Consider the following 56002-nt stretch of genomic DNA (forward strand, 5'->3'; position numbering starts at 1 on the left):
GTCTACACGCGGAGGTAACGTATGAGCTAAAGGCGGGCGAGGGCGAGCGACGTTCTCTTCCGCCCCCCCCCAGCCACCGCACGCCACCCACCCCCCCCCGCAACGGGGTCTGGGGCGCGGAGCCCCAGGAACGGGACGGTAGGGGCGGAGGGGGCGATGAAACCCCTCAGAAGCCCGCCGGCTCCGTGTACACCCCCCACTCGTCCCGGAGGGCATCGCAGACCTCGCCGAGCGTGGCCTCGGCCCGCACCGCGTCCAGCATGGGCGCGATCATGTTGGACCCATCCCGCGCGGCCGCCAGCATGGCGTCCAGAGCGGCCCGGACAGCCGCGTCGTCCCGCCCGGCCCTGCGGCCACCGAGCACCCGCACCTGCTCCCGCTCCACCTCATGGCTGACCCGCAGAATCTCCAGGTCACCCGTTACCGAGCCATGGTGGACATTGACACCCACCACCCGCTTGTCGCCCTTCTCCAGTGCCCGCTGGTACTGGAACGCGGACTCGGCGATCTCCCCGGTGAACCACCCGTCCTCGATCCCCCGCAGGATCCCGGAGGTGATCGGTCCGATCGGGTGCTGCCCGTCGGGGTGCGCCCGCAGCCCCCGCTCCTTGATCTGCTCGAAGATCTTCTCCGCGTCGGCCTCGATCCGGTCGGTGAGCTGCTCGACGTACCAGGAACCGCCCAGCGGATCGGCCACGTTGGCGACCCCTGTCTCCTCCATCAGCACCTGCTGCGTGCGCAGGGCGATCTCCGCGGCCTGCTCGCTCGGCAGCGCCAGCGTCTCGTCCAGCGCGTTCGTGTGCAGGGAGTTCGTCCCGCCCAGCACCGCCGCCAGCGCCTCCACGGCCGTGCGCACCACGTTGTTGTACGGCTGCTGAGCGGTCAGCGAGACGCCTGCCGTCTGGGTGTGGAACCGCAGCCACTGCGCCTTCTCGGACTTGGCTCCGTAGACATCGCGCATCCAACGGGCCCAGATCCGCCGCGCCGCCCGGAACTTGGCGATCTCCTCGAAGAAGTCGACGTGTGCGTCGAAGAAGAAGGACAGACCGGGGGCGAAGACATCGACGTCCAGTCCGCGCGACAGGCCCAGCTCCACGTACCCGAAGCCGTCCGCCAGTGTGTACGCCAGCTCCTGGGCGGCCGTGGCCCCCGCCTCGCGGATGTGGTAGCCGGAGACGGACAGCGGCTTGTAGGCGGGGATCTTCGACGCGCAGTGCTCCATGAGGTCGCCGATGAGGCGGAGGTGCGGCTCGGGCTGGAAGAGCCACTCCTTCTGCGCGATGTACTCCTTGAAGATGTCGGTCTGGAGGGTGCCGTTGAGCACCGACGGATCGACACCCTGGCGCTCGGCGGCCACCAGGTACATGCAGAAGACGGGAACGGCCGGACCACTGATGGTCATCGACGTCGTCACGTCACCCAGCGGAATGTCCTTGAACAGGACCTCCATGTCGGCCGCGGAGTCGATCGCGACCCCGCAGTGCCCGACCTCGCCGAGCGAGCGCGGATCGTCGGAGTCGCGCCCCATGAGCGTGGGCATGTCGAAGGCCACGGACAGTCCCCCGCCGCCGTTGGCGAGGATCATCTTGTAGCGCTCGTTGGTCTGCTCGGCGTTGCCGAACCCGGCGAACTGCCGGATGGTCCACGTACGCCCTCGGTAGCCGGTCGGATAGAGGCCGCGGGTGAAGGGGTACTCACCCGGCCAGCCGATCCGCTCGAAGCCCTCGTACTCGTCCCCGGGCCGCGGCCCGTACACGGGCTCCACGGGGTCGCCGGAGAGCGTCGTGAAATCGGCCTCGCGCTTGCGGGAAGCGTCGTAGCGGGCCTGCCAGCGTCGGCGGCCTTCCTCGATGGCGTCAGCGTCCATACCATCGAATTTACTAGGACGTCCTAGTAAATGTCGATGGGGCACCGCCGTACGGTGCCCGTACGGCGGTGAAAGTTACGCCTCAGCGACCGCGGGAGAGTCGTCCGCGACCTTGGACTCCAGCTCGCGGGAGACCTTGCGCTCCACGAAGAAGGCGGCCGTGGGGATCGTCCCGGCGAGCAGCACCCACAGCTGCTTGCCGACCGGCCACTTCGCCTTGGAGCCCAGGTCGAAGGCGAAGACCAGGTAGACGACGTACAGCCAGCCGTGCGCGATACCGACGACGCGGGTGAAGTCCGCGGCACCGTTCATGTCGAGCACGTACTTGGCGATCACACCGAGGGTCAGCAGGACCAGCAGCACACCGGTGACGTAGGCCATCACGCGGTACCTGGTCAGCACGCTCTTCTTCATGGGTACGAGCGTAACGACCCCTTTTGCGCGATCTTCGCGCGCCCCCACTCGTCCCCGGAGCGAGGCCTTACTCGTCCTCGAAGTCCCGCGCGGCGACCCGCAGCGGCCGCAGCATCGCGAAGATCTCCGCGCACTCCTCGGCGTCGTACGCCCCGAGCCCGAAGTCCATGGCCATCAGGTCGCGGGTGGCCGCGTCGCAGACCTCGCGGCCCTTCTCGGTGATGGAGGCGAGTGTGCCGCGCCCGTCGTTGGGGTTGGGCCGCTTGTCGACGAGTCCTGACCTCACCAGCCGGTCCACGGTGTTCGTGACGGACGTGGGGTGCACCATGAGCCGCTCGCCGATCTTGGACATCGGGAGCTCGCCGGCCTTGGAGAAAGTGAGCAGCACCAGCGCCTCGTAGCGCGCGAAGGTCAGTCCGTACGGCTTGACGACCGCGTCCACCTCGGCAAGCAGGATCTGGTGCGCGCGCATGATCGATGTGATCGCGGCCATGGACGGCACCGATCCCCAGCGCTGCTGCCAGTGTTCGTCGGCGCGGGCGATGGGATCGAAGGCAAGGCTGAGCGGCTTCGGCACGCCAAAGACCTTACCGGCCGGTCACATCGTGGTCAGCCCCGTCTCGCCTTTCGGTCTCCACCACGGGACGAGGGGTGCGGCTGGGGGTTTCGCCTCCTCCGCCCCTGCCCGTCCCGTACCTGGGGGCTGCGCCCCGGAAAAGGGGCGCGGGGAACTGCGCGACCAGCCCCCACCGGTCCGCAGCCGAAAGGCTGGTACGGGATGGGTAGGGGCGAAGGGGGCGAAACAAACCCCCGGCAGTCAGCCCGCGGCCGTGCGCCGCAAGTGGTGGCGAACCGCGCGCTGGGCGACCGGCCCCAGGGATTCCAGGGCGGTGACGAGAACGGTGAGTTGTTCGAGGGAGGCGAGGGCGGAGTTCGCGCCCTCGGGATCGACACCCTCGTAGAGCTGAATGCCGACGAAGGAGGCGGCGACCGCGCGAGCGAGGCCGGCAGGGTCGGCGAACTCACCGAGAGGACTCATCGGCAGGACACGGGTGAGGACCTTCTCGATCTCGGCGATCCACAGGTCGAGACCGGCCGCCGTGGCGGGCGCGATACGGGGATGCGTCTGCGCCCCGGCGAGCAACTGCCCCAGAACCGCGACATACCCCTCCGCACGCTCGGCCTCATGCATCTCCCGCCCGAACGCGAGCAGTTCGGCAAGGCTGGAGACCTCCGCGAGCCGGTCACGGTAGCGAGCGACCCGCTGCTCCGCCCCATGCCGGCACGCCGCCGACAGCAACTCGTCCACGGACCCGAAGTGATAGAAGACCAGCGCCTGATTGACCCCGGCGGCCGCCGCGATCGAACGGGCCGAGGTCTTCGCGATCCCCTGCTCGGTGAGCGTCCGCAGCGCGCCCTCCAGGAGCTTCGCCCTGGTCGCCTCGCTCACGCCCGCGCCTCCTCGCGCACAGGGCGCAGTCCCGGGCGCACGCCGCGGGTGCGGATGTCGGTGTACACAGCCCGGAAGGAGCCCTCGTAGCCGAAGAGCGGCCCGAAGTGACGGTTCACTACGCGGACTTGGATACGGAAGCGTCCCGTGGAGTCGTCGAAGGACTCCCGCACTTCGGCCTCACCACCGATGAGTTCGGGAACGCGGACGTCCACGGGGCCCTCCCGGAAGCGGTGTTCGCCGGACCGGATCAGCAGCGAGCCGTCGGGCTCGGCACGGAAGAACAGGTCGCTGGCGAGGTGCTGGTGGGTGCCGAGGTAGTCGAGGACCCGGTCGCCCTTGGGGCTCAGCACCATCTGGGCGTCGAAGCGGCGGGAGCGGCCGGGCAGGTCGAAGGTGCGCACGAACGTCACCGTCTCACGTCCGAAGCCGTCGGCGTACGGCACGTTCTCGATGGTGAAGGGGACGTTCCGGCCCGTGCGCGGGACCAGGATGTTGCGGGTGGTGCCCAGCGCCAGGAACGGCTTCACAAAGCCGCGCCCGTGCCAGATCCGGTCCATGACCCCGCGCCCGGTGCACGCTTCTCCGCCGGCCAGGCCGACGGAGAAGCGCCGTTGCAGCTCGGGGTGGAGGCGTTCGAAATCGGCGCCCATCACGGTACGGAAGATCGATGTCATCGCTGGTGCTCCAGGGTGGTGAGGAGACGCGGGGCCCGGAGGCGGGCGGGTGGCGTGCGCAGGCAGCGGCGGGCCGCCGGGGTGCCGGCCAGCGGGGGCGCGAAGAGGACGGACAGGGCGGCCAGTACGGCGAGCACCGGGGTCGCGAACAGGGCGAGCGGTGCCAGCGGTCCGGCGGCGTCCACCAGCGCTCCGCACACCAGCCCGGAGCAGGCGGCCAGCAGGACGAGGGCGCGTACCGCCAGCTCGGCGAGCCAGTTCCGCAGCGCCCGCTCCGGGGTGATCCCCCGCTCCAGCCACAGCCGCAGCCGGTCGAAGGACCAGGCGGTGGCCCAGCCCATGAGGGGGCGGAAGAGCAGCCGGTCGGCCACGGTTCCGAGGCGGCCCCAGCGCGGGCGGTAGTCGTACCCGGTGAGGAACCGGACGCCGTCACCGTCGGGGACGTACCGCCAGTAGCCGCTGCCCTCGGCGAGCAGCGAGAGCGGATGCGGTGAGGCGAACCGCAGCGCGGAGGTGCGGGTGCCGTCCGGACGTTCCTTCTCGCCGGCCGAGACACCGGTGCCGGCGATGGCCAGGAACGGCAGCACCCGGATGGCGTAACGGAAGCGCTGCGGTTCGCCCTCCGTGCGCGGGAGGTAGTCGATCTCGGTGAAGCGAAGGTCCCAGCGCCGATGCTGCGCGGGGTCCTGCGTCCGCGCCCACAGGTCGTCGAGGTCGCCGCGTATATGCGCCTCTACGTAGAGCATCATCCCCGAACCCCCAGATCAGTGAGCCTTTTTGAGCGAATGCTCAATTGGCTGGCACGGAGACTACAGCGATTTGAGCGATCGCTCAATCGCCGGAGCGCGAAAAACCCCGGCCCTGGGACCGGGGTTTCGTCGCCGAGTGGTGGCGGCCTGGCTAGCTACGGCCCGTCCGGCGGATCAGGTCGGAGGGGAGCTGCGGCGCCTCATAAGCGCAGACGAGCGGGTCCTGGTGCGTCCAGCCGCAAGGCGGAGGTGGGCGACGACGCGAGGGGGGTCCCCCTGTTCGAGCGAAGCCGAGAACTTGGGGGCGTCGGCAACCGACGACCACGCCGCCGATGGGCGTGCCAGGACCCACGTCTCCGACACGCTCCGCCGGACAGGCCCTAGGCGGACAGGTGCCGCTCCACCGTCTCCACCTTGGAGGTCAGACCGTCCGTCACGCTGGGACGGATGTCCGCCTTCAGGACGACCGAGACGCGCGGTGCGCGCTCCTCGACGACGGCGACGGCGCGCTTGACGACGTCCATCACCTGGTCCCAATCACCCTCGATCGAGGTGAACATCGCGTCGGTGCGGTTCGGCAGACCCGACTCCCGGACCACGCGGACGGCGTCGGCGACGTACTCGCCCACGTCCTCGCCGACCCCCAGCGGCGTCACGGAGAAGGCGACGATCATGCGTTCACGATCCCTTCCTTGCGGGCGCGGGACGCGATGACCGCGTTCTCGGCCGCGCGCTTGAGCTTGCGCTCCGCGAAGAAGCCGCCGGTGGGCAGCACGGAGAGGACGAAGTAGAGGAGCCCGGTCCCGGCGCTCCACCTGGAGCGGTTCCAGGCGTCGGCCCAGAAGATCACGTACAGGATGAAGAGGACGCCGTGGATGGAGCCCATGACGGGCACCGCGTTGAAGTCCGTGGTCCGCTTCAGCACCGAGCAGACGAGCAGCAGCAGAAAGGAGACGGCTTCGGGGGCCGAGACCAGGCGGAGGCGGCGGAGGGCGGTGGCGGTCTTTAGGTCCACGGGTCACCTTCGGTGGGAGAGTCGTCAACGCTTTGTGAACGCAAGCACAAGCGTCCGCCCATTGTGGCACTTGGGCTGCGCGGGTCCGGGCAGGGGGTCTCGGGGTGTCTTCGGGGTCCGGATCATCCCGGAGGCCCTGTCGGCGGCCCCACCTGGCGGCTACCTTCACAGCGTGGCGATGTTTCGACTTCAAGGCAGCAAGGTGCTGGCCGTCGACGTGACCGGGGACGCCGTGAAGGCCAAGAACGGCTCGATGGTCGCGTACGACGGCCAGATGGCCTTCAAGAAGCTGAGCGGGGGCGGTGAGGGCATACGGGGGATGGTGACCCGGCGCCTCACCGGTGAGCAGATGACGGTGATGGAGGTGAAGGGGCACGGGACCTGCTGGTTCGCGGACCGGGCCTCCGAGATCAACCTCGTCAATCTCCAGGGGGACAAGCTGTACGTGGAGTCGAGCAATCTGCTCGCGACGGACGCGGGGCTGCGCACCGGCACGTCCTTCACGGGCCTGCGCGGCGCCTCGCAGGGCAACGGGCTGTTCACGACCACCGTCGAGGGACACGGGCAGGCGGCGATCATGTCCGACGGCCCGGCGGTGGTGCTGCGGGTGAGCTCCCAGTACCCGCTGACGGTCGACCCGGGCGCGTACATCGCGCACCAGGGCAATGTGCGGCAGTCCTTCCAATCCGGTGTGACGTTCCGCACGTTGCTCGGCGAGGGTGGCGGCGAAGCGTTCCAGATCCGCTTCGAGGGCGACGGCCTGGTCTACGTACAGCCCAGTGAGCGCAACACGATCGCGGGGGACGTGTGACATGCCCTTTCGCGAAGTGAACTCGAAGATGGTCGAGGCCACGGTACTGCCGGGCCAGCGGATGTTCAGCCAGCGCGGCGCGATGCTCGCCTACAAGGGCGAGGTCTCCTTCACACCCAACATCCAGGGCGGCCAGGGCGGTGTGATGTCGATGATCGGTCGCCGCCTGGCCAACGAGGCCACTCCGCTGATGACCGTCGAGGGCTCCGGCACGGTCCTCTTCGGACACGGCGGCCACCACATCCAGGTGATCAATCTCACCGGCGACACCCTGTACGTCGAGGCGGACCGGCTGCTCGCCTTCGACGGCACGCTCCAGCAGGGCACGATGTTCCTCGGCTCGCAGGGCGGGGTCATGGGCATGGTGCGCGGCCAGGTGACCGGCCAGGGTCTGTTCACCACGACTCTCCAGGGCCACGGCGCGGTCGCCGTCATGGCGCACGGCGGCGTCTTCGAGATCCCGATCACCCCGCAGCGCCCCGTCCATGTCGACCCGCAGGCGTACGTCGCCCACCACGGCGACGTACGCAACAAGCTCTCCACAGCGCTGGGCTGGCGCGACATGGTGGGCCGCGGCTCGGGCGAGGCGTTCCAGCTGGAGCTGAGCGGCAATGGCGCGGTGTACGTCCAGGCCTCGGAGGAGAAGCTGTGAGCGCGTACGGGACTCCGAGCGGCCCGGTGATCTACGACCCGATGTCGCTGCCGGTCGACGACAACGTCAACAACTACACCTTCTGCGTCGAGCTCAAGGGGAGCCAGTGGTTCCTGCAGAAGGGCAAGATGATCGCCTACTACGGGTCGATGGAATTCAACGGCGTCGGACACGGTCGGCTCGACCGTCTCGTCCGTACGTCGTTCCATTCGCCTCTGCACGCGAGCGACTGGGTCGTGGCGGAGGGCTCGGGCAAGATGCTGCTCGCCGACCGGGCCTTCGACGTCAATTCGTATGACCTGGAAGACGGCAACCTGACCATTCGCTCGGGCAACCTGCTCGCTTTTCAGCCAAGTCTTGCCCTCAAGCAATCGATCGTGCCGGGCTTTCTGACCCTGATTGGAACCGGCAAGTTCGTGGCCGCATCCAACGGTCCGGTGGTGTTCATGGAACCTCCGATCCGGGTGGACCCGCAGGCCTTGGTCGGCTGGGCCGACTGCCCGTCCCCGTGCCATCACTACGACCACGGGTACATGACAGGCGTAATGGGCGGTCTACGTGCGATGACGGGCCTCGGCGGGGCCTCCGGAGAGGAGCACCAGTTCGAGTTCGTAGGGGCCGGCACGGTACTGCTCCAGTCCACCGAAACCCTCATGGCCGAGCAGGCCACGGGCGCGGTCCCGCACGAGCCCGGAGTACCGGGCGCGGGCGGGGTACCCGGTCATCAGGGACAGCAAGCCGGCGCACCGCGCCTTCCCGGACAGCTGGGGGACCTCCAGCGTCGCTTCGGGCTGTGAGCGGTAGTCTGCGGAGTGTGACATCGAACGCGTGCGCACAGTCACACCACCCTCACTAGTTCGCCTTTCAACATTTTAGGTAGACTTCATTCATGGAGACCGAGACGGCCACGCGCTGGCTGACCGATGCGGAGCAGTGCGCTTGGCGCACCCACCTGGAGGTCAACAGGCTGTTGACGTACCAGCTCGAGAGGGACCTGCAGCCGTTCGGGCTGACGATGAACGACTACGAGATCCTGGTGAACCTCTCCGAGTCGGAGGGCGTACGGATGCGGATGAGTGACCTCGCGTCCGCCACCCTCCAGTCCAAGAGCCGCCTCTCGCACCAGATCACGCGCATGGAGAACGCGGATCTGGTGCGCCGCGAGAACTGCGAGTCGGACCGCCGGGGCCTGTACGCCGTCCTCACCGAGCACGGCATGGAGACGATGAAGAAGGTCGCGCCGTATCACGTGGCGTCTGTGCGGAGGCACTTCATCGACCTGCTCTCCCCGGAGGCGCTGGAAGACCTCCACAAGTCACTGCGGCCGATCGCCGAGCATCTGCGGGGGCAGCGGGGCAAGCCGTAGCGGCTCGGAAGCGGCCGCCCGCCCTTGGGCTGCCGCCCGCCTTTGGGTCGCCGGCCGCCTCTAGGCCGCCGACCGTTCGTGGCTGATCGCGCCGTTCTCCGCGCCCTCGACGGGGCGCGGAGACGTGCGCGCACCCCGCACGGAGATCAGGCCCGCGGCGACGGCCACCGCTCCCGAGAGCGCGAAGCACAGCCCCAGGGACAGGTGGCCCACCAGGAGCCCGACCGCTGCGGCGCCGCCCGAATTGCCCGCGTTCACCGCGGTGTTGACCCAGGCGCCCGCCTGGGTGCGGAAACCGGGCGGGGCCGCCTCATCGGCGATCAGGTAGGACGTGGTCAGGGCCGGGGCGACGAAGAAGCCCGCGCAGGCCACGGCGACGGTCAGTGTGCCGAGGCCGGGAGCGAGCCCCGCGGCGAGCAGGGCGAGGCCCAGGCCGCCGGCCTGCAGCTGCAGCCGCACCCGCGCGGACCTGCGCCAGTTGACGGCGCCGTTCAGCAGGCCGCCCACTGCGCTGCCCGCGGACAGCGCGGCGAGCACCCAGGCGACCACGTCGTCCCCGTGATGGCGCTGCTGGGCGAAGGCCATGACGAGGAGGTCGAGGGACCCCAGGGACAGCCCTACGCCCGCCGCGACGACGACGGGCTGCGCGAGCGCGCGTCCGCCGCGGAACCGGCCCCCGGAGCGTGCGGACTTCTTCTCCGCGGCCGGTCGTACGCCCGCCACGACCGGCGACAGTGCGAACGCGAGGGTTCCGGCCCACACCAGCAGGGCGCTGAGCGCGACCCCGGCGGCCGGCGGCGCGAACTGCACGACCGCGCCCACCAGCAACGGCCCCGAGACGAAGAGGATCTCCTCCGCCACGCCGTCCAGGCTGTACGCCCGCTGCAACAGCAGCCTGTCCTCGACGACTTCGCCCCACACGGCACGCATCGTGGGGCCGAGGGGCGGCGTGCAGCCGCCCGCGGCGACGGCCAGCGCGCCGAGTGCCGCCGCCGGTGCTCCCGGCCGCCAGGCCGCCGCCGCCAAGGCCGTGAGCAGGCCCGCGTACAGCGAGGCCATCGGGATGAGGGCACGGCGGGGACCGTACCGGTCGATCAGGGCCGCCCTCGCGGGCGACAGGAACACACTCATCGCACCGAACAGCGCCATGACCGTGCCGGCCACGGCGTACGACCCGGTTGCCCGGGTCACCGTGAGCATCATGGCCAGCGAGACGATGCCGTACGAGAGCCTGCCGATCAGGGCGGCGGTGAAGGTGCGGCGGGTGTGGGGGATGCGGAAGAGCGCGGCGTACGAGGGCCGCGAGAGCGTCGCAGACATGCGAAAGGTTCCTCAACTTCGAGGCGGACGAAGGGACGCCTGAGTGCCGCGACGGCGCAGCGCCGAATTGCTGCTTGTCCGTCGCGGGCCTGGGCGGGCCCTATGCCAAGAGGAGGAACATGCGGCCCAACGTAACAGCGGGCGGGGTGAGTTGACCAGGGAGGGTTTTCGCCCTTTGCGCCCCGGCCCGTCCCGTATCCGGGGCTCCGCCCCGGACCCCGTTCGCGCAGTTCCCCGCGCCCCTTTTCAGGGGCGCGGGGAACTGCGCAGTCTTTTGGCGAGGGGCTGGGGACGCAGCCCCCAGGTACTTGACGGGCCGGGGCGGAGGGGGCGAAGAAAACCTCGGCTCAGCTCTCTGTCAGGCCCTCCACCAGGGAGTCCGCGGCCCGGTACGGGTCGAGTTCCCCCGCCACGATCCGCTCCGCGAGCGCGCTGAGGCGACGGTCGCCGTGAAGGTCGCCGATGCGCTGGCGCAGGGCGGTGACGGCGATCGTCTCGACCTCATGGGAGGCCCGGGCGAGGCGCCGCTCGCCGAGCACGCCGTGCTCCTCCATCCACGCCCGGTGCTTCTCCAGCGCCTCGACGACCTCGTCGATCCCCTCGCCACGGGCGGCAACCGTCTTGACGATCGGCGGCCGCCAGTCGCCCGGACCGCGGGATTCGCCCAGCCCGAGCATGTGATTCAGCTCACGCGCCGTCGCGTCGGCCCCGTCCCGGTCGGCCTTGTTGACGACGTACACATCGCCGATCTCCAGGATTCCGGCCTTGGCCGCCTGGATCCCGTCGCCCATGCCGGGGGCGAGCAGGACAACCGACGTGTCCGCCTGGGAGGCGATCTCGACCTCGGACTGGCCGACCCCCACCGTCTCCACCAGCACCACGTCGCAGCCCGCCGCGTCCAGAACGCGGATCGCCTGCGGCGCGGCCCACGCGAGCCCGCCCAGGTGGCCGCGCGTCGCCATCGAGCGGATGTACACCCCGGGGTCGGACGCGTGCTCGGACATGCGCACGCGGTCGCCGAGCAGCGCGCCGCCGGAGAACGGCGAGGAGGGGTCGACGGCCAGCACTCCGACGCGCTTGCCCTGCCGCCGGTACGCCGTCACCAGCGCCGAGGTCGACGTCGACTTGCCGACGCCCGGCGAACCCGTCAGCCCCACCACGTACGCGTTGCCGGCCAGCGGCGCCAGCGCCGCCATGACCTCACGGAGCTGCGGTGCCGCCCCCTCCACCAGGGAGATCAGCCGGGCCACGGCCCGCGGCCGTCCTTCCCTGGCCTGGGCCACCAGCGAGGAGACGTCCTGCATCACAGCTCCGTTCAGTCGACATTCCGCAAGGGGAGAACGCGTGTCAGGCCTTGGGTACCCGCACGATCAGCGCGTCACCCTGACCGCCGCCACCGCACAGCGCGGCCGCGCCCACGCCGCCGCCGCGCCGCTTCAGTTCGAGCGCGAGGTGCAGCACGAGCCGGGCACCGGACATCCCGATCGGGTGACCGAGGGCAATGGCCCCGCCGTTGACGTTCACCATTTCCGTGGACACCCCGAGGTCCTTCATTGACTGCACGGCGACCGCCGCGAAGGCCTCGTTGATCTCGATCAGGTCGAGGTCCTCGACCTCCAGGCCCTCCTTCTTGAGGGCGTGCAGGATCGCGTTCGAGGGCTGCGACTGCAGAGAGTTGTCCGGGCCTGCCACGTTCCCGTGCGCGCCGATCTCGGCGATCCACTCCAGGCCCAGCTCCAGCGCCTTGGCCTTGCTCATCACGACCACGGCGGCCGCGCCGTCCGAGATCTGCGACGAGGTGCCGGCGGTGATCGTGCCGTCCCTGGTGAAGGCGGGGCGCAGCTTGCCGAGCGACTCGACCGTCGTCTCGGCTCGGATGCCCTCGTCCTTGCTGAAGACGACGGGCTCGCCCTTGCGCTGCGGAATCTCGACCGGCGTGATCTCCGCCTCGAAGATGCCGTTCTTCTGGGCGGCGGCCGCACGCTGGTGCGAGAGAGCCGCCACCTCGTCCTGCTCCGGACGGGCGATGCCGAGCCGCGCGTTGTGCTTCTCCGTCGACTCGCCCATGGCGATGTTCTCGAAGGCGTCCGTCAGACCGTCGTACGCCATGGCGTCGAGCACCTCGATCGCCCCGTACTTGTAGCCCTCACGGGACTTGGGGAGCAGGTGCGGCGCGTTCGTCATCGACTCCTGGCCACCCGCGACCACGACATCGAATTCGCCCGCTCGGATCAACTGGTCGGCGAGCGCGATCGCGTCCAGGCCCGACAGACACACCTTGTTGATGGTGAGCGCCGGGACGCTCATCGGGATGCCCGCTTTGACCGCGGCCTGGCGCGCCGGGATCTGCCCTGCCCCGGCCTGGAGCACCTGGCCCATGATCACGTACTGCACTTGGTCGCCACCGATCCCCGCACGGTCGAGGGCGGCCTTGATCGCGAAGCCTCCGAGGTCGGCTCCGGAGAAGGACTTCAGGGAGCCGAGCAACCGTCCCATCGGGGTGCGGGCACCCGCGACGATCACGGTAGTCGTGCTGTTCGTTCCAGACATGAGGTGCGATCCCCTTCCAGCTTGCACAGCTGAGGAGTGAACGAGGGTTTACTTGAATGTACTGAGCGGTAAGCCACCCGTCATCCGGCGGCGAGTGTGATCGCGCGCACGTTGCGTAACCACCTCCGGAGCGCTGCACTAACTCCATGCTGACGCGAATCGACCACATTGGGATCGCCTGTTTCGACCTCGACAAGACCGTCGAGTTCTACCGGGCCACGTACGGCTTCGAGGTCTTCCACTCCGAGGTCAACGAGGAGCAGGGCGTGCGCGAGGCCATGCTCAAGATCAACGAGACGTCCGACGGCGGCGCCTCCTACCTCCAGCTGCTCGAACCCACTCGCGAGGACTCCACCGTCGCGAAGTGGCTGGCCAAGAACGGTGAGGGGGTCCACCACATCGCCTTCGGCACGGCGGACGTCGACGCCGATGCCGCAGACATCAAGGACAAGGGCGTACGCGTGCTCTACGACGAGCCCCGGCGCGGGTCCATGGGCTCCCGAATCACTTTCCTGCATCCAAAGGATTGCCATGGTGTCCTGACAGAACTGGTCACTTCGGCTGCTGTTGAGTCACCTGAGCACTGACCCCCGTATATCTGGGCCGGTAGGGTTGGGCACGGCCGTCGCCTTTTCGCGGAGACGGCCGAGGTCCTGCCGCATTCCAACGAGCAGGACCGAGGGCCGGGGTCCAGGTTTCGGGGGACGAGCGTCGGGGCAGCAGCCCATGCTCCGCCGTTGATCTGACACCATTCCCCGGGGGCCCCGTTCGGCGGATGGACGGAGCTCGTTTGGAGAGACTTGCGACCAGGGGACGGATGGGACCGCGCAGTGCGGGGCTACGAACGCCAGGAGCGAGAGCCGGCGGCTGACGTCGACCACCTCTCTCGGTTCGAGGCCGAGATGGAGCGGCTGAAGACCGAGCGGGAGAAGGCCGTCCAGCACGCCGAGGACCTCGGCTATCAGGTCGAGGTGCTGCGCGCCAAGCTGCACGAGGCGCGGCGCAGTCTGGCGACCCGTCCTGCCTACGACGGCGGCGACATCGGGTACCAGGCCGAGCAGCTGCTCCGCAATGCCCAGATCCAGGCCGACCAGCTGCGCTCGGACGCCGAGCGCGAGCTGAGCCAGGCCCGCGCGCAGACGCAGCGGATCCTGCAGGAGCACGCCGAGCAGGCCGCGCGCCTTCAGGCGGAGCTGCACCAGGAAGCGGTCACGCGCCGCCAGCAGCTCGACCAGGAGCTGGCCGAGCGCCGCCAGACCGTCGAGTCGCATGTCAACGAGAACGTGGCGTGGGCGGAGCAGCTGCGCGCCCGCACCGAGTCACAGGCCCGCCGCCTCCTGGAGGAGTCGCGCGCCGAGGCCGACCAGGCGCTGGCCGCCGCCCGCGCGGAGGCCGAGCGGGTCGCCGCCGAGGCCCGGCAGCGGCTGACCACCGACGCCGAAGCGGCCCGCGCGGAGGCCGAGCAGCTGCTGCGCCGGGCCCGCACGGACGCCGAGCGGCTGCTGAACGCGGCGTCCACGCAGGCCCAGGAAGCCACCGACCACGCCGAGCAGCTGCGCAGCTCCACGGCGACCGAGTCGGACAGCGCCCGCCGCCAGGCCACCGAGCTGAGCCGGGCCGCCGAGCAGCGCATGACCGAGGCGGAGGCGGCGCTGCGCGAGGCGCGGGCCGAGTCCGACAAGGTCGTCGCCGAGGCCAAGGAGGCCGCGGCCAAGGCCCTCGCCAGCGCGGAGTCGGCGAACGAGCAGCGCACGCGTACGGCGAAGGAGCAGGTCGCCCGGCTGGTCAGCGAGGCCACCAAGGAGGCCGAGACCACCAAGTCCGAGGCCGAGCAGGTCGTCGCGGAGGCACGCGCCAAGGCCGAGAAGATCATCGCGGAGGCCGAGGAGAACGCCCGCAGTCTCACTGCCGAGGAGACCGCGTCCCAGCTCTCCAAGGCGGCCCGTACCGCCGAGGACGTGCTCAACAAGGCGTCCGAGGAAGCCAAGACGACCACCAAGGCCGCCGCCGAGGAGGCCGAGCGGATCCGCACCGAGGCGGAGGCCGAGGCCGACCGGCTGCGCGCCGAGGCGCACGACATCGCCGAGCAGCTCAAGGGCACGGCGAAGGACGACACCAAGGAGTACCGCGCCAAGACGGTCGAGCTGCAGGAGGAGGCGCGCCGGCTGCGCGGCGAGGCCGAGCAGCTGCGCGCCGACGCGGTCTCCGAGGGCGAGCGCATCCGCGCCGAGGCCCGCCGCGAGGCCGTCCAGCAGATCGAGGAGGCGGCCAAGACCGCCGAGGAGCTGCTCGCCAAGGCGAAGGCCGACGCGGACGAACTGCGCACGACGGCCACGACGGACAGCGAGAAGGTCCGCACCGAGGCCATCGAGCGCGCCACGACACTGCGCCGGCAGGCCGAGGAGACCCTGGAGCGCACCCGCGCCGAGGCCGAGCGGCATCGGGCGGAGGCGGTCGAGCAGTCCGAGGCGATCGAGGCGGAGGCCGAGCGCGCGGCCGAGCGGCTGCGCGAGGACACCGAGCGCGCCATAGTGGCCCGCCAGGCCGAGGCCGCCGAGGAACTGACCCGCCGCCACACGGAGGCCGAGGAGCGCCTCGCCGCCGCCGAGCAGGCGCTGACGGACGCGCGCGCGGAGGCCGAGCGGATCCGCCGCGAGGCCGCCGAGGAGACGGACCGGCTGCGCACGGAGGCCGCCGAGCGGATCCGCACGCTCCAGGCACAGGCCGAGGCCGAGGCCGAGCGGCTGCGCAACGAAGCGGCGGCGGACGCGTCCACCTCACGCGCCGAGGGCGAGGCCATCGCCGTACGCCTGCGTTCGGAGGCCGCGGCGGAGGCCGAGCGGCTGAAGTCGGAGGCCCAGGACAGCGCCGATCGCGTACGGGCGGAGGCGCAGGCCGCGGCCGAGCGGCTGGCGACCGAGGGCGCCGAGACGCTGGCCGCCGCGCAGGAGGAGGCAGCCAGGCGCCGCCGCGAGGCCGAGGAACTTCTCGGCTCCGCGCGCCAGGAGGCCGACCAGGAGCGCGAGCGGGCCCGCGAACAGAGCGAGGAACTGCTGGCTTCCGCGCGCAACCGCGTCGACGAGGCGCAGGCCGAGGCCGTACGCCTGGTCGAGGAGGCCGACCGGCGGGCGACCGAGATGGTCTCCAACGCCGAGCAGACCGCGCAGCAGGTGCGCGACTCCGTGGCCGGGCTGCACGAGCAGGCCCAGGAGGAGATCGCGGGTCTGCGCAGCGCCGCCGAGCATGTGGCGGACCGTACGCGGACCGAGGCGCAGGAGGAGGCGGACCGGGTCCGTGCCGACGCGTACGCGGAGCGGGAGCGGGCGTCCGAGGACGCGGCGCGCATCCGGCGGGAGGCGGCCGACGAGACGGAGGCCGCCAAGTCGCTCGCGGAGCGGACGGTTTCCGAGGCCATCTCCGAGTCCGAGCGGCTGCGCTCGGACGCCGCCGAGCACGCCCAGCGCATCCGCACCGAGGCTTCGGACACCATCGCGAACGCCGAGCAGGACGCTTCGCGGACCCGTGCGGACGCCCGGGAGGACGCCAACCGGATCCGTTCGGACGCGGCCACGCAGGCAGACACCCTCATCACCGAGGCGGCGGCGGAGGCCGAGCGGCTCACGAACGAGACCGCTGCCGAGGCCGAGCGCGTACGGGCCGAATCCGTGGCCAAGGCCGAGCACCTCATCTCGGACGCGACCGGTGACGCGGAGCGGCTGCGGGCCGAAGCCGCCGAGACGGTCGGTTCCGCGCAGCAGCACGCCGAGCGGGTCCGCACCGAGGCGGAGCGCGTCAAGGCCGAGGCGGCGGCGGAGGCCGAGCGGCTCACGTCGTCGGCGCGCGAGACGGCCGAGCGCACGCTGGACGAGGCGCGCCAGGAGGCCAACAAGCGGCGCTCCGAGGCTGCCGAGCAGGTCGACACCCTCATCTCGGAAACGGCCGCCGAGGCCGACAAGCTGCTGTCCGAGGCGCAACAGAGCGCGCAGAAGACGACGGCGGAAGCCGAGTCGCAGGCCGACACGATGGTCGGGGCGGCACGCAACGAGGCCGAGCGACTGGTCTCCGAGGCGACCGTGGAGGGCAACTCCCTGGTGGAGCGGGCCCGTACGGACGCGGACGAGCTGCTGGTCGGTGCGCGCCGGGACGCGACGGCGATAAGGGAGCGTGCGGAGGAGCTGCGCGACCGCATCACCACGGAGATCGAGGAGCTGCACGAGCGGGCCCGCCGCGAGTCGGCCGAGGCGATGAAGACGGCCGGCGAGCGCTGCGACGCGCTCGTGAAGGCGGCCGAGGACCAGCTCGCCGAGGCCGAGGCGACGGCGAAGGACCTGGTGTCGGAGGCCAACTCCGAGGCGAGCAAGGTACGTATCGCCGCGGTCAAGAAGGCGGAGGGGCTCCTCAAGGAGGCCGAGCAGAAGAAGAACTCGCTCGTCGCCGAGGCCGAGAAGATCAGGTCCGAGGCGATCCAGGAGGCGAAGGCCGCCGTCGAGGAGGGCAAGCGGGACCTGGAGGTCCTGGTGCGCCGCCGCGAGGACATCAATGCGGAGATCTCCCGTGTCCAGGACGTCCTGGAGGCGTTGGAGTCTTTTGAGGCCCCGTCCGGCAACAAGGACGGTGGGGTCAAGGCCGGCGCCGCCGCGGGCGCTACTCGTTCGGGTGGCAAGTCGTCAGAGGGCTAGCCAGAAGCACCGATTCCATGCTTTGCCGGGACCTTTGGCACAGGCTCTGGCAAGCCCTCCGACAGTTAGCCACCCAAAAGGAGTGTCATTCTCCAGATCAAACACGTATCCGCTCGATGACACACCGCTTTGACCCCTAGGATTCCCCCTATCACCTCACCGGTCTCATTCGACAGGAACCCCATGAGCGACACTTCCCCCTACGGCTTCGAGCTTGTGCGGCGTGGGTACGACCGCGCTCAGGTGGACGAACGCATCTCGAAGCTCGTCTCCGACCGTGACAGCGCTCTGGCCCGTATCACTGCTCTGGAAAAGCGCATCGAGGAGCTCCACCTCGAGACGCAGAACGCCCAGGCCCAGGTCAGCGACGCCGAGCCGTCGTACGCGGGTCTCGGCGCGCGCGTCGAGAAGATCCTCCGCCTCGCCGAGGAGGAGGCGAAGGACCTGCGCGAGGAGGCTCGTCGCGCGGCCGAGCAGCACCGTGAGCTCGCCGAGTCGGCGGCCCAGCAGGTGCGCAACGACGCAGAATCGTTCGCTGCGGAGCGCAAGGCCAAGGCGGAGGACGAGGGCGTCCGGATCGTCGAGAAGGCCAAGAGCGACGCCTCGCAGCTGCGCTCCGAGGCGCAGAAGGACGCGCAGTCCAAGCGCGAGGAGGCGGACGCCCTCTTCGAGGAGACCCGCGCCAAGGCCGCTCAGGCCGCCGCCGACTTCGAGACGAACCTCGCCAAGCGCCGCGAGCAGTCCGAGCGCGACCTGGCCTCGCGTCAGGCCAAGGCCGAGAAGCGCCTCGCGGAGATCGAGCACCGCGCGGAGCAGCTCCGCCTGGAGGCCGAGAAGCTGCGCACCGACGCCGAGCGCCGCGCCCGCCAGACGGTCGAGACGGCTCAGCGCCAGGCCGAGGACATCGTGGCCGACGCGAATGCCAAGGCCGACCGCATCCGTTCGGAATCCGAGCGCGAGCTCGCGGCCCTCACCAACCGCCGCGACTCGATCAACGCCCAGCTCACGAACGTCCGCGAGATGCTCGCGACGCTCACGGGCGCCGCGGTGGCCGCGGCCGGCACGCCGGCCGAGGACGAGCCGATCTCCCGCGGGGTTCCGGCCCAGCAGTCCCGGTAACTGCTCGACCGGTAGCGACAACCGAGGCCCGCACCCTCCGCCGGGGGTGCGGGCCTTTGTCGCAGGCACGAAGGGGGGCTGCCCTTGTAGCAGGGCTTCGGGGGCCCGTAAGGGGCGCGGGGCTGTGACGGCATGCGGCTCCGCCGCGTGGGCGCGACAAGCCACCACGGCGCAGCAGCCGGCCACGGCGAACAAGCGGCAGGCCCCCCTGCTCAAGTGGCACAGCCATTCGGCCCGACTTAGCGTGGCCGCATGATCGAGCTCGAGGGGCTGACCAAGCGGTACGGCGAGAAAGTGGCGGTGAACAACCTCACCTTCGCCGTCAGACCCGGCATCGTGACCGGCTTCCTCGGCCCCAACGGCGCCGGAAAGTCCACGACGATGCGGATGGTGCTCGGGCTCGACCACCCGACCGCCGGCGATGTCCGGATCGACGGTCAGCACTACGACCACCTGAGGGACCCGCTCAAATACATCGGCGCCCTGCTGGACGCCAAGGCCATGCACGGCGGCCGCAGCGCGTTCAATCACCTTCTCTGTCTCGCCCAGAGCAACGGCATCCCCAAGGCGCGCGTCCACGAGGTCCTCGACACGGTGGGGCTCACCCCGGTGGCGAACAAGAAGGCCAAGGGCTTCTCGCTCGGCATGGGCCAGCGGCTCGGCATCGCGGGCGCGCTCCTCGGCGACCCGCGGATCCTGATGTTCGACGAGCCGGTCAACGGGCTGGACCCCGAGGGCATCCACTGGATCCGCAATCTGATGAAGTCCCTCGCGACTCAGGGCCGTACGGTCTTCGTCTCCTCCCATCTCATGAGCGAGATGGCGCTGACCGCCGACCACATCGTCGTCATCGGCCAGGGCAGACTCCTCGCCGACACCTCCATGGCCGACTTCATCCAGCAGAACTCGCGGTCCTATGTCCGTATCCGCTCCCCTCAGCGCGAGCGGCTCCTCGACGTGCTGCACGGCGCCGGGATCACGGTCGTCGAGACGGGCAGCGGCACGCTCGAAGTGGACGGCGGCAAACCGGAGCACATCGGTGAGCTGGCCGCGCAGCACCACCTCGTGCTGCACGAGCTCAGCCCCCAACAGGCCTCCCTGGAGGAGGCGTTCATGCAGCTGACCGCGGAGTCGGTGGAGTACCACGCGCACGCCGACACCCCGCACACACCGGCCCCGCGGCCGGACCCGCAATGGGGCGGCGACTGGAGGAGGGGCTGACCATGGCGGCCACCCAGGTTCTCAAGTCGGAGTGGACCAAGATCCGGTCCGTCGCGTCCACCGTCTGGACGCTCAGTCTCGCCGCGGTCGTCACGATCGCCCTCGGCATCCTGATCTCGCTGCTGTCGAAGAACGAGTTCGACAAGATGCCCGTGCGGGAGCGGCTCTCCTTCGACCCGACGTTCATCAGCTTCGCGGGCATGACCCTCGGTCAGCTCGCGATGATCGTGTTCGGAGTACTGGTGGTGGGCAACGAGTACAGCACCGGCATGATCCGCACCTCGCTCGCCGCGGTCCCGCAGCGCGGCACGTTCCTGTTCAGCAAGATCGCGGTGGCGACGGGCCTCGCCCTCGTCGTCGGCATGATCACCAGCTTCGTCGCCTTCTTCCTGGGCCAGGCGGTGCTCGGCGCGCACAAGGCGTCCATCGGCGACCCGGGCGTGCTGCGCGCGGTGATCGGCGGCGGGCTCTACATGACGCTCATCGCCGTCTTCTCGATGGGCGTCGCGGCGATGCTGCGCAGTCCGATGCTCTCGCTGGGCATCCTGATGCCGTTCTTCTTCCTGATCTCCAACATCCTGGGCGCCGTATCCGCGACCAAGAAGGTCGGCCGCTATCTGCCCGACCAGGCCGGCAGCAAGATCATGCGGGTCGTGACCCCGATCGGCGACGACACTCCGTACGGACCCTGGGGCGGCCTCGCGATCATGGTGCTGTGGGTGGCCGCGGCGCTCATCGGGGGGTATGCGCTGCTCAAGAAACGGGACGCTTGAGACTGCGTGCGATCGCCCAAGAGCCCGGGCGCGTGACCTGACCCAAGAGCCCGGACGCGTGACCTGGCTCAGGAGCCGGGGCGCGTGACCTGCCCCTCGTCGGGCGGCGGCCGCTGGATCAGCCCGTCGAAGTCCGTCCAGCCCTCCCAGCGCCACACGTCCCGGTCCAGGTCCGGCTGGAGCGGCACGAAACGGCCGAGCTCGAAGTCGCCGCCCTCCAGGTCGAACCAGCGCTCGTCGGCGACCTCGGTGCCGAGACCCACGGTTCGCGCGGTCAGCCGCACGAGCAGCTTCACGCCGTACGACCCTGACAGGTCCTTGCCCTGGATGCGCCGGAACGGCAGCTCGGCCACCGGCGCCTCGACCGGTATCCACACGGTGAAGGGTGCCCCGCGCTCGACCGCGAGCCAGGACCGCTCGTCGGCCGGCTCGCCCTTCGCGTCCAGGACCCTCAGCCACTGCTTGTAGATGACGAGGCTGCCGTCGTGCGGGGAGCGTTCCAGGTAGCGCAGATGGGCCCGGGCGCGCAGGTCCACGACCGACAGATTGTCGAAGCGGTTGTAGAAGCGGACGGCGATGATCGCGTCCTCGCTGTTCGCGTGCAGCCGGGAGTAGCCGGGGAAGTCCGCGGTCCAGGCCTGCGAGATGCTGGCGCGCTGCCGCCAGACGAAGGGCCGCAGCGCGAACATCTTGATCAGGACGATGCCGAGGAGCACCGCGGGCACCAGGGAGCCGGTGACCGAGGCGAGCGTGGCGAGCAGCTGGTGCGCGGTGCTGTCCGCTTCGGGTTCGAGGTTGTCCGTGCCGACGCAGGCGCGCAGCACGGTGAGGCTGAGGTCGAAGAGCCGCTCCTCGTTCGAGAACCGCTCGGCCATCGACCGCGGCGAGTGCTCGGTCAGCGTCCAGGCGGTCGCGATGACCAGCGAGAGTCCGGCCAGCGCGCCGAGCGTCATCAGGAGCAGGGCGTGGACGGTGCGTCCGGCGATCCACCAGCGAACGGACGTACGGAAGCGCGGATGCGCCCGGCCCCGCCCCGGCTGTCTCGGTAAACCCAACTCGCCACCCCCGTAACCGACTTCTTCCCACTCGTACAATGGGACGGCATGATTCCCGGTGTCCGTTCCGGCCAACCCCGTCCAGACGGGGAGACCGGGCCCCGCCCCGGGTACATCTCGCGTGGAAGGCTGTGCCCGTATCGCGCGACCACCCCCCGAAGGGCGTCACCGTGACGACGAAGGACCGAAGCCTTGAGGCACTGGGCCTGGACGACGTGCCCGCCAAGAAGCCGCTCACCTATCCCGGCCGTCCCACCACCGAGCCCTCCCTGCTGACCGGCGGCGAGCTGCTCCAGCTCGACGTACGGCCGCTCAGGCTCGGCGAGTGGTACGTGGAGGAGCAGGAGGCGCAACAGCGGCTCGACGAAGCGCTCGCCGACCTCGGCCAGGTCGTCACCGGACGCCGTCACCCGGTCATCGCGGTCGGCTCGAACGCCTCCCCCGGGCAGGTCGCCCACAAGCTGACCCGGCTCGGCATCCCGGCGACGGTGCCGATGGTGCCGGTGCGCGTGCAGGGCATCGGGGTGGGCTGCTCGGGGCACATCAGCCCGGCGGGCTACGTGGCCGGGACGCCGTACGTCGACCGGGGCGCCGAGACCACGCTGGTGGTGACCTGGCTGGATTCGACGCAGTTGAAGGCGGTCGACGACACCGAGTTCCCGGACTACCGGCGGGCGATACTCCCGGGCGACACGTTCGCGATGACAATGCCGTCCGGGGAGCGGCTCGGCGGCGCCTACATCTACTTCAGCGCACACGGCGTGCTGGCCGACCCGGTCACGGGACAGCCCCGCCCCGGGGGTGGCGACCAGTCCGAGCTGCTCGCCTCGCTGCTCGCCGACTCCGCGCGGCTGCGCGAGCTGCTCGGCCCCGATCCGGCCACCTGGGTGCGGCGCGCCGGGGGCGACCGGTCGCTGCGCGAGCGGGGCACGCGGATCTTCGGCGAGGAGGGCTGGGTGCTGCCCCAGACCGACTTCCTGCCGTACGTCGACGAATCGGCGGAGCTGCGGCTGTACGACGACCTGCCGCCGCTGGACGACTCGCTGCCGTATCGGGTGTGAGGGTTCCGTTTCCGGCCTGACCAGGCACGACGGGTACCTGACAAAGGTAGGAGTGCGGGTAAGAGTCCTTACCCGATCTCTCCCCCGCATGACCTGCACTGTTTTACTTTCTCTTGAGTGGAACCGTCAGCGCCCCGATATCCTCCTAACCCTTACGGGGGCGTGCGCCCCGACGTCCTGAACCTTTCGATGGGTGCGGAGCATGATCGAGGCAGTCGGCCTGACGAAGCGCTACGGCGACAAGACAGCCGTGTACAACCTTTCCTTCCAGGTGCGGCCGGGCGCCGTCACCGGCTTCCTCGGCCCCAACGGCTCGGGCAAGTCGACCACGATGCGGATGATCCTCGGTCTGGACAACCCCACCTCGGGTGAGGTGACCATCGGCGGCTTCCCGTACCGCAAGCTGCCGAACGCGCCCCGCCAGGTCGGCGCGCTCCTCGACGCCAAGGCCGTGCACGGTGGCCGGCACGCCCGCAACCACCTGCTGTGCCTCGCCCAGCTGTCGGGCATCCCGGCCCGCCGCGTGGACGAGGTGCTCGGTGTCGTCGGGCTCCAGGACGTGGCCAGGAAGCGCTCCAAGGGCTTCTCGCTCGGCATGGGCCAGCGGCTCGGCATCGCCGCCGCGCTGCTCGGCGACCCGCAGGTGCTGCTCTTCGACGAGCCGGTCAACGGCCTCGACCCCGAGGGCATCCTCTGGGTGCGCAATCTGATGAAGTCCCTCGCGGCGGAGGGCCGTACGGTCTTCGTCTCCTCGCACCTGATGAGCGAGATGGCGCTGACCGCCGACCACCTGATCGTGATCGGGCGCGGCCAGCTGCTCGCCGACATGAACATCAAGGACTTCATCTCGCACAACTCGGCCGACTTCGCCCGGGTCCGCACCCCGGACACCGAGCCGCAGCAGCGCGAGAAGCTCACCGCCGCGCTGACCGAGGCGGGCGGCCAGGTGCTGCCCGAGCAGGACGGCGCGCTGCGCGTCACCGGCCTCGCGCTGCCCCGCATCAGCGACCTCGCGCACTCCGCCGACGTACGCCTGTGGGAGCTGTCTCCGCACCAGGCGTCGCTGGAGGAGGCCTACATGCGGATGACGCAGGGCGCCGTCGACTACCGCTCGACCATCGACCAGAAGGCCGGGCTCCAGCAGGAGCTGCCGCCGGGTGCCATGCCGCCGCAGCAGATGCCGGTGGCGGGTCAGGGCCAGCCGGGCTGGTACGCACCGCCGCCGCCCCAGCAGGGCGGGCAACCGTTCGCGATGCCGCAGGCACAGCCGGGCCCGTACGGCGCTCCCGGCGCCCCCGCCGCGGGTCAGCCGGGCCCGTACGGGGCTCCGGCCGCCCCGGCCGCTCCCGGTGCCGCGGACGCCAACCCGTACGCCCAGGCGGCGCCCCAGGCCCCCGCGCAGCCCGCCCAGGCTCCGGCGCAGCCGCCCGCCGCTCCCGCCGCCGCACCCGCCCCCGCCCTGACCAAGCCCGAGGACGCCCGATGAGCACGCCCCAGCCCCCGATGCCGCAGCAGGCCGTCGCTGCCCCCAACTGGCAGGCGGCGCCCGGCACTTCGTACACCTCACCGATCCCGATCACCCGCACCCACCTCGGTCACGCGCTCACCTCCGAGTGGACGAAGATCAAGTCGGTGCGCTCCACGATGTGGACGCTCGGCATCTTCCTGCTTCTGGTGATCGGCATCGGCTTCCTGGTCGCCGCGCAGACCACGAACTCCGACTTCACCGACGTCCCGTACACCATCCCGGCCTTCTTCGGCCTGATGCTCGGACAGATCTGCCTGATCACGCTGGGCGTCCTGGTGGTCTCCTCCGAGTACGGCACCGGCATGATCCGTACGACGTTCACGGCCTCGCCGCAGCGGCACCGGGTGCTCGCCGCGAAGCTGATCATCTTCTTCGCGGTGGCGTTCGTCGTGTCGGCCTTCGCGATCGGCCTGGTCGGCCTGATGACCTCGGGGATGCACGGCGGCTCCTCGGACGTCTCGTGGGGCGGCACCGTGGTCATGGGCGCGCTGTACGTCTCGCTGCTCGGTGTCCTCGCGCTCGCGGTGGGCTCGATGCTGCGCCACTCCGCCGGCGCGATCACCACGATGCTCGGTGTCGTGCTGGTGCCCGCGATCATGCCGGCGTTCCTGATGATGTCCGAGAGCATGCGCACGATCGGCGAGAAGATGCAGGAGTACAACGCTCCCAACGCCCTCGCGCGGATCTTCCAGCTGGACACGGAGAGCGGGCACGGGGGCGCGCAGCTCGGTCTGCTCGCCGGGGTGACGGCGGCGGCGATCGCCGGCGCCTTCGTGCTGCTGGAGCGCCGGGACGTCTGACCCAGCCCGGATCGACCTCTGAAGTCGCCCAGGACCTGGGCGCGTTGACCGCCTAGAACCTGGGCGCGTTACGGGACCGCTGCACCCGCGAGGTGCGGCGGTCCTTCGCGTTCCAGCAGGCCTTGTGCCAGTGGCGGCGGTCGTCGACGCCCGAGTGCTCAGGCCAGGCCACCACGTGCGGGACACCGGAGGGGATCATCTGGTCGCAGCCCGGGCAGCGGTAGGTCTTGCCCTCGGCGCTCGCGCCCGCCACGTGGCGCACGCTCCACTCCTCGCCCTGCCAGCTCTCCGTGGACTGCCAGCCGCCGTAACGGCCCGAGCGGTCCTCGTCCGCACTCCGACCGGACGAGTCGGCGGCCTTCGGACGGTTGCGACGCGGGGACACAGGACACCTCACGGAGCTATACAGGGAGCAGGGGCCATGTCCAGCCTACGCGGCACGCACAGGGGTACGCGTACTCCACCAACCCGCACAGATCACCCACCGGGCGGCCCATTTCGCAGACAATCCGCAAATCTCTCCGCCAGGCCGTGACTTCGGCACGTGTCATGCGGTTATGCCGGGTGGGGGAGCTCCGTGTCGGAGCCGAGGAAGCAGGAAGTGCGATGCACGTAGGAAGTTTTGTACTCGCGGCCCAGTTCCCGGGACAAGGCCAGGGGGAGACCCTCCACCGGGCGGTGCGGTCCGCCGAGGTCGCCGAGGAGGCCGGGCTCGACTCGGTATGGCTCGCCGAGCACCACTTCGTGCCGTACGGCACGTGCCCGTCGGCCGTCACGCTCGCCGCGTTCCTGCTCGGCCGCACCAGCCGCATCCGGGTCGGCACTGCGGTCAGCGTGCTGCCCACCGTCCACCCCGTCGCGCTCGGCGAGCAGGCCGCACTGCTGCATCTGACGTCCGGCGGACGGTTCTCGCTGGGCGTCGGACGCGGCGGCCCCTGGGTCGACCTCGAGGTCTTCGGTTCAGGACTGGAGGCGTACGAGAAGGGGTTCCCGGAATCACTCGATCTGCTGGTGCGCTGGCTGCGCGAGCCGTCCGTCCAGGGCACCTCGGAGCGGTTCAGCTTCCGTGAAGTCGCCGTCGTCCCCCGGCCGTCGGAGGCGCTGAGCGGCGGTCCCGGGCCCGAGGTCGTCGTCGCCTGCACCTCACCGGCGAGCGTGCGGCTCGCCGCCGAGCGCGGGCTGCCGATGCTCCTGGGGATGCATGTCGGGGACGAGGAGAAGGCCGAAATGGTCGCGCTGTGGCGGCAGTACGCGCACGCGGCCGGGCACCCGGCGGACGAGATCTTCGCGGCGGCTCATGTGTCCGCCGGTGTCTGCCAGATCGCCGACCGTCGCAGCGACGCCGTCGAGACGCTTCTCAAGGCGATGCCCGGCTGGCTGAAGCACGGGCTGGACGCCCATGTGACGGTCGACGGCCGCGCCCGCTCGATGCGGGACCCGCTGGCGTACACCGAACTGCTCTGCGGGCTGCACCCGGTGGGGACCCCCCGGCTGTGCGCCGACCGGCTCGCGGCGACCTCGGAGCGGACCGGCATCTCACGCTTCGCCCTGCTCGTCGAGGGCTCGGGCGACCTGGCGGCGACGGAGGAGAACGTACGCCGTCTCGGGGCCGAGGTGCTGCCGCACCTCAGGTGACCGGACACCGCCGGCCCACCGGGCCGTACGGCCGGTCCAACAGCCCGTCCAGCCCTCCCCCGGGCCGGACGCTCGGGGAGCTTGCCGCCCCAGTACAGATGCACCTCCCGCGTACGGAGCGGCAAGCAATGCGGCATCACCGCGTCAGCAGTCCCGGAACTCCGGGGACTGGTTCAGCAGCTGACTGCGGACCGAGGTGAAGCGTGCCAGCGTGTCGTCCACTGAGGCGTCCAGCGGGAACACCGCCACCCGGTGGCAGTTCTGAAAGGCCAGCCGCACTCCGAAGTGCCGCTGCAGCGCGCCGCGTATCGCGTCACTCGCGAGCGCACGCAGCAGCTGGCCACGTGCCTGCTCGTCCGGCGGAGGCGTCTGGTTGTCGGCGAAGTTGCCGCCGTCCACCTTCAGCTGGGCCACCAGGGAGCTGATCATCTCCCATGCGTAGGGCAGGGAGGTCCGGACGCAGTCGACGAAGTCAGCTTCGTCGACCTCGCCTCGCTCGGCCTGTTCGAGTAGGGCCGGTGAGACGTCGAGCGACATGGGTTCTCCTCTCGCACCCCCAGACCTCGGGGGTTGCCGGACAGGGATAGGGAATTCGCGATATCGAACACGCTGAGTACACGCATCGCGACCTCCCGTTTATACGGTAAGCAACGGACGGTGACGGCACCAGGAGAATGCGCACATAGCGAACTCCCAGTAGGCCCACAATCAGCCACTACCGAACAGGCTTCTTCCAGGAAGAAAGGGGCGGGGCCGGAGGGCCCTCGGTTGAGGGTGGCGGTGGGGGGACGAGGGATAAAAGGTGTGAACCGCAGGTTCTCCGTCAGGGTGGTGGTGGGCGACGGGTGGGAGAATCGCGCGCACCACCGCCCGTCGAGTAGCGTTGCCGACCATGCGTCTCGTCATTGCCCGCTGTTCCGTGGACTACGCGGGCCGGCTCACCGCCCATCTCCCGTCGGCCCCCCGTCTGATCCTCGTGAAGGCGGACGGCAGCGTCTCGATCCACGCGGACGACCGGGCCTACAAGCCCCTCAACTGGATGTCGCCGCCCTGCACGCTGAAGGAGGGTTCCGGCGACGAGGAGGGCGTCTGGACCGTCATCAACAAGGCGGGCGAGAAGCTCATCATCACGATGGAGGAGATCCTCCACGATTCCTCGCACGAATTGGGCGTGGACCCCGGCCTGATCAAGGACGGCGTGGAAGCACACCTTCAGGAGCTCCTCGCGGACCGCATCGAGACCCTCGGCGAGGGCTACTCGCTCATCCGCCGCGAGTACATGACGGCCATCGGCCCGGTCGACATCCTGTGCCGGGACGCCGGCGGGCAGACCGTCGCCGTGGAGATCAAGCGGCGCGGTGAGATCGACGGCGTGGAGCAACTCACGCGCTATCTGGAGCTGTTGAACCGCGACCCGCACCTCGCGCCGGTCCGCGGCATCTTCGCCGCCCAGGAGATCAAGCCGCAGGCCCGCGTTCTCGCCACCGACCGCGGCATCGGCTGCGCGGTGCTGGACTACAACGCGCTGCGCGGGATCGAGGACGACAAGCTGCGGTTGTTCTGACCGTACGTACGACGACAGCAGAGGGCCGGGTCCGCAACATCGGACCCGGCCCTCTGGCGTCGTACGGTCAGATCACCGCGCCGCTCGGCGACGTGGCCGCGCTGCTGCTGGCGGGCACGCTGCTCTCCGATGCGCTGGCGGTGGTGCTCGCCGGGGCGCTGCTCGACGCGGGGCCGCTCGCGGAGTCCGACGTGGACGGCGCCGTCGCGGTGGGCGTCGGCGTCTCGGAAGGCGTGTCCGACGGCGTGCCCGACGGCGTCTGACTCGGCGTCGACGAAGGCGTCTGCGAAGGCGTCTTGGAGGGCGACTTCGACGGACTCTTGGACGGCGACTTCGACGGCGTACCCGAAGTCTTCGTCCCACTCGGATCGTCGGACGGCTCCCCGCTGCCCGTGCTCGTCGGCGTCGGATCGTCCGACGTCCCGTACGTGCCGTCCGGACCCGGGTCCGTGGGCGTCGCCACGACACCCGTGTCGGAGTCGCCGCCCTTCTTCGCCTTGTCCGCGCCCAGGCTGTCGTCGTCGCTGCCCTGGCTGGCCGAGGGGTTGACGCCGACCTTCTCGGACGGGGTGTCGTTGTTGTGGTCCGAGGTCGCGCCGAGCGTCACCACGGTGCCGAGCACCGCGGCGAGGAGCGCGCCCGCGCCCGCGGCCACCAGATTGCGCCGGGTACCGCTCACCAAGCGGCCCGCGACGCCCGATCGCTTCGGCGCGGGGCGGCCGGGGTCGGCCCGGTGGGTGACCAGCGTGGAGGGCTCGCCGGGGGGTTCGGCCATCGTGAAGGCGGCCGGTACGCCACCGGGCGGCGACGCCGACTCCTCGTACCGGGCGTCGGGCACCTCCTCCCCCACGGTGGACCCGAGGCCGGGTGTGTCACCGGAGCGGTCGGCGACGAGCGCGAGGGCGCGGCGGCCCGCGACCGTGCCGCGCTTGTCGGCGAGGGCGCCGCGCAGCCCGATGGAGGCCTCCAGCTCGGCGCGGGCCCGGTCCAGCTGGCCGGCGCAGAGCGCGAGGATGCCCAACTCATGGTGGAAGTAGGCCTGTTCGCCGACCTCGCCGGAGAGCCGGGAGGCCTCGGCGCCGGAGCGCAGCGCGCGCTCCCAGGCGCTCCAGTGCAGGCCCGCGGCGAACGCGGGCGCGGCTGTGCGGGCCAGCCGCACGGCGACGCTCTCGTCCTCCTCGCCGAGCGGGGCCGTGGTGAGCGGCACCAGCACGGTGAGGGCGGCGAGCAGCGCGTCGGCCTCGGCGCAGACCCGCTCCGGGGTGACCGAGGGGTGCCCGGCCCACCAGCTGTAGTGCTGGGCCGCGGCGCGGGCCTGCTCCTCGATGCCGTCCGCGTATCCGGCGGTTTCCAGCTGGGCCAGCACTCCGGCGGCGAGCCGGTAGCGCGAGCCGACCGGGGAGACCAGCGCGCAGCTCGCCAGTTCGGCGAGTGCGGCGTCGGCGTGGGTGTCGCCCACGAGGGCGGGCAGGTGCGCCTGGTGCGGCACCTCGCCGCCGAGCGCGACCGCGAACCGCAGGGTGGCGCGGGCCGAGTCGCTCAGCCGGGAGGCGAGCAGCGCGGCGGGCGCGGCCCCTTCGGCGAGCGACGGCAGCGGTACCTCGTGGCCGTCCTCGGCGTCGAAGGGCGCGTCGACCGGCACTTCCTGGAAGACGCCGAACTCGTCGACGGCGCCCTCGCTGGCCCGCAGCTGGTCGCGCTGCCGCAGCAGCGCTCCGGCCTGCATGAAGCGCAGGGGAAGGCCCTCGGACTCGAACCAGAGGTCTCCCGCCCAGTTCGACTCGTCCTCGGTCAGGACACGTCCGACGGCGCGCTCCAGGAGTTCGAGGCCCCCGCTGCGGTCGAGCCCGCCCAGGAACACCTCTTCGAGGAGGGAGTCGGTGGACGGCGCGGGGACGTCGGGCGTCGCACTGATGAGGAAGGCGCACTCGGGGGTGGCGTCGAGCAACTCGTCCAGCGCGCTGCCGCCGAACTCCACGTCGTCGAGGACGACGACCGCGCCGATCTCATGGACGAACCGGTGCAGTTCGTCCCGTTCCGGGCGGTGCAGCGGCGTGTTGTAGACGGCGGCGAAGAGGTCGTGCAGCAGATCGCTCGGCGTGCGCCGGTAGCCGGAGAGGCGTACGACGCCGTCGGGTGCGAGGTCCGCGCAGTCCTCGGCGACCGCGTCGAGCAGGCTGGTGCGGCCCGAGCCGGAGGGTCCGGTGAGGCGTACCGAGCGCCCGCGCGCGAGGAGGCGCACGAGCCGCTCGCGCACCTCCTGGCGCTCCAGGAGTGGCAGCCGGGGCTGCGCCGGACCCGGTGGGACGGGCGGCTGGGCCGCGCGGGCCAGCTCGACGCGCTCGGCGGCGCTGAACTTCACCGGCGGCCGCGGCCGCTCGTGCGGCGGGCAGTTCTCGATCTCGCTGCCGTCGACGGGGTTGACGGTGAGCAGGAAGTCGCCCGAGACGAGCTGAACCGTGCGGGCGAGCGCGGGCGAATGCTGGCCCAGGTCGGCTGTGAGCGGGTCACGCGGCGGGCGCGAGCGAGGCGCCTGGCCGTCGTCATCATGGCCGTACTCTTCGGGTCCCCGGTTGTTCGGGTCCATGTGTTCCAAGCCCCCCAAAAGCGTCGTGTGCCGAGCCCCTCCCGGCCTTGCTGCACACCGCGCTGTCGCTTCTGGTCCGGTGCCCGCTCGCAGGGTTTCGGGTGGCGGGCAGCCGAACCCTAAACCTTCGCACAGTATCTACGAACCGCCGGGGTACCGCGCCGTCCGAGACGTCACAGCTTCGTGAGGATTGTGCGCGTGGTGCCTTTCGCACGCCGGTCAGGACGCGTGTACGAAGTGTCACCCCCGAGGCGGTGACACGCCCCCGGTCACTCAGACCCGGGGCAGGGAGTCCACCCCGATGCCGCCCTCGATCGCCAGGATCCGGTGCAGCCGGGTGGCGACCAGCAGGCGCTGCATCTGAAGTGGCACGCCGCGCAGCACGAGCCGTCGGCCGCACCGCCCGGCCCGTCGGTGGGCCCCCATGATGACACCGAGCCCGGTGGCGTCCCAGGAGTCCAGCTCGGACAGGTCCAGCACCAGGTCGCCGACTCCGTCGTCGACGGCCGAGTGCAGGACGGTACGGGCGTCCGCCGCGCTGCGTACGTCGAGGCGGCCCCCGACGACCAGCTCGGCGTGGTCGCCCCTGATGTACATATGCGCTCCCCGAGAGTGCGTCTCGTACTCCGCGTGTGTCTGTTCGCGTTCGTGTCTGTCTGTTGTGCACGGTCTGACTGCCTGAAGGCCGCAGAAGTTGCCGTCTGTAAGCGAACCGATACCGAATTCACCTCATGGAGTGATACTCCAGCGGCGCGTGCGGTTTCCGTGCAGGGTGCGGCGCCCGTGTCCGGGCGCCGCAGAATCGTTCTCAGTGCTTGTAGAAGCCCTGCCCGCTCTTGCGCCCGATGTCACCAGCGTCAACCATCCGGCGCATCAGCTCCGGCGGGGCGAACTTCTCGTCCTGGGTCTCGGTGTAGATGTTGCTGGTGGCGTGCAGCAGGATGTCGACGCCCGTCAGGTCGGCGGTGGCCAGGGGGCCCATGGCGTGGCCGAAGCCCAGCTTGCAGGCGAGGTCGATGTCCTCGGCCGTGGCCACGCCCGACTCGTACAGCTTCGTCGCCTCGACGACGAGCGCCGAGATGAGACGGGTCGTCACAAAACCGGCGACGTCGCGGTTGACGACGATGCAGGTCTTGCCGACGGACTCGGCGAACGCCCGCGCGGTGGCCAGCGTTTCGTCGCTCGTCTTGTAGCCGCGCACCAGCTCGACGAGCTGCATCATCGGCACCGGCGAGAAGAAGTGCACGCCGACGACCCGCTCGGGGTGCTCGGTGGCCGCCGCGATCTTGGTGATCGGGATGGCGGAGGTGTTGGAGGCGAGCACCGCGTCGTCGCGGACGATCTTGTCGAGCGTCCGGAAGATCTCGTGCTTGACCTCGAGCTTTTCGAAGACGGCCTCGACGACGATGTCGGCGTCGGCGGCCGCGTCCAGGTCGGTGGTGGCGGTGATGCGCGCGAGTGCCGCGTCCGCGTCCGCGGCTTCCAGCTTGCCCTTGCTCACGAACTTGTCGTACGAGGCCCTGATGCCGTCGAGGCCACGGGTCAGCGCCTCGTCGGTGACATCGCGCAGGACGACGTCCCAGCCCGCCTGGGCGGAGACCTGGGCGATACCGGACCCCATGAGTCCGGCTCCGATGACCGCGAGCTTCCGTGCCACTCCGACTCCCCTTAACACGCTGCTTAAGTTGCCTCTTCGGCGGACCTTAGCGCTCGGGCGTGCCTGTGTGACCGGTAAGTAATGCGCGTCACGTCTCATCTGACGGACATCACACCGGCGTGGGTCATTCCACCGCCCGTACGGCGTAGTTGAGGACCTTCTCGCTCAACAGCTCCTCCATGTCGTCGAGGAGAACGAGCACTTCACGGGACACTTCGTCCGGATTGCGACCGGCCATCATCTCTCGTCCGATGACGGACAGAACGGTCTGGTGGACCCAGTTGATCTGGCCCGCGATCAGGCCGGGCAGCGGGTCGCCCGCGGACGCACCGGTCTCCTCGCGCAGCGCCTCCTCCAGCTTGTCGACGACCTCCTGGCCGATCTCCCACAGCCGCGAGCGGAGCGCGGCGCTCTCCCACTTCATGCCGCTCCGCTATCTGCTGGACGCGGTGCGCGACGCGTACGTGAGCTCGTACGCCACGGCTCACATGCTGTACGGCGTTCTGGTCGCCCTCGGCTTCACGGCGCTCGCCGTGACGGTGGGCACACGAGTCTTCCGGAAGGCCGGAGCGAAACTACGCTGACCTCATGGTCAATCTGACGCGCATCTACACCAGGACCGGCGACCAGGGCACCACCGCCCTCGGCGACATGAGCAGGGTCGCCAAGACCGACCTGCGGATCTCGGCGTACGCGGACGCCAACGAGGCGAACGCGGTGATCGGGACGGCGATCGCGCTCGGCGGCCTGGACGAGGAAATCGTCAAGGTGCTCACCCGCGTCCAGAACGATCTGTTCGACGTGGGCGCGGACCTGTCGACGCCGGTGGTCGAGAACCCGCAGTTCCCTCCGCTGCGGGTGGAGCAGTTCTACATCGACAAGCTGGAGGCGGACTGCGACCGCTTCAACGAGCGGCTGGAGAAGCTGCGCTCCTTCATCCTGCCCGGCGGCACACCCGGCGCGGCGCTGCTGCACCAGGCGTGCACGGTCGTCCGACGGGCCGAGCGCTCCACCTGGGCGGCCCTGGAGGCGCACGGACAGGTCATGAATCCGCTCACCGCGACCTACCTCAACCGGCTATCGGACCTGCTGTTCATCCTGGCCCGTACGGCCAACGGTGAGGTCGGGGACGTGCTGTGGGTCCCGGGCGGGGAGCGCTGACGCCGGGGCCTTCTTCGGCCACAGCGCGTAGGTGAGGGCGACCAGGCCGTGGATCGCCGTCGCGCGCAACGCCACCCACTGGAAGGACCGCAGCGACTCCGTGTCGCCGTCGCCCACGTACCAGATCGCGGCCTGCAGAAGGGCACAGGCAACGGCGGCCGCCAGCAGCGTACGCAGCCACAGCCTGCCCTCGTGCCTGGCTCGGGCCGTCCCGTAGCGGGGCGGCCTCGCCGGGGGCGGGCCCCCGGCGAGCCGGTGTGCGGCGTGACCGTCGAGCCAGCGGATCGTGTAGTGGCCGTAGGCCACGGTGTAGCCGATGTACAGGGCGGCGAGGCCGTGCTCCCATCCCGGCTTCGCGCCGTTCTTGAGGTCGACGGCGGTGACTACGAACAGGACCACCTCCAGCAACGGCTCGCACAACAGCAGCGCCAGGCTCGTGCGGCGCCACTTCACCAGGTACCGAACGGCCAGCCCGGCGGCCAGCAGCACCCAGAAACCGACCTCGCACGCGACGATCAACCCGACGATCACGGTTCGCTCCTCTCGATCCCCTTTCCAGGCTTCCGGCGCTGGGCACCGGAATCGTCGTCGGCGGTGACGAAGTCGGGGTACATCGAAAGATGCAGTTCCGGACCCTTCCCGGGAAGCAGGCGGACGGCCCGTGCGCCGTGTTGGATGGACGCATGGCCGTACGACTCCCCCGCCCGCACCGCGACGACGTGCGCATCGCGGTCGGTGGACTGTTCGGCGGGCTGCTGCTGTGGGTCCTCGGACTCGGCCCACGCGAGGCCACGGACAGCCTCGTCCTGCTGCCGCAGCGCTGGGCCCTGCTGGTGCCGCTGTTCGTGACGGCCGGCTGCGAGCTGCTGCGCCGCACCCGGCCCAGACCGGCCCTGCTGATCGGCACGGCCGCGCTGGTAGCGGACACGGTGACGCAGGGCAGCGTGGTCACGGTCGTGATGTTCACCGACCTCATGTACGCGGCCGTCCTGTACGGCACCCCCGCCTCCGCCCGACGCCTGCCCTGGATCACCGGACTGCTCACGGTGATCGGCGCGGTGGTGCCCCTCATGCTCTGGCGCGACCCCCAGGCCTTGCTGATCGGCGTGGGCGTCGGCGTGGTGGCGCTCGCGCCCGCCGCCACCGGCTGGGTGGTCCGCAACCACCGCGACACCGCCATCGCCGAACGCCTGCGCGCCGAACAGACCGCCCTGCTCGCCGAGATGGACCGCACCCAGGCGGTCTCCGCCGAACGGGCCCGCATGGCACGGGAGTTGCACGACATGGTCGCCAACCACCTGTCCGCCATCGCCATCCACTCCACCGCCGCGCTCTCCCTCGACGACCCGAAGACATCCAAGGAAGCCCTCTCCGTCATCCGCGAGAACAGCGTCGACGGACTCGCGGAGATGCGCCGGCTGATCGGCATCCTGCGCGACGGCAGCGGCGACCACGAGCCGACCGCGGCCCCCACCCTCGACGGACTCGGCGCGCTGGTGGAGAGCGCCCGCGCCAACGGACTCGATGTCGTGCTGGAGACCGACCACGCCGACGGACTCCCCGCACCGGTCGAGCTGGCGGCATACCGCATCGTCCAGGAATCCCTGACCAACGCCCTCAAGCACGCCTCCCCCGGCACGGTCACGGTGGGCGTCGCCCAGCGGGACGGCTCCCTGACGGCGTGCGTCACCAGTCCGTACGGCGACGGGGACGGGCCGCGGGCCCCGGGGTCGGGCGCCGGTCTGGTCGGCATGCGGGAGCGGGTCGCGCTGCTGCAGGGCAGCTTCGAGGCCGGCCCCGAGGACTCCCCCACCGCCAAGATCTGGGCCGTACGCGCCACCCTGCCCCTGACCCAAGGAGAATCCGCATGATCCGGGTGCTCGTCGCCGAGGACCAGTCCGCGGTACGCGCCGGGCTCGTCCTCATCCTGCGCAGCGCGCCCGACATCGAGGTGGTCGGCGAGGCGGAGAACGGGGAGCGGGCGGTCGCGCTGGCCCGTGAACTACGGCCGGATCTCATCCTGATGGACGTCCAGATGCCCCGCCTCGACGGGGTGTCCGCCACCCGCCAGGTCGTCGCCGAGCAGCTCGCCGACGTCCTTGTGCTCACCACCTTCGACCTCGACGAGTACGTCTTCGGGGCGCTGCGCGCGGGCGCCTCCGGCTTCCTGCTGAAGAACACCGAGGCCAAGGATCTGCTGGAGGCGGTACGGACGGTGGCGCGCGGGGAGGGACTCATCGCCCCGGCCGTCACCCGCCGGCTGATCGCGGAGTTCGCCGCGAAGCCCGTACGGGAGCCGACGGCCGATCCGTCCGTCCTGGACGCCCTCACCCGACGGGAGCGCGAGGTGCTGTCCTGTCTCGGGCAGGGGCTCTCCAACGCGGAGATCGCGGCCCGTCTCGACATGGCGGAGGCGACCGTGAAGACCCACGTCAGCCGCCTGCTGGGGAAGCTGGAGCTGCGGAGCAGGGTCCAAGCGGCCGTGCTGGCACAGGAGTTGGGCGTGTAACAAGTAACGACAAGCAGCCGCCACAGTGGTCTGGACCTATTGACCTATGGTCCAGACCTTTCTATTGTCCACCGCACCTCATCAACTCCCCCGGAGGAGACGCAGGATGCGTTTCAGACACAGAGCCGTCGCAGGGCTCACCACCCTGCTGCTTCCGCTCGCCGCCCTCGTCGGGCTCGCGAGCCCCGCCTCGGCGGCCACCACCGCCACCGCCACGTACACCAAGACCCAGGACTGGGGTACCGGCTTCGAAGGCAAGTGGACCGTCAAGAACACCGGGACCACGGCCATCAGCTCCTGGACCATCGAGTGGGACTTCCCCTCCGGTACGTCCGTCACCTCGGCCTGGGACGCCGACGTCACCAATTCCGGCACCCACTGGACCGCCAAGAACAAGTCCTACAACGGCACCCTCGCCGCGGGCGCCTCCGTCTCCTTCGGCTTCAACGGTGCCGGATCGGGATCGCCCTCCAACTGCACGCTGAACGGCGGCAGTTGTGACGGCGGCACCACCGTCCCTGGCGACAACGCGCCCTCCGCGCCCGGCACACCGACCGCGTCCTCCATCACCGACACCTCGGTGAAGCTCTCCTGGACGGCCGCCACCGACGACAAGGGCATCAAGAACTACGACGTCCTGCGCGACGGCGCCAAGGTCGCGACGGTGACGACGACCTCGTACTCGGACACCGGTCTGACCGCCGGCACCGACTACTCGTACACCGTCCAGGCCCGCGACACCGCCGACCAGACCGGCCCGGCGAGCGGTGCGGTCGCCGTGCACACCACGGGCGGCGGCACCACTCCCCCGCCCACCGGGAACGCCGTCAAGCTCGGCTACTTCACCGAGTGGGGCATCTACGGCCGCAACTACAACGTCAAGAACCTGGTGACGTCCGGCTCCGCGTCGAAGATCACGCACATCAACTACGCCTTCGGCAACGTCACCGGCGGCAAGTGCGCGATCGGCGACTCCTACGCCGACTACGACAAGGCGTTCACCGCCGACCAGTCGGTCAGCGGCGTCGCCGACACCTGGGACCAGCCGCTGCGCGGCAACTTCAACCAGCTGCGCCAGCTGAAGGCCAAGTACCCGAACATCAAGGTCCTCTGGTCCTTCGGCGGCTGGACCTGGTCCGGCGGCTTCGGCGAAGCCGCCGCCAACCCGGCCGCCTTCGCGCAGTCCTGCTACGACCTGGTCGAGGACCCGCGCTGGGCGGACGTGTTCGACGGCATCGACATCGACTGGGAGTACCCGAACGCCTGCGGTCTGAGCTGTGACACCAGTGGTGCCGCGGCCTACAAGAACCTGATGTCCGCGCTGCGTTCGAAGTTCGGCAGCGGCAACCTGGTCACCTCGGCCGTCACCGCCGACGGCTCCTCCGGCGGCAAGATCGACGCCGCGGACTACGCGGGCGCGGCCCAGTACGTCGACTGGTACAACGTGATGACGTACGACTTCTTCGGCGCCTGGGCGGCCCAGGGCCCGACGGCCCCGCACTCCCCGCTCACCTCGTACAGCGGCATCCCGACGGCCGGCTTCACCACGGCCGACGCGATCGCCAAGTACAAGGCGAAGGGCGTGCCCGCGAGCAAACTGCTGATCGGCATCGGCTTCTACGGACGCGGCTGGACCGGCGTCACACAGGACGCGCCGGGCGGCACGGCGACCGGCCCCGCGGCGGGCACGTACGAGCAGGGCATCGAGGACTACAAGGTCCTCAAGACGTCCTGCCCCGCCACCGGCACGATCGCCGGTACGGCCTACGCGCACTGCGGCAGCAACTGGTGGAGCTACGACACCCCGGCCACCATCGGTACCAAGATGACCTGGGCCAAGAACCAGGGCCTGGGTGGCGCGTTCTTCTGGGAGTTCAGCGGTGACACCAGCAACGGCGAGCTGGTGAGCGCCATCAACAGCGGTCTCTCGTAAGCGGGTTACCCGACCGCGAGTTGCGCGACCTACGAGTTAAGCGACATTGACGCGCTGACCGGGCGGGGCTGCTTCCAGCCACGCGAGGAATCCGGTCAGCGCGTCTTCGCTCATCGCCAGTTCGAGCCGTGTCCCGCGATGGACACAGGTGAGGATGATCGCGTCGGAGAGCAGCGCCAGCTCCTCCTCGCCCTCGGGGGCCCGACGGCCCGCCACCTCGATCGCCGAGCGCTCCAGGACGCGGCGCGGGCGGGGGGCGTAGGAGAAGACGCGGTACCACTCGATGCGGTCGCCGTTGTAGCGGGCGACCCCATAGCTCCAGCCCTTGCCGCTGGGGTCACTCTTCTCGGGGACGTCCCAGCGCAGGCTGCAGTCGAACGTGCCGCCTGAGCGCTGGATCAGCCGGCGGCGGAGGCCGAAGACGAACAGCCCCACCACCACGAGCGCCACTACCAACCCGCACACAGTCAGAGCGAGGACCATCGACACCGACCTCCTCGTCTCCTAGGTAAAGCAGGTAATGAAACGGAAAAAAGTACCCGCATCGCCTCAGCCGCGGCCAGGTCTGGTTTTATCCAGTCCCGGCCGCGGCTGAGTCACGTCATTCCGTGCGCGCTGGGGTCAGCGCGTCGCCACCGCACGCAGTCGGACGTCCGCGCGGCGCTCGGCGGTGGCGTCGCCCTCCGCCTTCGCGCGCTCGAGCTCCCGCTCCGTGCGCTGGACGTCGATCTCGTCCGACAGCTCGGCGATCTCGGCCAGCAGCGACAGCTTGTTGTCGGCGAACGAGATGAAACCGCCGTGCACCGCAGCGACGACCGTTCCACCATCACTCGTACGGATGGTCACCGGGCCCGACTCCAGCACACCGAGCAGCGGCTGGTGACCGGGCATGACGCCGATGTCGCCGGACGTGGTACGCGCGACGACCAGGGTGGCCTCGCCGGACCAGACACTACGGTCCGCGGCGACGAGCTCGACGTGCAGCTCAGCAGCCAAGGTGGGCTCCTCGGGTCACCACCCGGCGTTGCTGCCGGGTGTTGGGTCAAAGTCTAGTAGGCGTACGAAGGGGGGCGGGACGCACCCCGCGAGGTGACACCCCGCCCCTCTTCATGAACACGAGGTTCAGGAGACGCCGAGCTCCTTGGCGTTGGCCTTGAGGTCCTCGAGGCCACCGCACATGAAGAACGCCTGCTCCGGGAAGTGGTCGTACTCGCCGTCGCAGATCGCGTTGAAGGCCGCGATCGACTCGTCCAGCGGAACGTCCGAACCGTCGACGCCGGTGAACTGCTTGGCGGCGTGGGTGTTCTGGGACAGGAAGCGCTCCACGCGACGGGCACGGTGGACGACGAGCTTGTCCTCCTCGCCGAGCTCGTCGATACCGAGGATCGCGATGATGTCCTGGAGGTCCTTGTACTTCTGCAGGATCGTCTTGACGCGCATGGCGGCGTCGTAGTGGTCCTGCGCGATGTAACGCGGGTCCAGGATGCGGGACGTGGAGTCCAGCGGGTCCACGGCCGGGTAGATGCCCTTCTCGGAGATCGGACGGGAGAGAACCGTCGTCGCGTCGAGGTGGGCGAAGGTGGTGGCCGGGGCCGGGTCGGTCAGGTCGTCCGCGGGAACGTAGATCGCCTGCATCGAGGTGATCGAGTGACCACGCGTGGAGGTGATGCGCTCCTGCAGCTGACCCATCTCGTCGGCCAGGTTCGGCTGGTAACCCACCGCGGACGGCATACGGCCGAGCAGGGTGGACACCTCGGAACCGGCCTGGGTGAAGCGGAAGATGTTGTCGATGAAGAACAGCACGTCCTGCTTCTGCACATCGCGGAAGTACTCCGCCATGGTCAGACCGGCCAGGGCGACACGCAGACGGGTGCCCGGGGGCTCGTCCATCTGACCGAAGACCAGGGCGGTCTTGTCCAGAACGCCGGACTCTTCCATCTCCGCGATGAGGTCGTTGCCCTCACGGGTGCGCTCACCGACACCCGCGAAGACGGAGACGCCCTCGTGGAGGTTGGCGACACGCATGATCATTTCCTGGATCAGCACGGTCTTGCCGACACCGGCACCACCGAACAGACCGATCTTGCCGCCCTTGACGTACGGGGTGAGAAGGTCGACGACCTTCAGGCCGGTCTCGAACATCTCGGTCTTGGACTCGAGCTGGTCGAACGCCGGGGCCTTGCGGTGGATGGACCAGCGCTCGCCCTCGTAGGTCTCGTCGACGTTCAGCACCTCACCGAGGGTGTTGAACACCTTGCCCTTGGTGAAGTCGCCGACCGGGACACTGATGCCCGAGCCGGTGTCGGTCACCGTGGCCTGGCGGACCAGACCGTCGGTGGGCTGCATCGAGATGGTGCGGACCAGGCCGTCACCCAGGTGCTGGGCGACCTCCAGGGTCAGCATCTTCTTCTCGCCGGCGTTGGCCGGGTCGGCCACCTCGACGTGCAGGGCGTTGTAGATCTCCGGCATCGCGTCGACGGGGAATTCCACGTCGACGACCGGGCCGATGACCCGGGCGACGCGGCCCGTGGCAACGGCCGTCTCAACTGTCGTCGTCATTACCTGTCACTCCCCGCGGTCGCGTCGGCCAGGGCTGCGGAGCCACCGACGATCTCGCTGATTTCCTGGGTGATTTCGGCCTGTCGGGCCGCGTTGGCAAGTCGGGAGAGGCTGGTGATCAGGTCTCCCGCGTTGTCGGTGGCCGACTTCATCGCACGGCGCGTGGCGGCGTGCTTGGAGGCGGCCGACTGGAGCAGCGCGTTGTAGATACGGCTCTCGACGTAGCGCGGCAGCAGGGCGTCGAGGACGTCCTCCGCCGACGGCTCGAAGTCGTACAGCGGAAGGATCTCGCCCTTGGGCGCGACCTCTTCCGCCACCTCTTCGAGGCGAAGCGGCAGCAGGCGGCCGTCGACCGCCGTCTGCGTCATCATCGAGACGAACTCGGTGTAGACGATGTGGAGTTCGTCCACGCCGCCGTCCGCCGTCTCCTTCTCGATGGCCTCGATCAGCGGAACGGCGACCTTCTTCGCGTCCGCGTAGGTCGGCTCGTCGGTGAAGCCCGACCACGACTCCGTGACCTTGCGCTCACGGAAGTTGTAGTGGGCCAGACCGCGGCGGCCGACGATGTAGACGTCGACCTCCTTGCCCTCCGCCTCGAGACGCGCGGTCAGCTGCTCCGCGGCCTTGATGGCGTTGGAGTTGAAGGCGCCGGCCAGTCCGCGGTCGCTCGTGAGGAGCAGCACCGCGGAGCGGGTCGCCGTCTCCGCCTCCGTGGTCAGCGGGTGCTTGGTGTTCGAGCCGGTACCGACCGCCGTGACCGCGCGGATGAGCTCGGTCGCGTACGGCGTGGAGGCCACCACCTTGCGCTGCGCCTTGACGACGCGCGAGGCGGCGATCATCTCCATCGCCTTGGTGATCTTCTTGGTCGCGGTGACGGATTTGATGCGACGCTTGTAGACCCGGAGCTGCGCTCCCATGAGTCAGGTCCCTTCCGTCGTCACTTACCGGCGGCGGCCGGAGCGTCCTCGCCGAGAAGCTTCCCGTCCGAGGTCTCGAACTGCTTCTTGAAGTCCGCGATGGCGTCGGCGATGGCCTGCAGCGTGTCGTCCGACATCTTGGCGCCCTCCTTGATGGAGGTCATGAGGCCCTGCTCCTTGCGGTGCAGGTACTCCAGGAGCTCCTTCTCGAAGCGGCGGATGTCCTTGACCGGTACGTCATCCATCTTGCCGGTGGTACCGGCCCACACGGAGACGACCTGGTCCTCGGTCGGCATCGGCTGGTACTGCGGCTGCTTGAGCAGCTCGACCATGCGCTGACCGCGCTCCAGCTGGGCCTTCGACGCGGCGTCCAGGTCGGAACCGAAGGCGGCGAACGCCTCCAGCTCACGGAACTGGGCGAGGTCCACGCGGAGACGGCCGGAGACCTGGCGCATCGCCTTGTGCTGGGCCGAGCCACCGACTCGGGAGACCGAGATACCGACGTTCAGGGCCGGACGCTGGCCGGCGTTGAACAGGTCGGACTCCAGGAAGCACTGGCCGTCGGTGATGGAGATGACGTTGGTCGGGATGAACGCCGACACGTCGTTCGCCTTGGTCTCGACGATCGGCAGACCCGTCATCGAACCGGCGCCCATGTCGTCGGAGAGCTTCGCGCAGCGCTCCAGCAGACGGGAGTGCAGGTAGAAGACGTCACCCGGGTAGGCCTCGCGGCCCGGCGGGCGGCGCAGCAGCAGGGACACGGCGCGGTAGGCGTCGGCCTGCTTCGAGAGGTCGTCGAAGATGATGAGGACGTGCTTGCCGTCGTACATCCACTGCTGGCCGATGGCCGAACCGGTGTACGGCGCCAGGTACTTGAAGCCGGCCGGGTCGGACGCCGGGGCGGCGACGATGGTCGTGTACTCGAGCGCGCCGGCCTCTTCCAGGGCACCGCGCACGGAGGCGATGGTGGAACCCTTCTGACCGATGGCGACGTAGATGCAGCGGACCTGCTTCTTCGGGTCGCCGGTGCGCCAGTTGTCGCGCTGGTTGATGATCGTGTCGACGGCCAGGGCAGTCTTGCCGGTCTGACGGTCACCGATGATCAGCTGACGCTGGCCACGGCCGATCGGGGTCATCGCGTCGACGGCCTTGTAGCCGGTCTCCATCGGCTCGTGCACCGACTTACGGACCATGACGCCCGGTGCCTGCAGCTCGAGGGCGCGGCGGCCGGTGGTCTCGATCTCGCCGAGGCCGTCGATCGGGTTGCCGAGCGGGTCGACAACGCGGCCGAGGTAGCCCTCGCCGACGGCGACGGACAGAACCTCACCGGTGCGCTGCACCGGCTGGCCCTCCTCGATGCCGCTGAACTCGCCGAGGACGATGGCGCCGATCTCGCGCTCTTCCAGGTTGAGCGCGAGGCCGAGGGTGCCGTCCTCGAACTTCAGCAGTTCGTTGGCCATGGCCGAGGGCAGGCCCTCGACCTTCGCGATGCCGTCGCCGGCAAGGGTGACCGTACCGACCTCCTCGCGCGAGGCCGCGTCCGGCTTGTACGACTGGACAAAGTTCTCCAGCGCGTCCCGGATCTCCTCCGGCCGGATCGTGAGCTCCGCCATCTGGGTTCCCTGCTCTCCTTGTTGGGCCCGAAGTTTCACTTTGGGGGTCTGGGGGCGACCCCCAGGAATCCTCTGCACGGCCCAACGAGGGCCGTAAGTACGTACTGCGTATTGAGTTGCTGCTAGCCGGCCATGCGGCGGCTGGCGTCCTCAAGCCGGTCCGCGACGGAACCGTTGATGACCTCGTCGCCGACCTGCACCCGGATCCCGCCGAGGACCTCGGGGTCCACGTCGAGGTTGAGGTGCATCTGACGGCCGTAGAGCTTCGCCAGAGCGGCACCGAGGCGCTGCTTCTGTCCGTCGCTCAGCGCGACCGCCGTAGTGACCACGGCGACCATGCGGTTGCGGCGCTCGGCGGCGAGCTTGGACAGGGACTCGAGTCCCGCCTCCAGGCTACGTCCACGCGGCGCGGTCACAAGGCGCGTCACCAGACGCTCGGTCGTCACATTGGCCCGGCCGCCGAGCAGGCTGTGCAGCAGCTCGCTCTTGGCCGCCTTGCCGGCGGCGCGGTCGGTCAGCGCGGAGCGCAGCTCGGTGCTCGAAGAGACGATCCGGCCGAACCGGAACAGCTCGTCCTCGACATCGTCGAGCGTGCCCGCCCGCTGCGCCGCCGTGAGGTCGGCGGTGGCGGCCAGCTCCTCGATGGAGTCCACCAGGTCGCGCGAGCGCGACCAGCGGGAGCGCACCATGCCGGCCACCAGGTCGGCGGTCGTACCGCTGACCTGACCGCCGAACAGGCGCTGGGCCAGTTCGGCCTTGGCCTCGCCGGGCTGCGCCGGGTCGGTGAGGACCCGACGCAGGGACACCTCGCGGTCGAGCAGCGCGGTGACGGCGGCCAGCTCGTCGGCGAGCTGCGCCGCGTCCACGGACGTCGAGTCCGTCAGCGCGTCGAGACGCTCACGTGCGGCTGCCAGGGCCTCGCGGCTCGCTCCGTTCATCGCGCGGCCTCGGCCTTCTCCTCAAGGTCCTCGAGGAAGCGGTCGATGACGCGGCTCTGCCGGGCGTGGTCCTCGAGGGACTCGCCGACGAGCTTGCCGGCCAGGTCGGTGGCCAGGTGGCCGACGTCCTGACGCAGCGCCTGAGCGGCGGCCTTGCGGTCGGCCTCGATCTGCGTGTGACCGGCGGCGATGATCTCCTCACGCTGCCGCTGGCCTTCCGCGCGCATCTCGGCGATGAGCGTGGCGCCCTGCTCCTGCGCTTCCTGGCGCAGGCGCGCGGCCTCGTGCCGGGCCTCGGCGAGCTGAGCCTTGTACTGCTCAAGAACGCTCTGGGCCTCGGTCTGAGCGGCCTCGGCCTTTTCGATACCGCCCTCGATGGCCTCGCGACGCTGCTCCAGAACCTTGTTGATGTTCGGGAGGAGCTTCTTGGCGAGGAAGCCGAAGACGATGACGAAGGCGATCAGGCCGATGACGAGCTCGGGGATCGGCGGGACGAGAGGGTTCTCCTTCTCGGCCGCCAGAATGAGCAAGTGGCTCATGTCAGTGCCTTTCGTCTAGTGGGCTGTCGCTGATCGGTCGATCAGGTGCCGTAGACGAACGGCATGACCAGGCCGATGAGGGCGAGCGCCTCACAGAAGGCGAAGCCGAGGATCTGGTTGGCGCGGATCAGACCGGCGGCCTCAGGCTGGCGGGCGAGCGCCTGGGTGCCGTTACCGAAGATGATGCCGACGCCGACGCCAGGACCGATGGCGGCGAGGCCGTAGCCGATGGAGCCGAGGGAGCCGGAGACGGCGGCGAGGGTCTCAGTGGCAGCCATGCTGATTCTTCCTTCTCTGTACGGACCGGCGGGGGTTGGCCACCGGACGCTTAGGGGGTTTTACAGGGGGGTGGCTCAGTGATGCTCGGCGAGCGCGCCCTGGATGAAAGTGCAGGTCAAGAGCACGAAGACGTACGCCTGCAGGGCCTGGATGAACAGCTCGAAGGCCGTCATGACGATCACCATGATGAACGAGACGCCCGCGTAGGCGATCCCGAGGCCGTTGAGCAGGTACCAGCTGGCGATCGTGAAGAGCAGCAGCAGCGTGTGGCCCGCGAACATGTTCGCGAAAAGTCGCACCGCGTGCGTGAAGGGCCGGACGATCAGGTTCGAGAGGAGCTCGATGAACATGGCCAGCGGGAGAACCGGGCCCAGCGACTTGTCGTAGCCGGTGAAGTTCTTGAAGGCGCCGACGAATCCGTGCCGCTTGAACGTCAGCGAGACCCAGGTGATGTAGACGATCACCGCGAGAACGATGGGGTACGCGATGATCGACGTCACCGGGAACTGGGCGACCGGAATGATCGACCAGAGGTTCATCATCCAGATGAAGAAGAACAGCGAGACGACCAGCGGTACGTACTTCTCGCCTTCCTTCTTGCCGATGGTCTCGTAGACGACACCGCGGCGGATGAAGTCGTAGCCCGACTCGGCGACCATCTGCAGCTTGCCGGGAACGACCTTCGGCTTGCGGAAGGCGGCCCAGAAGAAGCCGACGACGATGACCGAGCCGATCAGCGCCAGCAGCATCGGCTTGTTGAAGTACACGTTGCTGTCGCCGTCCCCGAGGAGGGGCTTGAACAGGAACGAGTGCAGGCCGGGAGCCGGGAAGCCACAGCCGTCGAAGATGTGGCAATCGGTCTCGAAGGCGAGCACCTGCGTCGGGTCAGCACTCACCGCGGGCTCCTTCAGCGTGGCGCATAGGTACGGCAACCTCGTTGTGTCGGCGCGGCGCGCAGCCGCGGTTCGGCACTGGACTGGTGTTACGGATGTGGGGGCGGCTGTGGGGCATCAAGCCTCGCGATTGAGCAGGCGTCAGCTCAGATGCCCGCGCCCGCGATGCCGCAGTTGGCACCGGACGATAGCAGGATCTCTTTCGCGCCTTTATCCCGGCCCTACCCCTCACGACGAGTGCCCCGTCTTTTCGGGCTTGTCGCCCTTCGAGGAGTCGGGTTCGACGTAAAGGATCTTGGCCTTCATCTGGGCACGCGCCTGCGCACCGATCCACGCGAGCGTGGTGGCGACGAGCGAGATCGCGAAGGCCTTGGGGTTGAACAGCGACGTGTTCTTGAACGCGGCAACGAAGATGAACAGCAGAAGAATCTGTGCCGTGTAGAGCATGAGGCCCATCGCCTGGAACAGGTGCGGAAGCGATTTGGCGGTGCGCTGCAGAACGTAGAGCCCGATACCCATGAAGAGAATCACGACCACCGTCGCGACGATCGCCCCGATGGCTCCCTTGCCGCCCGCGACCACACCACTGACGACGGCGGCAATCGCGCCGACGGCAGCTGTGGGCACAGCGGCCTGAAGGAGAATCCGAGCGTCATTGGACGGCATGGCGGCAACTCCGCTTGCTAAGGGGGGCGTGTCGTCATGGACGAGCGTAGTCCCGGGCTGAGAGAGAACCTCACGCCAAGGGACCGTCGCACTACGGTCCTTCGGCTGCGTCCCGGGTTCTCGTGAACCGTATCACAAACTATTTGATGCGGTCTTTACCTAGAAGGTGTGCTTGCTGTCACACATGAGAGTGACGCTGCGCGTCTGTGCACCCCGTGGGCCAAGTTGTCTGGTATTAGTGCGCTTTGCACTCCCACGACTTGGCAACGCGTTAGTCAGATTCTTACCTTGCGTCAGCGCGACGATCCGGCTTTGCGCCGATCCAGGAAGCGCGAACGGGGGCCAATTGCCGTCGCTCCGTTGACTCCTGAGACACCGGCCGCGACCGGGGTGCGGTGCTCGCGGGCCTCCTCCGGCTCCTCGGTCTCCGCCGTCCCGTGTGTGACGGACGGCTCGGCCTCGGCCGCGGAGGCGGCCCTGCGGCGGCGGTAGCGCGGCGGCACCAGGTGCTCGGCCCAGCGCGGGGCGCGCGGCGTGAAGCGCGGCAGCAGGAGCAGGACCAGGCCGACGGCGCTGAGCGCCGCGATACCGAGCACGATCCACATGGACGCCGAGTTGACCGAGAAGGCCAGGGCACCGAAGGCGATCAGCGCGGACCAGAAGTACATGATCAGCACGGCGCGGCTGTGCGAGTGGCCGACCTCCAGCAGACGGTGGTGCAGATGTCCGCGGTCGGCGGCGAACGGGGACTGTCCGCGCCAGGTGCGCCGCACGATGGCCAGCACCAGGTCGGCGGCCGGCACCGCGATGATCGTCAGCGGCAGCAGCAGGGGGATGTAGACGGGCACCATCTGGTGCACGGTGTTGCGCTCCGAACCGGAGAACAGGTTCATCGCGTCGGGGTCGACCTGTCCGGTGATGGAGATCGCACCGGCGGCCAGCACCAGACCGATGAGCATCGAGCCGGAGTCGCCCATGAAGATCCGCGCCGGGTGCATGTTGTGCGGCAGGAAGCCCAGGCACATGCCCATGAGGATCGCCGCGAACAGCGTCGCCGGGGCGGCGGCCTCGATGCCGTAGCTGTACCAGATGCGGTACGCGTACAGGAACGACGCGGCGGAGGCGATGCACACCATGCCGGCGGCGAGGCCGTCGAGGCCGTCGACGAAGTTCACCGCGTTGATGCTGATCACGACGAGCGCGACGGTGAGCAGGGTGCCCTGCCACTGGGTCAGCGCGACCAGACCGACGCCGGGGATCGGCAGCCACAGGATCGTCAGGCCCTGCATGACCATGACGCCCGCGGCGATCATCTGGCCGCCCAGCTTGATCAGCGCGTCGATCTCGAACTTGTCGTCCAGGACACCGATCAGCCAGATCAGCGCCGCCCCGGAGAGCAGCGCGCGCGGCTCGTTCGAATTCGAGAACACCGCGTTGAGGTTCTTCAGGTGGTCGGCGACCAGCAGGCCCGCGCACAGCCCGAAGAACATCGCGATGCCGCCGAGCCGTGGAGTGGGTTCCCGGTGCACATCGCGCGCACGGATTTCCGGCATGGCTCCGGCCACGATCGCGAACTTCCGTACCGGCCCTGTCAGCAGATACGTCACCGCGGCCGTGATGCAGAGCGTCAGCAGGTATTCACGCACGGGCTTCCCCACAGGTCTCGCTGGCCATCTCAGCCCCACACCCTATCGATGCGCGCATATGGTTGGGGACTTCCGGGTAGCGACGATGGTTGCACGAGTGGCTGTGTACAAGTGCGCGCCTACCCCTCTCTAGCCGGGATAGGGCGGAAATCTTCCGGTCAGCTCCCGCACTTCTTCACGCGCTTTCTTGCCTTCGATGTCCTCCCGCAGCACCCCCGCGAACAGTACGGCGATCCGCGCCATCTCCGCCTCGCCCATCCCCTGCGTGGTCAGGGCCGCCGTACCGAGCCGCAGGCCACGGGCGTCCCCGTGGGGCAGCGCGCAGCAGTCCAGCACCATCCCGGCGGCGGCGAGCCGGCCCCGGGCGGTCCGCCCGTCGACGCCGAGCGGCGCGGGGTCGACGGTCAGCAGATGGGTGTCGGTACCACCGGTGATGACCGCGAGCCCCTCATCGCCCAGCTCGTCGGCCAGCACCCGCGCATTGGCGACCACCTGATGGGCGTACGAGGCGAAGGCCGGAGTTGCCGCCTCGCCGAACGCCACGGCCTTGGCGGCGATGGTGTGCATCTGCGCGCCGCCCTGGGTGAAGGGGAAGACGGCCCGGTCGACGCGCTCGGCCAGCTCGCTCCCGCACAGGATCATGCCGCCGCGCGGCCCGCGCAGCACCTTGTGCGTCGTCGCGCACACGACATCGGCGTACGGCACCGGATTGGGCGCCGCTCCGCCCGCGACCAGCCCGATGGGGTGAGCGGCGTCCGCGATGAGATAGGCGCCCACCCTGTCGGCGATCTCCCGGAAGGCGGCGTAGTCGATGTGCCGGGGGTAGGAGATGGACCCGCAGACGATGGCTTTCGGCCGGTGCGTACGAGCAAGGGTGTGCACCTGCTCGTAGTCGATGAGCCCGGTCTCCGCATCCACGCCGTAGCCGACGAAGTCGAACCAGCGGCCCGAGAAGTTCGCGGGCGACCCGTGTGTGAGGTGACCGCCGAAGGACAGGCCCATCGCCAGCACGGTGTCACCGGGGCGCAGCAGGGCGGCGTACGCGGCGAGGACGGCCGACGACCCGGAGTGCGACTGCACGTTGGCGTGGTCGGCACCGAAGAGGGCCTTGGCCCGGTCCACCGCGAGCCGCTCCGCGACGTCGACGATCTCGCAGCCGCCGTGATGACGGGCGCCCGGATACCCCTCGGCGTACTTGTTCGCCAGCGGCGACCCGAGCGCGGCCAGCACGGCCGGGGAGGTGAAGTTCTCGGCCGCGATCAACTGCAACGTCGTCGACTGCCGGTCCAGCTCCCCGATGAGAATCTCGGCGAGTTCCGGGTCCTGACGCCTCAGGACATCCGCTTCGAGCGTTTGTGTGACCGGCATGATGGACTCCGGACCTCGGCGGGGGGTGCGCTACGTCCAATGTAGAACCGGGACTGTTGAGACGCCCGGTGTTACGCCCTGCCGGGGGGAACTGAGCCGCGCCGCCACTGCCGTGACAAGAAACCCCAGCGAGGGCCTACGTACGCGCAGGCACCCCGGTCAGCGCGGTCACCACAGGGTCCAACGCCTCGTTGATCTCGTCCCCGATCGACCGGAAGAACGGCAGCGGCGCCCCGTACGGGTCGTACACCTCGTCCGCCTCCGCGGTGGGCGCGAGAAGCCACCCGCGTAGAGCCGCGGCAGCCTGCACAAGCGCGCGGGCGCGTTCGATCACACCCTCGTCCAGCGGCGGAAGCGTCGCGGGATCTATCGCCCGTACAAGCCGCGTGAACTCCTTCAGGGTGAAGGTGCGCAGCCCCGCCGAGTGCCCCATGGAGATGACCTGGGCCCGGTGGTCGCGAGTGGCCGTCAGGACCAGATCGGCGCGGATGACATGGTCGTCGAGGAGCTCGCGGCCGACGAAGCCGGACGGGTCCGCGCCGAAGTCCGTGAGGACCGTGGCGGCGTTGGCCTCCATGGGCGCCCCCTCGTGGCCCCAGGTGCCCGCGCTCTCCACGATGAGGCCGCCCCACAGGGGGTCGCCGAGCCGGTCCGCCAGGGCGTGCCGGGTCAGCCGCTCGGTGATCGGCGAGCGGCACACGTTGCCGGTGCTGACGTGGAGGATGCGGAAGGACCCCCTGGAGGACCCATTGGCCCCCGTGATCCCCGTGCCTATGCCACGCCCCGCGTCAGGGGCTGTCAATTCGCCACCTCGAGGTCGGGTACGACCTTCCGGAGCTCCTCCGCCGACAGTGCCCCCTCGCGCAGCAGCACGGGCACCTTGCCGGTCACGTCGACGATCGAGGACGGGACGATGCCCGGGGTCGGGCCGCCGTCGAGGTAGACCGAGATGGAATCGCCGAGCATCTCCTGCGCGGCGTCACAGTCCTCGGGAGCCGGGTGTCCCGTGAGGTTCGCGGAGGAGACGGCCATCGGACCGACCTCGGTGAGCAGTTCGATGGCCACCGGGTGCAGCGGCATGCGCACGGCGACGGTGCCACGGGTGTCCCCCAGGTCCCACTGCAGGGACGGCTGGTGCTTGGCGACGAGGGTGAGCGCGCCCGGCCAGAAGGCGTCGACGAGCTCCCAGGCCATCTCGGAGAAGTCCGTGACGAGGCCGTGCAGCGTGTTCGGGGAACCGATGAGGACAGGGGTGGGCATGTTGCGGCCCCGCCCCTTGGCCTCCAGCAGATCGGCGACGGCCTCCGAGGAGAACGCGTCGGCGCCGACGCCGTACACGGTGTCGGTCGGGAGGACCACCAGCTCGCCACGGCGGACGGCGGACGCGGCCTCACGCAGACCGGTGGTGCGGTCGGTCGCGTCGTTGGTGTCGTATCGCCGTGCCATTTAGCGGGCCTCCTCGTACACGTACTGCTGGCTGGGGAACGCGATGCGCGTACTCACGGCATCGCCTTGCGGGCGGTCGCGAACCGCGGCCGGTTGTTGAGGTCCGGGTGGTCGGCCGCGTCGGCCCAGCCCCGCTCCTCGGTGAAGATCCACGGCACCTGCCCGCCCTGGGTGTCAGCGTGCTCGATGACGACGACGCCGCCGGGACGCAGCAACCGGTGCGCGGTGCGCTCGATGCCGCGGATGAGGTCGAGTCCGTCCTCCCCCGAGAACAGGGCGAGTTGAGGATCGTAGTCCCGGGCCTCCGGTGCCACGTACTCCCATTCCGTGAGCGGGATGTACGGGGGGTTGGAGATGACCAGGTCCACCTGGCCGTCGAGGTCCGGGAAGGCCTCCAGGGCGTCTCCCTGGCGCAGGTCGACCCTGGACCCCTCGACGTTCTTGCGCGTCCACTGGAGGGCGTCCTCGGACAGCTCCACGGCGTGCACACGGGAGCGCGGGACCTCCTGCGCGAGGGCGAGCGCGATGGCGCCCGAGCCGGTGCAGAGGTCGACGATCAGCGGCTCGACGACGTCCATCGCGCGTACGGCGTCTATGGCCCAGCCGACCACGGACTCGGTCTCCGGCCGGGGCACGAACACCCCTGGCCCGACCTGGAGTTCCAGATAGCGGAAGTAGGCCCGCCCGGTGATGTGCTGGAGCGGCTCGCGGGCCTCGCGGCGCGCGATCACCTCCCAGTAGCGGGCGTCGAAGTCCGCGTCCTTGACGGTGTGCAGCTCGCCCCGCTTCACGCCGTGTACGAAGGCGGCGAGCTCCTCCGCGTCGTTGCGCGGCGAGGGCACGCCGGCGTCGGCCAGCCGCTGGGTGGCCTGGGCCACTTCCGCGAGCAGCAGGTTCACGCTGGTCCTCCGGGGCTGAGCTGTTGTCGTGTGCTGGGTACCGCTGTTACGCGGCCTGCTCTCAGGCGGCCGCGAGCTTGGCCGCCGAGTCCGCGTCGACGCAGGCCTGGATGACCGCGCCGAGGTCCCCGTCGAGCACCTGGTCCAAGTTGTACGCCTTGAAGCCGACTCGGTGGTCCGAGATGCGATTCTCCGGGAAGTTGTACGTACGGATCTTCTCGGAGCGGTCGACGGTACGGACCTGGCTGCGACGGGCGTCAGCGGCTTCCCGCTCCGCTTCCTCCTGCGCCGCCGCGAGGAGCCTGGAGCGCAGGATACGCATCGCCTGCTCCTTGTTCTGCAGCTGGCTCTTCTCGTTCTGGCAGGAGGCTACGACTCCGGTGGGAATGTGCGTGATGCGCACCGCGGAGTCGGTGGTGTTGACGGACTGGCCGCCGGGGCCCGACGAGCGGTAGACGTCGATGCGCAGATCGTTCGCGTGGATCTCGACGTCGACCTCCTCGGCCTCGGGGGTGACAAGGACACCGGCCGCGGAGGTGTGGATACGGCCCTGCGACTCGGTCGACGGCACGCGCTGCACGCGGTGCACACCGCCCTCGTACTTCAGGCGCGCCCAGACACCCTGGCCGGGCTCGGTGGCACCCTGGCCGCCCTTGGTCTTCACGGCGACCTGGACGTCCTTGTAGCCGCCGAGCTCGGACTCGGTGGAGTCGATGATCTCGGTCTTCCAGCCGACGCGCTCCGCATAGCGCAGGTACATGCGCAGCAGGTCGCCGGCGAAGAGGGCGGACTCGTCGCCGCCGGCGCCCGCCTTGATCTCGAGGATGACGTCCTTGTCGTCGCTGGGGTCGCGCGGGACCAGCAGCAGCCGGAGCTTCTCGGTGAGCTCCTCGCGCTGCTTCTCCAGCTCCTTGACCTCGGCCACGAAGTCCGGGTCGTCGGCCGCGAACTCCTTCGCCGTCTCGATGTCGTCCCCGGTCTGCTTCCAGGAGCGGTACGTCGCGACGATCGGGGTCAGCTCGGCGTAGCGCTTGTTCAGCTTGCGCGCGTTGGCCTGGTCGGCGTGGACCGACGGGTCAGCGAGCTTCTTCTCCAGATCGGCGTGCTCGCCGATGAGTTCCTCGACCGCCTCGAACATCTCCGGCTCCAATGGGCTGTCCCCAGCTCCAGTGTGGGCTCGGGGACGTAGGTACGGCATGGGGGTTCCCCCTGCTCTGGGGGTCCCTCCCAGGCCCTTAAGGCACTGGGGGAGAAGTCGCGAGCTTGGGGGAGGGGGCTGCACCGCAAAGCGCCGGTCCCGGCGCCCCCGGCATGGGGGCACCGGAGACCGGCGCTGTGGGCTCGCTACTTCTTGGCAGCGGCAGCCTTGCCGAAGCGGGCCTCGAAGCGGGCCACACGGCCACCGGTGTCGAGGATCTTCTGCTTGCCCGTGTAGAACGGGTGGCACTCGGAGCAGACCTCGGCGCGGATGGCACCGCTGGAGATCGTGCTACGGGTGGTGAACGACGCGCCACAGGTGCAGCTGACCTGCGTCTCGACGTACTCGGGGTGGATGTCGCGCTTCAAGGTGTCTCCTAGTTTCGGGAGGGCGCCGGGTCGCCGCCGCGGATTGCGGGAGCGTGAACCGGAGCCGACGTACCAGTCTGCCAGGACTGACCGCATCCCCCAAAACCGGGGGGCGCGGTGATCTATTCCCCGGGGGTTCTCGTGGGGGTTCTCGTGCCGCTCAGCCGGAGCTGACGACGCCCTTCGCGGTGCCCGTGGCCGTGCCCTCGGTGGCCGCCTTCGGGATCGGCCGGTCGTCCTTCAGCGCCTTCCAGACCAGCTCGGACTTGGCCTTGTCGACGAGGACGCGGTTGGCGTTGGCGGCGTCGTACTGGACCGGCATCGTCACCATGTGCATGTTCGACGAGCTGATGCCCTTGAGGCCGTTGGCGAAGGAGGCGAGGTCGGAGACCGAGCCGATCTCGGAGTCGGTGGTGACGGCCTTGGTCGCGGTGTTGGCGAGGTCGTACAGCTTCTTCGGGTTGGACAGGACGCCGATGTGCTTGACCTGGTCGACCAGGGCCTTGATGAACGCCTGCTGGAGCTGGATACGGCCGAGGTCCGAGCCGTCGCCGACGCCGTGCCGGGTGCGGACCAGGCCGAGCGCCTGCTTGCCGTTGAGCGTGTGCGTGCCGGCCGTCAGATTCAGGTGACTGTCGGGGTCCTTGATGCTCTTGGTCGTGGTGACCGTGACACCGCCCAGGTCGTCGATGAGCTTCTCGAAGCCGCTGAAGTCGACCTCGAGGTAGTGGTCCATGCGGATACCGGTCATGGACTCGACGGTCTTCACCGCGCAGGCGGCGCCCCCGGTGGAGTACGCGGAGTTGAACATCACGCCGGAGGCCGGGTCGTGCGTCACGCCCTGGGTGTCGGTGCACGAGGGCCGCTCGACGAGGGTGTCGCGGGGTATGGAGACCACGCTGGCCTTCTTGTGCCCCTTGTACACGTGCACGATCATCGCCGTGTCGGAGCGGGCGCTGCCGTCGTCGGTGCCGCCGCCCAGCTTCTTGTTGCTGCCGGAGCGCGTGTCGGAGCCCAGGACCAGGATGTTCTCGGAGCCGTTGTCGACCTTCGTCGGCCGGTCGGCGCCCAGGGCCTGGTTGATGTCGACGTTCTTCAGGTTGCTGTTGAGCTTGAAGTAGAGAATGCCGGCGCCCGTGCCCCCCAGCACGACGATGCCCGCAGCGGTCCAGGCGGTGACGAGGAGTGCCTTGCGGCGCGTAGTGCGCGTCTTGCGGCGGCGGCCCTTCGCGCGGCGGCGCGGGGCGCTGGTGTCGGACCCCCCGGGTATGCCAGGTTCCGGCGTGCTCTCGGCAGACATCTGCTCCTCAGTCCCTCTGCGGTCGGTTACCCCCTGCGTTCAGGGCCAAGCCCAGCTGGCCGTGACGATGCGTACCGCTCCATGGTCACTCCGTACGGTCAGACGGGGAAACGAGGGAAAGGGTTGCACAACGCAGCGTGCCCACCGCGTAAAGCGGTGCGCACGCTGCGTTGTCGGCGCGATCGGGGAAACCCCGCTCACCTGCGATTTCAGCCGAAGATGTCGTACTGCTTGAAATCAGTACCGACCGAGATTCTTGTGGCGAAGATCTCGCTGGTCGCCTTGCCGGTGCCCGGGTACAGGTAGAGCGTGCCGCCGGGTGTCCGGGCCAGGAAGTCGGCCTTGCCGTCGCCGGTCACGTCACCGGTGGCGTCGAAGGCGTTGTAGCCGTCCCAGGTGCGCACCTTGACGCGGCTGGAGAAGGCTCCGGTGCCGGACTTGCCGGTGCCCTTGTACAGGTAGACGTACGAGCCGGTCTTGCTGCGGGCGATCAGGTCGGCCTTGCCGTCGCCGGTGAAGTCGCCGTGTCCGCGCAGGGAGTTGTACTGGTTCCAGCCCGTACCGACGCTCACCCGGCTGGAGAAGGTGCCGTTGCCCTTGCCCGGGTAGATCCACAGGGTGCCGCCGGAGTCGACCGAGAGCAGGTCGGGCAGGTAGTCACCGGTGACGTCGCCGGGAGCGACGATGCGGGTGCGGGTCTTCCAGCCGGTGAAGATCTTGTCGGTGGACCAGCTCTGGCTCGCCCACACGTAGTGCGACCAGTAGACGTCACCGGTGCCGCTGTCGCGGACCACGAGGTCCTGGACGCCGTCCCGGTTCAGGTCGGTCTGCAGCACGACGTTGACGCCGTCCCAGTTGCCCCACGACTGGCGCGCGGCGAACGAGGTGCCCGTGGAGTCCTTCTCGTAACCCGTCTTGGTGGAGGAGTTGCGCACCCAGAGGTCGGCCTTGTGGTCACGGCTGAGGTTGGTGTCCTCCACCCGCGGGTACGCCGCGCCCACATAGGTGCTGACCTTCGAGAAGACGCTGTACGCGCCCTTCGCGACGCAGTCCTGCACGCCCCAGGAGACGACGCCGACGATGCGGCCGCCCACGATCAGCGGGCCGCCGGAGTCGCCGTTGCACGCCGTGGTCGTGCCGGTGTCGCTGCCGGTCGCCGGGGTGCCCGCGCAGACCATGTGGCCCTTGATGAACTCGCTGCCGTAGGCACCGGCGCAGGT

General features: G+C 69.6%; 55 protein-coding genes and 2 pseudogenes (1 of these 57 running past the window's edge). 19 read left to right on the top strand and 38 right to left on the bottom strand.

Features of this window, described 5'->3' with window-relative positions; genetic code table 11:
• Positions 1–166: 166 nt before the first annotated feature.
• The 8 genes from ACZ4RZ_RS00155 to ACZ4RZ_RS00190 form a co-directional block, all read right to left on the bottom strand.
• A complete protein-coding gene (locus tag ACZ4RZ_RS00155; RefSeq protein WP_467740506.1) occupies positions 167–1867 on the bottom strand; it encodes an acyl-CoA mutase large subunit family protein in 1701 nt (566 codons plus the stop codon).
• 75 nt (positions 1868–1942) lie between these two features.
• On the bottom strand, positions 1943–2281 hold the full coding sequence (locus tag ACZ4RZ_RS00160; RefSeq protein ID WP_467740508.1) for a DUF3817 domain-containing protein: 339 nt from the start codon (positions 2279–2281) through the stop codon (positions 1943–1945).
• 67 nt (positions 2282–2348) lie between these two features.
• The gene (locus ACZ4RZ_RS00165; RefSeq protein WP_467740510.1) at positions 2349–2858 is read right to left on the bottom strand and encodes a MarR family winged helix-turn-helix transcriptional regulator; all 510 of its coding nucleotides are present in this window, start codon (positions 2856–2858) and stop codon (positions 2349–2351) included.
• A 240-nt stretch (positions 2859–3098) separates the two neighbouring features.
• A complete protein-coding gene (locus tag ACZ4RZ_RS00170) occupies positions 3099–3731 on the bottom strand; it encodes a TetR/AcrR family transcriptional regulator (protein ID WP_467740512.1) in 633 nt (210 codons plus the stop codon).
• Complete coding sequence (locus ACZ4RZ_RS00175) at positions 3728–4408, bottom strand: DUF4166 domain-containing protein (RefSeq protein WP_467740514.1); 681 nt, start codon at positions 4406–4408, stop codon at positions 3728–3730. Before ACZ4RZ_RS00175 ends, ACZ4RZ_RS00170 begins: the two co-directional genes overlap by 4 nt.
• Entirely contained in the window at positions 4405–5157 is a 753-nt protein-coding gene (locus ACZ4RZ_RS00180) for a hypothetical protein (protein ID WP_467740516.1), read from the bottom strand. Before ACZ4RZ_RS00180 ends, ACZ4RZ_RS00175 begins: the two co-directional genes overlap by 4 nt.
• A 380-nt stretch (positions 5158–5537) precedes the next feature.
• Positions 5538–5831 carry an MTH1187 family thiamine-binding protein gene (locus tag ACZ4RZ_RS00185; protein WP_467740518.1) on the bottom strand — a complete coding sequence of 98 codons (294 nt, stop codon included), beginning with the start codon at positions 5829–5831 and terminating at the stop codon, positions 5538–5540.
• Entirely contained in the window at positions 5828–6172 is a 345-nt protein-coding gene (locus ACZ4RZ_RS00190) for a DUF3817 domain-containing protein (protein ID WP_467740520.1), read from the bottom strand. The genes ACZ4RZ_RS00185 and ACZ4RZ_RS00190 overlap by 4 nt, the downstream gene beginning before the upstream one ends.
• Before the next feature lie 178 nt (positions 6173–6350).
• Here ACZ4RZ_RS00190 and ACZ4RZ_RS00195 point away from each other — a divergent pair, with 178 nt between their 5' ends.
• The 4 genes from ACZ4RZ_RS00195 (at position 6351) to ACZ4RZ_RS00210 (ending at position 9001) form a co-directional block, all read left to right on the top strand.
• Complete coding sequence (locus ACZ4RZ_RS00195) at positions 6351–6983, top strand: AIM24 family protein (RefSeq protein ID WP_467741899.1); 633 nt, start codon at positions 6351–6353, stop codon at positions 6981–6983.
• A 1-nt stretch (position 6984) separates the two neighbouring features.
• Entirely contained in the window at positions 6985–7635 is a 651-nt protein-coding gene (locus ACZ4RZ_RS00200; protein ID WP_467740522.1) for an AIM24 family protein, read from the top strand.
• Entirely contained in the window at positions 7632–8432 is an 801-nt protein-coding gene (locus tag ACZ4RZ_RS00205) for an AIM24 family protein (protein ID WP_467740524.1), read from the top strand. Before ACZ4RZ_RS00200 ends, ACZ4RZ_RS00205 begins: the two co-directional genes overlap by 4 nt.
• A 92-nt stretch (positions 8433–8524) precedes the next feature.
• Positions 8525–9001, top strand: coding sequence for a MarR family winged helix-turn-helix transcriptional regulator (locus ACZ4RZ_RS00210; RefSeq protein WP_369249246.1), 477 nt, complete (start codon positions 8525–8527; stop codon positions 8999–9001).
• Positions 9002–9061: 60 nt separating this feature from the next.
• On the opposite strand, the gene ACZ4RZ_RS00215 is transcribed toward ACZ4RZ_RS00210, so the two are convergent.
• The 3 genes from ACZ4RZ_RS00215 to ACZ4RZ_RS00225 form a co-directional block, all read right to left on the bottom strand.
• Entirely contained in the window at positions 9062–10321 is a 1260-nt protein-coding gene (locus tag ACZ4RZ_RS00215) for an MFS transporter (RefSeq protein WP_467740526.1), read from the bottom strand.
• Positions 10322–10668: 347 nt separating this feature from the next.
• Positions 10669–11625, bottom strand: a complete 957-nt coding sequence (meaB, locus tag ACZ4RZ_RS00220) for a methylmalonyl Co-A mutase-associated GTPase MeaB (protein ID WP_467740528.1) — start codon at positions 11623–11625, stop codon at positions 10669–10671.
• Between the two features lie 43 nt (positions 11626–11668).
• The gene (locus tag ACZ4RZ_RS00225) at positions 11669–12871 is read right to left on the bottom strand and encodes an acetyl-CoA C-acetyltransferase (RefSeq protein ID WP_467740530.1); all 1203 of its coding nucleotides are present in this window, start codon (positions 12869–12871) and stop codon (positions 11669–11671) included.
• Positions 12872–13017: 146 nt separating this feature from the next.
• Here ACZ4RZ_RS00225 and mce point away from each other — a divergent pair, with 146 nt between their 5' ends.
• From mce to ACZ4RZ_RS00250, 5 genes are all read left to right on the top strand, one after another.
• Complete coding sequence (gene mce / locus ACZ4RZ_RS00230; RefSeq protein ID WP_467740532.1) at positions 13018–13458, top strand: methylmalonyl-CoA epimerase; 441 nt, start codon at positions 13018–13020, stop codon at positions 13456–13458.
• A 243-nt stretch (positions 13459–13701) separates the two neighbouring features.
• Complete coding sequence (gene scy / locus ACZ4RZ_RS00235) at positions 13702–17550, top strand: polarized growth protein Scy (protein ID WP_467740534.1); 3849 nt, start codon at positions 13702–13704, stop codon at positions 17548–17550.
• A 183-nt stretch (positions 17551–17733) separates the two neighbouring features.
• Positions 17734–18669 carry a coiled-coil domain-containing protein gene (locus tag ACZ4RZ_RS00240; RefSeq protein ID WP_351836429.1) on the top strand — a complete coding sequence of 312 codons (936 nt, stop codon included), beginning with the start codon at positions 17734–17736 and terminating at the stop codon, positions 18667–18669.
• Positions 18670–18921: 252 nt separating this feature from the next.
• Positions 18922–19890 carry an ABC transporter ATP-binding protein gene (locus ACZ4RZ_RS00245; RefSeq protein WP_467740536.1) on the top strand — a complete coding sequence of 323 codons (969 nt, stop codon included), beginning with the start codon at positions 18922–18924 and terminating at the stop codon, positions 19888–19890.
• Between the two features lie 2 nt (positions 19891–19892).
• Positions 19893–20663, top strand: coding sequence for an ABC transporter permease (locus ACZ4RZ_RS00250; RefSeq protein ID WP_467740538.1), 771 nt, complete (start codon positions 19893–19895; stop codon positions 20661–20663).
• A gap of 68 nt (positions 20664–20731) precedes the next feature.
• Here ACZ4RZ_RS00250 and ACZ4RZ_RS00255 read toward each other — a convergent pair whose 3' ends face one another.
• A complete protein-coding gene (locus ACZ4RZ_RS00255; protein WP_467740540.1) occupies positions 20732–21718 on the bottom strand; it encodes a hypothetical protein in 987 nt (328 codons plus the stop codon).
• A gap of 170 nt (positions 21719–21888) precedes the next feature.
• On the opposite strand from ACZ4RZ_RS00255, the gene ACZ4RZ_RS00260 reads away from it, so the two are divergent.
• From ACZ4RZ_RS00260 to ACZ4RZ_RS00270, 3 genes are all read left to right on the top strand, one after another.
• A complete protein-coding gene (locus tag ACZ4RZ_RS00260) occupies positions 21889–22779 on the top strand; it encodes a hypothetical protein (RefSeq protein ID WP_467740542.1) in 891 nt (296 codons plus the stop codon).
• A 202-nt stretch (positions 22780–22981) separates the two neighbouring features.
• Positions 22982–24265 carry an ABC transporter ATP-binding protein gene (locus ACZ4RZ_RS00265; RefSeq protein WP_467740544.1) on the top strand — a complete coding sequence of 428 codons (1284 nt, stop codon included), beginning with the start codon at positions 22982–22984 and terminating at the stop codon, positions 24263–24265.
• A complete protein-coding gene (locus ACZ4RZ_RS00270; protein ID WP_467740546.1) occupies positions 24262–25107 on the top strand; it encodes an ABC transporter permease in 846 nt (281 codons plus the stop codon). The genes ACZ4RZ_RS00265 and ACZ4RZ_RS00270 overlap by 4 nt, the downstream gene beginning before the upstream one ends.
• A gap of 52 nt (positions 25108–25159) precedes the next feature.
• On the opposite strand, the gene ACZ4RZ_RS00275 is transcribed toward ACZ4RZ_RS00270, so the two are convergent.
• The gene (locus tag ACZ4RZ_RS00275; RefSeq protein WP_467740548.1) at positions 25160–25492 is read right to left on the bottom strand and encodes an ATP/GTP-binding protein; all 333 of its coding nucleotides are present in this window, start codon (positions 25490–25492) and stop codon (positions 25160–25162) included.
• A gap of 221 nt (positions 25493–25713) precedes the next feature.
• Here ACZ4RZ_RS00275 and ACZ4RZ_RS00280 point away from each other — a divergent pair, with 221 nt between their 5' ends.
• Positions 25714–26742 carry an LLM class flavin-dependent oxidoreductase gene (locus ACZ4RZ_RS00280; protein ID WP_467740550.1) on the top strand — a complete coding sequence of 343 codons (1029 nt, stop codon included), beginning with the start codon at positions 25714–25716 and terminating at the stop codon, positions 26740–26742.
• A gap of 144 nt (positions 26743–26886) precedes the next feature.
• Here the strand turns inward: ACZ4RZ_RS00280 and ACZ4RZ_RS00285 are convergent, their stop codons facing one another.
• On the bottom strand, positions 26887–27279 hold the full coding sequence (locus tag ACZ4RZ_RS00285) for an SCO5389 family protein (protein WP_362024148.1): 393 nt from the start codon (positions 27277–27279) through the stop codon (positions 26887–26889).
• Between the two features lie 355 nt (positions 27280–27634).
• Here ACZ4RZ_RS00285 and nucS point away from each other — a divergent pair, with 355 nt between their 5' ends.
• Positions 27635–28306, top strand: coding sequence for an endonuclease NucS (gene nucS / locus ACZ4RZ_RS00290; RefSeq protein ID WP_467740552.1), 672 nt, complete (start codon positions 27635–27637; stop codon positions 28304–28306).
• A 67-nt stretch (positions 28307–28373) separates the two neighbouring features.
• Here nucS and ACZ4RZ_RS00295 read toward each other — a convergent pair whose 3' ends face one another.
• The 4 genes and pseudogenes from ACZ4RZ_RS00295 to ACZ4RZ_RS00310 form a co-directional block, all read right to left on the bottom strand.
• Complete coding sequence (locus ACZ4RZ_RS00295) at positions 28374–30893, bottom strand: ATP-binding protein (RefSeq protein ID WP_467740554.1); 2520 nt, start codon at positions 30891–30893, stop codon at positions 28374–28376.
• A 273-nt stretch (positions 30894–31166) separates the two neighbouring features.
• Positions 31167–31490, bottom strand: coding sequence for an STAS domain-containing protein (locus ACZ4RZ_RS00300; RefSeq protein ID WP_467740556.1), 324 nt, complete (start codon positions 31488–31490; stop codon positions 31167–31169).
• Positions 31491–31701: 211 nt separating this feature from the next.
• The gene (locus ACZ4RZ_RS00305; RefSeq protein ID WP_467740558.1) at positions 31702–32550 is read right to left on the bottom strand and encodes a 3-hydroxyacyl-CoA dehydrogenase family protein; all 849 of its coding nucleotides are present in this window, start codon (positions 32548–32550) and stop codon (positions 31702–31704) included.
• 124 nt (positions 32551–32674) lie between these two features.
• A pseudogene (locus ACZ4RZ_RS00310) lies at positions 32675–32965 on the bottom strand (TetR/AcrR family transcriptional regulator); the annotation flags it as partial.
• Here ACZ4RZ_RS00310 and ACZ4RZ_RS00315 point away from each other — a divergent pair.
• A pseudogene (locus ACZ4RZ_RS00315) lies at positions 32961–33134 on the top strand (ABC transporter permease); the annotation flags it as partial. The pseudogenes ACZ4RZ_RS00310 and ACZ4RZ_RS00315 overlap by 5 nt on opposite strands.
• 4 nt (positions 33135–33138) lie before the next feature.
• The gene (locus tag ACZ4RZ_RS00320) at positions 33139–33711 is read left to right on the top strand and encodes a cob(I)yrinic acid a,c-diamide adenosyltransferase (protein ID WP_467740560.1); all 573 of its coding nucleotides are present in this window, start codon (positions 33139–33141) and stop codon (positions 33709–33711) included.
• Here the strand turns inward: ACZ4RZ_RS00320 and ACZ4RZ_RS00325 are convergent.
• A complete protein-coding gene (locus ACZ4RZ_RS00325; protein ID WP_467740562.1) occupies positions 33628–34242 on the bottom strand; it encodes a hypothetical protein in 615 nt (204 codons plus the stop codon). The genes ACZ4RZ_RS00320 and ACZ4RZ_RS00325 overlap by 84 nt on opposite strands.
• A 152-nt stretch (positions 34243–34394) precedes the next feature.
• Between ACZ4RZ_RS00325 and ACZ4RZ_RS00330 the strand changes: the two genes are divergently transcribed.
• From ACZ4RZ_RS00330 to ACZ4RZ_RS00340, 3 genes are all read left to right on the top strand, one after another.
• Positions 34395–35582, top strand: coding sequence for a sensor histidine kinase (locus ACZ4RZ_RS00330; RefSeq protein WP_467740564.1), 1188 nt, complete (start codon positions 34395–34397; stop codon positions 35580–35582).
• Positions 35579–36220 carry a response regulator gene (locus tag ACZ4RZ_RS00335; protein ID WP_467740566.1) on the top strand — a complete coding sequence of 214 codons (642 nt, stop codon included), beginning with the start codon at positions 35579–35581 and terminating at the stop codon, positions 36218–36220. Before ACZ4RZ_RS00330 ends, ACZ4RZ_RS00335 begins: the two co-directional genes overlap by 4 nt.
• A gap of 106 nt (positions 36221–36326) precedes the next feature.
• Complete coding sequence (locus ACZ4RZ_RS00340) at positions 36327–38153, top strand: glycosyl hydrolase family 18 protein (protein ID WP_467740568.1); 1827 nt, start codon at positions 36327–36329, stop codon at positions 38151–38153.
• A 36-nt stretch (positions 38154–38189) separates the two neighbouring features.
• Here ACZ4RZ_RS00340 and ACZ4RZ_RS00345 read toward each other — a convergent pair whose 3' ends face one another.
• The 19 genes from ACZ4RZ_RS00345 to ACZ4RZ_RS00435 form a co-directional block, all read right to left on the bottom strand.
• Entirely contained in the window at positions 38190–38636 is a 447-nt protein-coding gene (locus tag ACZ4RZ_RS00345) for a DUF2550 domain-containing protein (protein WP_467740570.1), read from the bottom strand.
• Between the two features lie 138 nt (positions 38637–38774).
• Positions 38775–39149 (bottom strand): F0F1 ATP synthase subunit epsilon, encoded by a 375-nt coding sequence (locus tag ACZ4RZ_RS00350; protein ID WP_467740572.1) that lies wholly within the window; start codon positions 39147–39149, stop codon positions 38775–38777.
• A 126-nt stretch (positions 39150–39275) separates the two neighbouring features.
• Positions 39276–40712, bottom strand: a complete 1437-nt coding sequence (atpD, locus tag ACZ4RZ_RS00355; RefSeq protein WP_467740574.1) for a F0F1 ATP synthase subunit beta — start codon at positions 40710–40712, stop codon at positions 39276–39278.
• Entirely contained in the window at positions 40712–41629 is a 918-nt protein-coding gene (locus ACZ4RZ_RS00360; RefSeq protein ID WP_399081573.1) for a F0F1 ATP synthase subunit gamma, read from the bottom strand. The genes atpD and ACZ4RZ_RS00360 overlap by 1 nt, the downstream gene beginning before the upstream one ends.
• Positions 41630–41649: 20 nt before the next feature.
• The gene (gene atpA / locus ACZ4RZ_RS00365) at positions 41650–43242 is read right to left on the bottom strand and encodes a F0F1 ATP synthase subunit alpha (protein WP_467740576.1); all 1593 of its coding nucleotides are present in this window, start codon (positions 43240–43242) and stop codon (positions 41650–41652) included.
• A 122-nt stretch (positions 43243–43364) separates the two neighbouring features.
• Positions 43365–44180 (bottom strand): F0F1 ATP synthase subunit delta, encoded by an 816-nt coding sequence (locus ACZ4RZ_RS00370; protein ID WP_467740578.1) that lies wholly within the window; start codon positions 44178–44180, stop codon positions 43365–43367.
• Positions 44177–44719: a F0F1 ATP synthase subunit B gene (locus ACZ4RZ_RS00375; RefSeq protein ID WP_467740580.1), complete on the bottom strand. Its 543-nt coding sequence runs from the start codon at positions 44717–44719 to the stop codon at positions 44177–44179. Before ACZ4RZ_RS00375 ends, ACZ4RZ_RS00370 begins: the two co-directional genes overlap by 4 nt.
• A gap of 41 nt (positions 44720–44760) precedes the next feature.
• Complete coding sequence (locus tag ACZ4RZ_RS00380) at positions 44761–44997, bottom strand: ATP synthase subunit c family protein (RefSeq protein WP_043683105.1); 237 nt, start codon at positions 44995–44997, stop codon at positions 44761–44763.
• Positions 44998–45072: 75 nt separating this feature from the next.
• Positions 45073–45894: a F0F1 ATP synthase subunit A gene (gene atpB, locus ACZ4RZ_RS00385; RefSeq protein ID WP_467740582.1), complete on the bottom strand. Its 822-nt coding sequence runs from the start codon at positions 45892–45894 to the stop codon at positions 45073–45075.
• A gap of 225 nt (positions 45895–46119) precedes the next feature.
• Entirely contained in the window at positions 46120–46557 is a 438-nt protein-coding gene (locus tag ACZ4RZ_RS00390) for a hypothetical protein (RefSeq protein ID WP_467740584.1), read from the bottom strand.
• Between the two features lie 293 nt (positions 46558–46850).
• On the bottom strand, positions 46851–48203 hold the full coding sequence (locus tag ACZ4RZ_RS00395; protein WP_467740586.1) for an MraY family glycosyltransferase: 1353 nt from the start codon (positions 48201–48203) through the stop codon (positions 46851–46853).
• 129 nt (positions 48204–48332) lie between these two features.
• Positions 48333–49571: a serine hydroxymethyltransferase gene (locus tag ACZ4RZ_RS00400; RefSeq protein WP_467740588.1), complete on the bottom strand. Its 1239-nt coding sequence runs from the start codon at positions 49569–49571 to the stop codon at positions 48333–48335.
• Positions 49572–49707: 136 nt separating this feature from the next.
• Entirely contained in the window at positions 49708–50373 is a 666-nt protein-coding gene (locus ACZ4RZ_RS00405) for an arsenate reductase/protein-tyrosine-phosphatase family protein (RefSeq protein ID WP_406173445.1), read from the bottom strand.
• Complete coding sequence (locus ACZ4RZ_RS00410; RefSeq protein ID WP_189189183.1) at positions 50370–51017, bottom strand: L-threonylcarbamoyladenylate synthase; 648 nt, start codon at positions 51015–51017, stop codon at positions 50370–50372. Before ACZ4RZ_RS00410 ends, ACZ4RZ_RS00405 begins: the two co-directional genes overlap by 4 nt.
• Positions 51018–51070: 53 nt before the next feature.
• Positions 51071–51916 carry a peptide chain release factor N(5)-glutamine methyltransferase gene (gene prmC, locus ACZ4RZ_RS00415; protein WP_399081591.1) on the bottom strand — a complete coding sequence of 282 codons (846 nt, stop codon included), beginning with the start codon at positions 51914–51916 and terminating at the stop codon, positions 51071–51073.
• Between the two features lie 61 nt (positions 51917–51977).
• Positions 51978–53054, bottom strand: a complete 1077-nt coding sequence (gene prfA, locus ACZ4RZ_RS00420) for a peptide chain release factor 1 (protein ID WP_467740591.1) — start codon at positions 53052–53054, stop codon at positions 51978–51980.
• A 206-nt stretch (positions 53055–53260) separates the two neighbouring features.
• Entirely contained in the window at positions 53261–53482 is a 222-nt protein-coding gene (gene rpmE / locus ACZ4RZ_RS00425) for a 50S ribosomal protein L31 (protein ID WP_352052736.1), read from the bottom strand.
• Positions 53483–53642: 160 nt separating this feature from the next.
• The gene (locus tag ACZ4RZ_RS00430) at positions 53643–54782 is read right to left on the bottom strand and encodes an LCP family protein (protein WP_467740593.1); all 1140 of its coding nucleotides are present in this window, start codon (positions 54780–54782) and stop codon (positions 53643–53645) included.
• Between the two features lie 209 nt (positions 54783–54991).
• Positions 54992–56002: the 3' portion of a trypsin-like serine protease gene (locus tag ACZ4RZ_RS00435; protein ID WP_467740595.1), read on the bottom strand. It continues 759 nt past the right edge of the window; 1011 of the gene's 1770 nt are visible here — the last part of the coding sequence; its start codon lies beyond the right edge, outside the window; it ends in the stop codon at positions 54992–54994.

This window comes from Streptomyces sp. NPDC027189 (genome assembly GCF_055566975.1).

Coding starts and splice junctions, on each gene's coding strand:
- atpD (WP_467740574.1), bottom strand. CDS start 40,712: ATGACGACGACAGTTGAGACGGCCGTTGCCACGGGCCGCGTCGCCCGG.
- ACZ4RZ_RS00300 (WP_467740556.1), bottom strand. CDS start 31,490: ATGTACATCAGGGGCGACCACGCCGAGCTGGTCGTCGGGGGCCGCCTC.
- ACZ4RZ_RS00295 (WP_467740554.1), bottom strand. CDS start 30,893: ATGGACCCGAACAACCGGGGACCCGAAGAGTACGGCCATGATGACGAC.
- ACZ4RZ_RS00400 (WP_467740588.1), bottom strand. CDS start 49,571: ATGCCGGTCACACAAACGCTCGAAGCGGATGTCCTGAGGCGTCAGGAC.
- ACZ4RZ_RS00175 (WP_467740514.1), bottom strand. CDS start 4,408: ATGACATCGATCTTCCGTACCGTGATGGGCGCCGATTTCGAACGCCTC.
- atpA (WP_467740576.1), bottom strand. CDS start 43,242: ATGGCGGAGCTCACGATCCGGCCGGAGGAGATCCGGGACGCGCTGGAG.
- ACZ4RZ_RS00200 (WP_467740522.1), top strand. CDS start 6,985: ATGCCCTTTCGCGAAGTGAACTCGAAGATGGTCGAGGCCACGGTACTG.
- ACZ4RZ_RS00215 (WP_467740526.1), bottom strand. CDS start 10,321: ATGTCTGCGACGCTCTCGCGGCCCTCGTACGCCGCGCTCTTCCGCATC.
- mce (WP_467740532.1), top strand. CDS start 13,018: ATGCTGACGCGAATCGACCACATTGGGATCGCCTGTTTCGACCTCGAC.
- ACZ4RZ_RS00270 (WP_467740546.1), top strand. CDS start 24,262: ATGAGCACGCCCCAGCCCCCGATGCCGCAGCAGGCCGTCGCTGCCCCC.
- ACZ4RZ_RS00380 (WP_043683105.1), bottom strand. CDS start 44,997: ATGGCTGCCACTGAGACCCTCGCCGCCGTCTCCGGCTCCCTCGGCTCC.
- meaB (WP_467740528.1), bottom strand. CDS start 11,625: ATGCAGGACGTCTCCTCGCTGGTGGCCCAGGCCAGGGAAGGACGGCCG.
- ACZ4RZ_RS00280 (WP_467740550.1), top strand. CDS start 25,714: ATGCACGTAGGAAGTTTTGTACTCGCGGCCCAGTTCCCGGGACAAGGC.
- ACZ4RZ_RS00285 (WP_362024148.1), bottom strand. CDS start 27,279: ATGTCGCTCGACGTCTCACCGGCCCTACTCGAACAGGCCGAGCGAGGC.
- ACZ4RZ_RS00330 (WP_467740564.1), top strand. CDS start 34,395: ATGGCCGTACGACTCCCCCGCCCGCACCGCGACGACGTGCGCATCGCG.
- ACZ4RZ_RS00195 (WP_467741899.1), top strand. CDS start 6,351: ATGTTTCGACTTCAAGGCAGCAAGGTGCTGGCCGTCGACGTGACCGGG.
- ACZ4RZ_RS00245 (WP_467740536.1), top strand. CDS start 18,922: ATGATCGAGCTCGAGGGGCTGACCAAGCGGTACGGCGAGAAAGTGGCG.
- ACZ4RZ_RS00250 (WP_467740538.1), top strand. CDS start 19,893: ATGGCGGCCACCCAGGTTCTCAAGTCGGAGTGGACCAAGATCCGGTCC.
- ACZ4RZ_RS00335 (WP_467740566.1), top strand. CDS start 35,579: ATGATCCGGGTGCTCGTCGCCGAGGACCAGTCCGCGGTACGCGCCGGG.
- ACZ4RZ_RS00265 (WP_467740544.1), top strand. CDS start 22,982: ATGATCGAGGCAGTCGGCCTGACGAAGCGCTACGGCGACAAGACAGCC.
- ACZ4RZ_RS00240 (WP_351836429.1), top strand. CDS start 17,734: ATGAGCGACACTTCCCCCTACGGCTTCGAGCTTGTGCGGCGTGGGTAC.
- ACZ4RZ_RS00390 (WP_467740584.1), bottom strand. CDS start 46,557: ATGCCGTCCAATGACGCTCGGATTCTCCTTCAGGCCGCTGTGCCCACA.
- nucS (WP_467740552.1), top strand. CDS start 27,635: ATGCGTCTCGTCATTGCCCGCTGTTCCGTGGACTACGCGGGCCGGCTC.
- ACZ4RZ_RS00430 (WP_467740593.1), bottom strand. CDS start 54,782: ATGTCTGCCGAGAGCACGCCGGAACCTGGCATACCCGGGGGGTCCGAC.
- prfA (WP_467740591.1), bottom strand. CDS start 53,054: ATGTTCGAGGCGGTCGAGGAACTCATCGGCGAGCACGCCGATCTGGAG.
- ACZ4RZ_RS00340 (WP_467740568.1), top strand. CDS start 36,327: ATGCGTTTCAGACACAGAGCCGTCGCAGGGCTCACCACCCTGCTGCTT.
- ACZ4RZ_RS00375 (WP_467740580.1), bottom strand. CDS start 44,719: ATGAGCCACTTGCTCATTCTGGCGGCCGAGAAGGAGAACCCTCTCGTC.
- ACZ4RZ_RS00370 (WP_467740578.1), bottom strand. CDS start 44,180: ATGAACGGAGCGAGCCGCGAGGCCCTGGCAGCCGCACGTGAGCGTCTC.
- ACZ4RZ_RS00155 (WP_467740506.1), bottom strand. CDS start 1,867: ATGGACGCTGACGCCATCGAGGAAGGCCGCCGACGCTGGCAGGCCCGC.
- ACZ4RZ_RS00225 (WP_467740530.1), bottom strand. CDS start 12,871: ATGTCTGGAACGAACAGCACGACTACCGTGATCGTCGCGGGTGCCCGC.
- ACZ4RZ_RS00410 (WP_189189183.1), bottom strand. CDS start 51,017: ATGGCACGGCGATACGACACCAACGACGCGACCGACCGCACCACCGGT.
- ACZ4RZ_RS00320 (WP_467740560.1), top strand. CDS start 33,139: ATGGTCAATCTGACGCGCATCTACACCAGGACCGGCGACCAGGGCACC.
- ACZ4RZ_RS00345 (WP_467740570.1), bottom strand. CDS start 38,636: ATGGTCCTCGCTCTGACTGTGTGCGGGTTGGTAGTGGCGCTCGTGGTG.
- ACZ4RZ_RS00180 (WP_467740516.1), bottom strand. CDS start 5,157: ATGATGCTCTACGTAGAGGCGCATATACGCGGCGACCTCGACGACCTG.
- ACZ4RZ_RS00210 (WP_369249246.1), top strand. CDS start 8,525: ATGGAGACCGAGACGGCCACGCGCTGGCTGACCGATGCGGAGCAGTGC.
- ACZ4RZ_RS00185 (WP_467740518.1), bottom strand. CDS start 5,831: ATGATCGTCGCCTTCTCCGTGACGCCGCTGGGGGTCGGCGAGGACGTG.
- ACZ4RZ_RS00160 (WP_467740508.1), bottom strand. CDS start 2,281: ATGAAGAAGAGCGTGCTGACCAGGTACCGCGTGATGGCCTACGTCACC.
- ACZ4RZ_RS00360 (WP_399081573.1), bottom strand. CDS start 41,629: ATGGGAGCGCAGCTCCGGGTCTACAAGCGTCGCATCAAATCCGTCACC.